We start from the raw sequence: 51,181 nt of genomic DNA, 5'->3' as shown, positions 1-51,181 counted from the left end.
CCCGTTGCTCTCCATCTCCAGCTGCTGGAGATAGTCGGGAAACAGCGCCAGCCGCTCGTCATAAGCGAATACGGCGCGGGTCTGGCAGCCGCGCACCCTTGCGTAATACTGGTCGGCGAAGGCGGCGCGCAGGCACAGGTTGTCGCGCCTGTCGGTATTGGCGAAGTGCGCATCGACCGCCGCCGCACCATCGAGCATCGCGGCGAATTCTTCCCACCCGGCGGCCAGCGCGACCGGGAAACCGATGCTCGACCAAAGCGAATAACGCCCGCCGACGCTTTCCATGAAGGGCAGCACGCGCGTCTCGTCCACACCCCATTCCACGGCGCGTTCGGGATCGGCGGTCAGCGCGATCACGCGCCCGTGCGGATCGTCGACGCCGTTCTCTCGCAGCCAGCGCATGGCACTGTCCGCATTTGTCATCGTCTCGATCGTGGTGAAGGTCTTGCTCGCCACCGCGACCAGAGTCGTCGACGGATCGCACGCCTCGAATGCGGCTTCCAGAGCGACCCCGTCAATGTTCGAGACCACGTGGCAATCGACATAGGCCAGGTCGCGCGTCAGCGCGTCGATGGCGAGCGCGGGGCCGAGCGCGGAGCCGCCGATGCCGATGTGGATCAGGTGGTTCACGTCGCCCAGCGCATTCTCGCGGATCGCCTCGACCAGCATCTGCATACGCGCCCGCAGTGCCGCTGCTTCCTCGACACTCGCCTCGCTGCCGAAACCGCGCTGCGCGGTATGTTCGGCGGCGCGGCCCTCGGTGACGTTAATCGCTTCGCCCGCAAACAGCGCGGCGCGCTTGCTCTCGAACCCGCTGGCTTCGGCCAGCGCCTCGAACGCATCGAGCATTTCGTCGGTCAGGTGCGTCTTGGACCAGTCGAAGCGGATGCCCGCCGCGTCCTCTCCCTGTCCCCAGCCGATCCGGCCCGAGAGGCGCTCTACGCGGTTGTCATCGCGGGCGAACAGATCGCCGAGCGTCGCCTCGGACAACGCATTAATCCGATCCCATGCCGCCGTCCTGCTATCGCTCATAATCGCAAAATCCTGTTGCCTGCCTGCCTGCAGCGCCTAGGTGCTGTGGCGATGGATGAAAAGGGCGAAGCAGCTACGGATAGGTATGCCGAGGGCACGGCGCGCGGCGGCAAGCTTTCCAGCCTGCTCACGCTGGTCTTCGTGGTCATGCTGCTGGCGCTAACGGTGCGCACCTTCGCATTCTCGCTATTTACGATCCCGAGCGAGAGCATGATGCCGCGCCTGATGCCGGGAGACACCATCGCGGCGAAGAAATGGCCGTTCGGCTATTCCAGCAATTCGCTGCCCTTCGACCTGCCGCTGATTCCCGGCCGGTGGCTCTCGGCCCCACCCGAACGCGGCGATATCGTGATCTTCAAGCATCCGGTCGATGGCACCGACTACATCAAGCGCGTAATCGGCCTGCCGGGCGACGAGGTGGAACTGCGCGATGGCTACGTGCTGCTCAATGGCCAGCTGCTGAGCCAGGCGGGCAGCGACGATGCCATCGTGCCCGTCAGCCCCAATTCCCCCTGTGCGTGGGGTGGGCGCGAGGAGGCGCGGCCTGCTGGGGGGGCGGACTGCCGCTACCGCCGCAATCGCGAATACCTGCCTTCGGGCGTCAGTTACGAAGTGATCGACTACGGGCGCACTGCGCAAGACAATTGGGGCCCGCGTACCGTGCCGGAAGGCACGATGTTCGTGCTGGGCGACAACCGCGACAACTCGATGGACAGCCGCTTCCCCGCCGTGCCCGGTGGTGGGGTCGGCTTTGTCGGCCAGGATCGGCTGGTCGGCCAGGCAGGCGCGGTCTTGTGGTCCACCGATGGTTCGGGCCGATGGCTGAACCCCGGCACATGGTTTACCGGCATGCGGCGCGACCGGACGGGCCAGCCGCTGTAATGGATGCGAAGGAATGAGTGACTGGGCACAAACGCAAGCATGGCTCCGTGACGCAGGCTTCGTCGCAAAAAACGAGGCGCTGTGGCTGGAGGCGCTGACGCACGGCAGCGTGGGGGGCGCGCACGACTATCAACGGCTTGAGTTTCTTGGGGACCGCGTGCTGGGCCTCTCGATCGCCGAATGGCTGTTCGAAACGCAGGCCGATGCGGCGGAGGGCACGCTTGCCCAGCGTCTCAACGCACTCGTCAGCAAGCACGCCTGTGCCCGGGTGGCGCGGCGGATCGGCGTTTCCGAGCATGTGCGGCTGGGCCGACAGGCGCGCGACGATGGCGCGACGGAAAGCGACAATATCCTGGGCGACGTGATGGAATCGCTGCTGGGCGCACAATTGCGCGAGGCCGGTTTCGACAGCGCGCGGGATCTGGTGCGCTCGCTCTGGGCCGATGCCGTAGAAGGGGACACGGGGCGCGCCAAACATCCCAAGTCAGCGCTTCAGGAATGGGCTGCGGGCAACCGGCGACGTCCGCCGGAATATGCGCTGGTCGACCGTTCCGGCCCCGATCATGCCGCGCGTTTCACCGTGCGAGTCACGGTGCATAATGTGGGCGAGGCCGAGGCCACCGCCAGCAGCAAGCAGGAAGCGGAAACGGCGGCGGCCAAGGCCTTTATGGAGCGCCATGGGTAGCGCACGCTTGCGCTGGCCGTGAGACAGGCTCAAGGCGAGCGTGATATGACTGATACGAATGAGAATGCCGTCATAAGCGGCGAGGAAAAACAGAAATGCGGCGTGGTTGCCGTGCTGGGCGCGCCCAATGCGGGCAAGTCCACGCTGGTGAATGCGCTGGTGGGCCAAAAGGTCGCGATCACCAGCGCGAAGGCGCAGACGACCCGCGCGCGGATGCTGGGGATCGCGCTGCATGAAAGCGAAAATGCGAACACGCAGATGATCCTGGTCGACACGCCCGGCATCTTCGCCCCGCGCCGGCGGCTCGACCGCGCGATGGTGAGTGCCGCGTGGGAAGGCGCGGAAAGCGCGGATGCGGTCCTGCTGCTGGTCGACCCGATCAAGCAGCGGCGGCACGAGCTGGAACCGCTGGTCGAGCAACTGGCGAGCCGTCCAGAGCGCAAGATCCTGGTGCTCAACAAGGTCGACAAGGCGAAGAAGGAACCGCTGCTGGCGCTGGCGCAGGAGCTTTCGGGCAAGGTCGATTTCGTGGAAATCTACTTCATCTCCGCGCTGACCGGCGATGGTGTGGCGGAGTTGAAGGACGCGCTGGCCGGGATGATGCCCGAAGGCGTGTGGATGTATCCCGAGGACCAGGTCTCCGACGCGTCCGAACGCCTGCTCGCCACCGAGATCACGCGCGAACAGCTCTATCGCCAGCTGCACGAGGAACTGCCCTACGACTCCATGGTCCGGCCCGAGAAATATATCGAGCGCAAGGATGGCAGCGTGGAAATCCACCAGCAGATCGTGGTCGCGCGCGATAACCAGCGCGCCATTGTGCTGGGCAAGGGGGGCAGCCGGATCAAGGAGATCGGCAAGGCCGCGCGCGAGGAGCTGAGCGAAATCCTTGGCCGCAAGGTGCACCTGTTCCTGCACGTCAAAGCGACCGAGAACTGGTCCGAAGACAAGGAAATGTTCGAGGAAATCGGGCTGGACTGGGTGCGTTAAGGCTGAACTGGGTTATGCTGCGCCCGCCAGATTACCGGGATAGGAGAATGACCATGCGTATCGCCGCTATCGCTGTAGCCGCTTCCCTGGCGTTGACCGCGTGCACGACCTACCCCGAAGAAGAAGAGCCGGAAACCGCCTCCTGCGGGTATGACAGCCGCAACTGGCAGGCTACCATTGATCGCATGCCGGGGCCGGGAGCGCAGCCCATGCTGCATATAACCGGCGAAGTCGACATGCCGACGCCCGGCTACACGGTCCGCCTCGTGGCAGGGCCTGCCGACCGCATGATGCCCCCGGGCCTGCATTTCCGGTTCGAATCCGAGCGACCGGACGGCATCGTGCCGCAGGTGATCGCACCCACCAAGGTCGAGTACCGCGAGCAGACGCCCTATTCGGAGATCCGCCGCATCATCATCGGCTGCGGCGACGAGACGCTAGCAACGATCTCGCCTGTTCCGGTGGTTCAATAACCTACACGCGTCACGGGTCGGAGGGGCCGCTGCTACCGCTTCTTGGCGATGGCAATCTTGTTCTTCTTGGCGAAGTCCTTGGTCGATTCCTCGCTGCGGTTCAGTGCCTTGGCGATCTGCTTGAGGCCCTGCCCCTTGGCGGCCAGCGTTCGCAGCTGCCCCGCCTCGTCAGCCGTCCAGGGTTGTTTGTGCCGCTCGAACTTGTCCTTCGCCATGATTTGTTTCCTTTTTCCCTCTCCCCGTGCGGGGAGAGGATAGCGCAGATTGCTCCGCAAGGAGCTAGCGGAGCTTGGTGAGGGGCGAACCACCCTGACAGCCTGGTAGCCCCTCTCCAACTACGGCCAGGTCGCTCCGCTCCGGGCCTTCGTGTCCTCTCCCCGTTCGGGGAGAGGAGCTATTTCTTCGCGGCTGGCTTCTTGGCCGCTGCCTTCTTTTTCGCCGGAGCCTTCTTCTTGGCCGGAGCCTTGCGCTTCTTTTTCGCGGGGCCCTTGGCGACGCGGGCATCGATCAGCGCGATGGCCTGCTCATCGGTCACATCCTCGGGCTTCACGTCCTTGGGGATGGTCGCGTTGGTCGTACCGTCGGTCACGTAGGGGCCGTAGCGGCCGGGCATCACCTTCATCTCGGCGTCGGAGGTCGGGTGCTTGCCCAGCACCTTGATCGGCTCCGCCTTGGCGCGCCCGCGCCCGCCCTTCTGCGCCGCTTCGGCGAGCATCGTGACCGCAGCGTTCATCCCGGTCTCGAACACATCCATCGTGCCGGAAAGCTTGGCGTACTTGCCATCGTGACGCAGGTACGGGCCGTAACGCCCGAGATTGGCTTCGATATCCTTGCCCGTTTCCGGGTGCTGGCCGACGATTCGGGGGAGCGACAGCAGCTTCAGCGCCATCTCCAGATCGAGCTCGCCAATATCCTTGGGGATGCTCGACCGCTTGGCTTCCTTGCCTTCGCCCAATTGCAGGTACGGCCCGAAGCGGCCCGTCTTGCGCTCGACCGGCAGACCGGTTTCCGGGTCGTTGCCGAGCACCGCATCCTCGGCCACGTCGTCGGCATCCGCACCCGGTTGCGCGAAGCGGCGGGTGAACTTGCACTCGGGGTAATTCTCGCACGCCACGAACGCGCCATAGCGTCCACCGCGTAGGTGCAGGCGGCCCCCGCTGCGGCCTTCCTGGTCGCATAGCGGGCAGAAGCGCGGGTCCTTACCGTCCTCGCGCTCGGGGAAAAGATAATCTGCCAGGAACGTGTCGAGCACCGCCGTGATATCCGACGGTTTCTGCTCCATCACCTCGTCGGACTTGGGTTTGAAATCCTTCCAGAATTCTTCGAGCAGCGCCTTCCACTCGGCGCGACCGCCGGAGACATCGTCCAGCTCTTCTTCCATGCCAGCCGTGAAGTCGTAGGCGACATAGGTCGGGAAGAACCGCTCCAGGAATGCCGTGAGAAGCCGCCCCGATTCCTCTGCAAAGAAACGATTTTTCTCCATCCGCACATAGTCGCGATCGCGCAGCGTCTGGATGGTAGAGGCGTAGGTGGAAGGCCGCCCGATCCCGAGCTCCTCCAGCTGCTTGACCAGCGATGCTTCGGAGAAGCGCGGCGGCGGCTGGGTGAAGTGCTGGTTCGCCTCGACCGACTTGCGCGCCGGCGCATTGCCTTCGCGCATATGCGGCAGCAGGCCACCGTCATCGTCGTCATCCCCCTTGCCGGAGGCGTCGTCGAAACCTTCCTGGTAGACTGCGAGGAAGCCCGGGAACTTCACCACCTGCCCGGTCGCGCGCAGCGAATGCTGCCCGCTGCCCTCGGTCAGCGTGACCGTGGTGCGTTCGAGCTGCGCGGTCGCCATCTGGCTGGCCAGCGCACGCTTGAAGATCAGGTCGTAGAGCCGTGCCTCGTCGCCCGAACCTGCCTTGTCCTTGCGGAAATCGGTCGGCCGGATCGCTTCGTGCGCTTCCTGAGCATTCTTCGCCTTCGTCTTGTAAAAGCGCGGTTTTTCCGGGCGATATTCGGCAGAGAACCGCTCCGCAATCGCATCGCGGCAGGCATTGATCGCGCTGCCGTCCATGCTCACGCCATCGGTACGCATGTAAGTGATCGCGCCCGCTTCGTAGAGCGATTGCGCGCACCGCATCGTGTGGCTGGCCGAGAAGCCGAGCTTGCGTGCGGCCTCCTGTTGCAGGGTGGAGGTGGTGAACGGCGGCGCGGGATTGCGCTTGACCGGCTTGGTCTCGATCCCCGCGACGGTGAAGCGCCCTTCCTCCACCGCCGTCTTGGCGGCCATTGCGCTGCCCTCGTCACCCAGCGTCATCTTGTCGAGCTTCTTGCCGTCCAGCGTCACCAGCCGCGCGGTGAACGCGGTGCCGTCATGCTCGAAACTGGCGATGATCGACCAATATTCTTCGGCCTTGAACGCCTCGATCTCGCGCTCGCGATCCACGATGATGCGCAGCGCGACCGACTGCACGCGGCCGGCGGATTTCGCGCCGGGCAGCTTGCGCCACAGCACGGGCGAGAGCGTGAAGCCGAACAGGTAATCGAGCGCGCGGCGCGCCAGATAGGCGTCGATCAGATCCTGGTCGAGCGCACGCGGGTTCTTCATCGCCTCGGTCACGGCGGGCTTGGTGATTGCGTTGAAGGTCACCCGGTCGACATTGGTCGGCAGAGCCTTGCGCTTCTTCAGCAGGTCCATGACGTGCCAGCTGATCGCCTCGCCCTCACGATCGGGGTCGGTCGCGAGGATCAGGCGGTCGGCGTTCTTGGCGGCATCGGCAATGGCCTTGACCTGGCTGCGTTTGCGCTGGTCGGAGTAAATCTCCCAGTCCATCGCAAATCCTTCGTCCGGGCGCACGCTGCCATCCTTGGGTGGCAGGTCGCGGACGTGGCCGTAACTGGCGAGGACCTTGAAGTCCTTGCCGAGATATTTCTCGATGGTTTTCGCCTTGGCGGGGGATTCGACGATGACGAGTTGCATTGGGTGGGGGCATTCCTTCGCGTGTACGTACGCGCGAGAGTGGGAATCGGTTATGCGGTTCGTCAAGCGGGTGAATGTAAGATATCTGTGCGGGGAGCTTGGGGAGTCGACCAGTGAAGGCAATTCGGACATTAATGGGGCTGCTCGCGATATTTGCGGCGGGTGCGGTTTTCGGGCCAGTAGTTATCGCCGCCATTTCTGCTCTGCATGACGAGGCGGTCTACCCCGAGGAAAGGGCGGAAAGGCTTCTGCTAGCTTACGAAGCCCGTCCGCTCGATTCCCCCCGCCCTCTTTTAAGGATGATGCCGAGTCTTGACGGAGCAGAATGCGGCTACGACCCTCGGCGATTGTTCACAGACGATGAGGCGGATCCCAGAACCTTGGGCTCCCTAGTCACAAAGCCAGGATTTTCTGACTATGAGGGCTATTACGCTCTCGGAAATTGGTCAGCAGACAGCCGCAGCCGAATTTATGAAGCGGCACTGGTGAAATATGTCACTGATAATTATTCGAACTTTCAAGTGGAATTTCTGCACTCGTGCATCAAGGAGACGTTTTTCAGCGCAGCTTGCAAGAGCCAGGTCGAGCATATGACAAACGGCTTCGATTATCAGATGACGGATATAGAAGAGTTTGCGCAATTTCCCGCAGCAGGGAATGAGACCGATGTGGTCTGCACTTACTTGGATGCTGTCGCTGCGCGTCGCGGGATCGCCATTCCGAAGCGCGATTAGCCCTACTCGAACACGTCCGCCACGCTGGTGTCGCCCGGCGCAACGAGGTGGAACACCGCGATGCTGAAGGCGAGGCTGGCCGCATTGGTAAATGCTTCGAGGAAGCCCGATGCGGCGACCGCTACCGCCAGCATCGGCGACAGCACCTCGTCCGAACTTGTGGCAAACCCTAGCCCGCCGATAACCCCGCTTACCATCACGGCCAGCACTACCAGCACGATCCACATCAGCAGTCCTGCTCCGAAGATCGAGAGGCCCCGTCCTTCGGTCGCTTCCCAGCTCGCGCCCAGGCTCCCGCGGATGCCGTGCTCGCCGTTCATCACGAAGCCATTGGCAGCGGCCCATCGCACCAGCAGGATGATGCCCGGTATGATGAAAAGCAGGAAGCCGAGTACTGTCGCGATCGTGGCGAGGATACTCAGGCCGAGAAAGCTCCAGAAACGTGAACCACCGCGCATCGGGCGTCCGACCGCCGCCATCATCTCTTTCAGCAGCAGGTAGGCTGCGATCACGAACAGGACGATATTGGCGAGCCCGAAAACCCCTTCCATCATGCTGGCCGATTGCGTGTCGAAGCCGCCATTGGTCCACTGTGCCGTGATGAAATTGTCATCGACCGAGGCGAGCCCGAACAGCCCGCCGATGCCGGAAAACACGCCGAGCACGAGCACAAAGATTATCACCGCACGCCCGGCCCCGCCCATGACATCGACCGTCTGGCTCAGGATCCCGCCTACATCCGCTTCACGTTCCATCGATTCCCCCCTGTATTCCCGGTCACGAGCCTAGATCGCAGATCAGCCGTTGGAAAGGCTGACCTTCCCACCGGCATGCCTCGCCAGCCGTCCGGCGATTTCCAGCTCCAGTAGTGCCAGCTGCACCGCCGCGGCGGGTGCGCCGGACTGGCGGATCAGCTCGTCCACTGGAACCGGGGCACTGGTGAGCAGGCTGGCAATGTCGGCAGGTTCAGCCTCGGCCAGGTCCTCGGGCGCAGCATCGTAGGCACTCACCGGCTCGCGGAATGTCGAACGCGGTGCGCCATCGAACGAACTGAGCAACTCGACCACGTCGGCGGGCTCCTGCACCAGTACCGCACCTTCACGGATGAGGTGGTTGCACCCGTGGCTGCGCGCGTCGAGCGGACTGCCGGGGATCGCCATGACCTCGCGCCCATATTCGCCCGCCAGCCGCGCGGTGATGAGGCTGCCGGACTTGACCGCCGCTTCCACCACCAGCGTGCCGAGCGCGAGGCCCGCAATGATCCGGTTGCGGCTGGGGAAGTGACTGCCGCGCGGCTCTGTGCCGGGAGGCTGCTCCGCAATCAGCAGGCCTTCGCTCGCAATCCGCTCCTGCAAATCGGCGTGCTGCGGCGGGTAGGCAATCTCGATACCGCTCGCGATGACGCCAATGGTTTTCGGGAGAGCGCCCTCGTGCGCCGCTCCGTCGATCCCGCGGGCAAGGCCCGAAGCCACGACAAAGCCCTCTGCCGATAGCGCCTGTGCGAACTCGCGCGCGATCTTCACTGCCGCCGCGCTGGCATTGCGCGCACCGACCATCGCGACCACGGGCTTGCTGGCCAGCAACAGGTCCCCGCGATAGGTGATGACCGGCGGCGCACCCTCGCACTCCGCAAGCGCCTGCGGGTAATCCGGCTGGTCGTGGAACAGGTAGCGCGCACCGTGACGCTTCACCGCGTCGACTTCGCGCCGGACCGCGTCTTCCTTCGCCAACTGGTGATGCCCGCCGCCTGCCCTGGCGAGGTTGGGCAGTGCCTCGACCGCCGCCTCCCCGCTGCCATAGCGCGCCAGCAGCTGCGCGAAGGTGACAGGGCCGATCCGGGGGGACCGCAGCAGGCGGATGCGCGCAAACGCTTCTGCCTGGGACAATTGGCTCACTTTTTCTCGCCGACCTTGGGTTCCTCGCCGCGCATCAGCCGCCCGATATTGGCCCGGTGCTGGACGAGCACGATGGCGGCAATCGCGACCAGCGGCCAGATCACCTGCGGATAGCCCATTGCCCAGGCGACGAGCGGCGCCAGCAACACAGTTGTCATCGAAGAGACCGAGGATATGCGGCTGAGCCAGAGCGTCGCTGCCCAGATCGCGGCGCATACCAGCATCACCGGCCATGCCAGTGCGAGCAGCGCCCCGGCAGCGGTCGCGAAGCCCTTGCCCCCCTTGAAGCGCAGCCACGGCGTCCAGCAGTGCCCGGCCACGGCCGCGACGGCAGCGATACCTTGCGCCAGCGTACGCTCCTGCCCGCTCCCGTCGAGCGCGAAGACCATCCCGACGACGATTACCGGCAGCGCACCCTTGGCGGCGTCGAGCAGCACGGTCGCCGCTGCCAACTTCTTGTTACCGGTACGCAGCACGTTCGTCGCGCCGATGCTGCCGCTGCCGATGCTGCGGATATCGCCCAGCCCTGCAGCGCGCGTCAGCAGCAGGCCGAAGGGGATCGATCCCAGTGCGAAGGCTAGCAATCCTGCGAATAGCAGTTCCAAATCAATAACCCCGTTCATGCTGAGCTTGTCGAAGCATTGCACTTCTTTTAGCGAACCCTCGCGATAAAGAAAAACAGCCCTTCGACAAGCTCGGGGCGAACGGGTTTGATAGATTTGCGCGATTCCGCCCCCATCTTGATCTTCGATTCCGGCGTTGGCGGGCTGACCATCCTTGCCGAGGTACGCAAGAGCCTTCCGCAAGCCCCGGTGATCTATGCCGCCGATTTTGCAGGCCTGCCCTACGGCACCAAGAGCGAGGCGGAGGTCGCCGCGCGCGTGTGCGGCCTGCTGGGCCGGATGGCCGAACGCTACCAGCCGCGCCTCATCTGCATCGCCTGCAACACCGCCAGCACGATTGCGCTGGGCATGGTCCGCGAGGTGCTCGAAATCCCGATTGTCGGCACAGTCCCTGCGATCAAGCCTGCCGCACTGACCACCAGCAGCGGCACGATCGGATTGCTGGGGACCGGCGCGACCGTGCGCCAGCCCTATGTCGACCGGCTTGAAGCCGAATTTGCCAGCGACAAGCGACTGATTCGCCACGCCGCCGATGCGCTGGTGCCTTTGGCGGAGGCGAAGCTGCGCGGTGAAAGCCTGCGCGCAGGCGCTCTCACACAGGCGGTTGCCGGGCTGCGTGATCACCCCGATGCGCGCAATCTCGATACGCTGGTGCTCGCCTGCACACACTTCCCGCTGCTGGCGGACGAGTTGCGCGAGGTGTTCGGCGCGCGGGTCCAGCTGGTCGATGGGGCGCAGGGGATCGCGCGCAGGATCGCGCACCTGACGCAGGGGCAGGCGATGGAGCGAACGCAAGACGATTACGCCATCGCGACGGGACCCATCGCCAGTCTCGAAGCGCTTTCGGCCACCCTTGCCCGATATGGGCTCAAGCAACTGTCTCGCTTCTAGAAGTTGCGATCCATTCGCAAAGATCGCGCTGGAAACTGCGGTTTTTGCAGCCTAAACGGGCGCCATCGTGATCACCTACGACCGCATATTCGACCAGGCGATTGATCGCCTACACGAGGAAGGCCGCTACCGCGTCTTCATCGATATCCTGCGCAACAAGGGCGCCTACCCTAATGCGCGCTGCTTCCACGGGCATAACGGCCCCAAGCCGATCACCGTGTGGTGCTCCAACGATTACCTCGCGATGGGCCAGCACCCCAAGGTGGTCGAGGCGATGGAAGAGGCGCTGCACGATGTCGGCGCGGGCTCTGGCGGCACGCGCAATATTGGCGGCAACACGCACTACCATATCGAGCTGGAAGCCGAGCTGGCGGACCTGCACGGCAAGGAAGCTGCGCTGATCTTCACCAGCGGCTATGTGTCGAACGACGCGACGCTCTCCACCCTCGCCAAGCTGCTGCCCGGTTGCGTGATCTTCTCGGACGCGCTCAACCACGCGAGCATGATCGCAGGGATCCGTAATTCGGGCTGCGCCAAGCGTGTGTTCCGCCATAACGACCTCGAACATCTCGAAGAACTGCTGGCGGCGGAGGACCCCGAAACGCCCAAGCTGATCGCCTTCGAAAGCGTCTATTCGATGGATGGCGACGTCGCGCCGCTGCACGCGATCTGCGACCTGGCCGACAAGTATAACGCGCTGACCTATTGCGACGAGGTCCATGCGGTCGGCATGTACGGCGCGCGCGGTGGCGGCATTTCGGAGCGTGACGAGGCGGCGCACCGGATCGACATCCTCGAAGGCACGCTGGGCAAGGCCTTCGGCGTGATGGGTGGCTACATTGCGGCGGACAAGCGGATCGTCGATTGCATCCGCAGCTATGCGCCCGGCTTCATCTTCACCACCTCGCTTTCGCCGGTGCTGGTCGCGGGCGTGCTCGCAGCGGTGAAGCACCTCAAGGCATCGAGCGAGGAGCGCGACGCGCAGCAGGCCTCTGCCGCGCTGCTCAAGCAGATCATGGCCAACGCGGGCCTGCCCGTGATGGACTCCACCACGCATATCGTGCCGCTGATGGTCGGCGACCCGGTGAAGGCCAAGCGGATCAGCGACATCCTGCTGGCCGAATACGGCATGTATGTGCAGCCGATCAATTTCCCGACCGTGCTGCGCGGAACGGAGCGCTTGCGCTTCACCCCCGGCCCTGCGCACACCGAAGAGATGATGCGCGAACTGGTGAGCGCGCTGGTCGAGATCTGGGAACGGACCGAGCTGGAACTGGAGCTGCGGCAGGCGGCCTGATGGCGGATACTGCCGACCCCGATTTCCGGCACGACACCCCGCCCGAACTGCAGGCCATGCTCGATGGCGACGAGGCACTTTCCGCAAAGTGGGACGCGCTGACCGAGCTTGGCCGCAACGAGTGGATCTGCTGGACGATCTCCGCCAAGCAGGAAGCTACGCGAGAGAAACGCCGCGCGCGGCTGCACGAAGAAGTTCTGGACGGGAAAACGCGCCCTTGCTGCTGGCCCGGATGCCCGCACCGGCGTGAGTCCGCCCGCAAGTTTGTCGACGCGTAACGCACGCCGATCAATCTGCGATGGAATTGCGTCTGCGTCGCTCTAAATGAGCGAAATGGAGTTCCTGCATTCACCCCGGTTCCGCGAGAACATGCCGCTGTACGGCGTGCTTGCGATTCTGGTGCTGGCCTTCGCCACGCTGGCGGTCGCTGGCGCACGAGAACCACAGCAGCCGGTAGAGGCACCGGATACGCCGCTCGACACGCCATTAACCGCTGAAAGGCTCCCGGCCAGTGGCGAGGAAGAGGGCCTTCTCCAATCCGAGCTTGACCCCACAGATGCGGTAGCGCGCAATGCCGCCGTCGAGATCGTCGAAGGTGGGCCCGGCGCCGCGTCACCCTTCGCCTTCGCGGGCAACAGCGCCGATCGCGCACGCGCACGCGATTGCCTTGCCCTCGCGGCCATGGCGGAGGCAGGCTATGGCGCTGTCGACCAGCGTGCCGTCATGCAGGTGATCCTCAACCGGGCGCGGCATCCTGCCTTCGCCAACACCGTGTGCGGCGTGGTCTTCCAGGGATCGCATCGCCCGACCGGATGCCAGTTCAGTTTCACCTGCGACGGATCGCTCGCCCGGACCTACCCCGATGCGCAATGGCGGCTCGCGCGCGAGCGCGCGGACGAAGCGCTGGGTGGCCGGGTCGAGCCCCTGGTGGGCGACGCCACCCATTACCATGCGAATTACGTGTTCCCCTGGTGGAGCGACCAGCTGGACAAGATCGCCGTGGTCGGCCCGCACCTGTTCTTCCGCTGGCGGGGGTTCTGGGGCACCGGCAAGGCGATGTCCGTGCGCTATCGCGGGGGGGAGCCCGATCCGATGGCACTGCGCACCACGGCGCAGGAGGTGGATCGCCCAGCCGACCTGCTCCCCAGCCTCGTCGGCGACAGCAAGGCCGTGCGCAGCATCACCGCGCAAACCGCCGGGGTCACGGACACATCCTCCGCGACTCCAGCCCCCCAGCCCGGCTCCGCACCGTCCTCACCGGGTCCGGGCGCGCATTTCGTGCTCGTGAGTGCGGCCGACGATCCGGCTGCGATCATAGAGCGCGCACGCACGTTGTGCCCCGGCACGCGATTCTGCCAGGTCTATGGCTGGAGCGACGCGGGCGCGATCCCCACCGAACTGCCGCTGTCGGGCGAGGCACGACGCCAGCTGCGCTTCAGCTATTTGCCCGCGCGCAGCGGTAACCCGGAAGCGATCTATTTCGATTGCCGCCTGTTCGCCGATGCTGCCGGGGGGCGCTGCCTGCCGAATGCGCGGCCCTGACCCGGCAGGCCATTACCTTGATGCAGGCCTATTCGGGCCCGACAGCCCCGTCGGCGGGCCATGAGGTGTCGCCAATCCGCTGCAGGTTCATTTCGAGGAACTTGGTGCGGGGCTGGTCACCAAACTGCATGTAGCCGATTTCCACCCACGTGCCGTTCTGCACGACAGCTTCATAAGTGAAAGTCATCGGGCCACTCTCGACCCCCCAGTGAAAACCGTCCTCGGTCACCTTGAACCACGGCCTTGCAGTCATCCCGCGTGCGGTCGAGGTCATCACATATTCGTCGGCCGTAGCATCATAGGTGATCATGGCGACCGCATTGAATTCGAGGCTGCCATCCGCGCCGTAGCCGCGCCCCTCGATGATCCGCGCGACCCCTCCGGCCATCGTGCCCACACGCTCGGTCTGGGTCAGTTCGACCTCGCCCATCTGACCGGTCGAGATGGCCGTTCCGCGCCATTCCCCATCCATGAAAGCGAAGCGCTCCATTGCGGCCTGCTGCTCGGCCTGCATCGCCTCCAGATCGGGCATCTGCGCCGATACGCTCGATGCGATCGGAACTGTGGTGAGCAGCGCACCCCACATCATGGCGCCGACAATCCATTGTTTCGGCCTGAACATTCCCGTCTCTCCCTCTTGTCATGGTTCCCACATGTGGCACGATCCTGCCCATGCGCCTGATCACCACCAGATTCATCGCAGATCGTACGCTTCGCAAGCACGGTTTCGTGAACCGCGCGCGTGGCTTCGCGAACTGGCTGGCGAACGGACCGGGCATGCCGTTGCTGCCCGTAATCTCTTTCGGGGGTGCGCTGATCGGTACGGTCGCAGGTGCTTTCAATACGGGCGAGCTTCCATTCGGACAGCGGCTTGCCTTCTGGCTGATCCTGATGGGTATGGAGGCGATCAAGTGGCTCGGCTGGCTTCGCTGGCAAGTAAAGCAGCCGCGCGACTACTGGCGTGCGGCGCTGATCGGCACGCCCTTGCTGGGGTTGTTCATCCCGCTGGAAATCGCCGCAGCATTCTGGCTGGTCGGGATCGGACCGATGTTCGCAATCGCGCCGGTCCTGTTAAACGTTGCGGTCATCGGCGTGGCAGTATTGCTCGTAATTCTCGTCGTACTGCGGCCATGGCGCGACGCCCGCGAGGCAGCCCCCACCCTGTTGCAGAAGGAAGGCGTGGCGCAAGCCGATATCCTCGCCGTGTCATCCGAAGATCATTATTGCAGGCTTTACCTTGCCGGCGGCAGCGAACGGCTGATCCATGCGCGCCTTGTCGACATCGTGGAGTTGCTCGACCCGGCAGCAGGGACCCGGATCCATCGCAGTCACTGGTGTTCCGATAAGGCGGTTACGGCTTCACGGCGCGCGGGGCGCGGCTGGGAACTGATCATGCCTTCCGGCGCGGCTTTGCGCGTCAGCGCAACATATCGTGAGGAAGCGCAGCGGCGCGGCTGGCTCAGCCGCAACCGCCTTGTCGACTAGCGCAGGTTCACCACGTTGTCCGTCTCCGGGCGGACACGGCGGCCATCGTAGAGGCTCAGCATCGGGTCGTCTTCGACCACCACCTGCTGCGTCGCGCCGAAACCGTTGAAATCGGTCTTCATCGCTGCGCCATAGGCGCCCAGCATGCCGACTTCGATATAGTCGCCAGCCTTGATGTCGGCGGGAAGCGCGAAGGGCCCTTCCATGTAGTCCGCATCGTCGCAGGTCGGGCCATAGAGCGCGAAATCCTCGGCAGGGGCATGCTCTTCGTGGTCGAGCGCGCGGACCGGGAAGTTCCACCCCAGGTGGGCCGCATCGTACAGCGCGCCGTAGGCACCGTCGTTGATGAACAGCTCTGCCCCGCGGCGCTTTTCCACCCGCGCGAGGAGCGAGGAATACTCCGCGCACAGCGCCCGGCCGGGTTCGCACCATAATTCTGCCGAATAGGAAATCGGCAGCGATTCCGAGGCGCGGAAGATCACGTCGAAATAATCTTCGAGCGGCGGCGGCTCCATGCCCGGGTAGATGCTCGGGAAGCCCCCACCCACGTCGATGATGTCGATGACAACGGACGACGCGACGATGGCCGCACGCGCACGCTCCATCGCCTGCACATAGGCGAACGGGGTCATTGCCTGGCTGCCGACATGGAAGCACACGCCCAGCCAGTCGCAATGCTGGCGGGTCTGCTGCAGCAGCAAGGGCGCTTCGGTCAGGTCGGCGCCGAACTTGCTCGCGAGCGAGAGTTCGGAAAATTCGCTGGAGACGCGCAGGCGCACCAGCAGCTTCAGGTCCTTCGCCGGAGTCCCGTCGGGACCGCGGCACGCATCGACGATCTTCGCCAGCTCTTCCTCACTATCGAGGCTGAAGGTGCGGCAGCCGTGCTGGTGGTAGGCCTCGGCAATCGCGCTCTTCGGCTTGACCGGGTGCATGAAGCACAGTTCGGCCTGCGGAAGCACGCTGCGCACCAGCCGCGTCTCGACGATCGAGGCGACATCGTAATGCGTGATCCCGTTATCCCACAGGATGCGGATCAGGTCGGGCGAAGGGTTGGCCTTGACCGCATAGAGCGAGCGTCCGCGAAAGCTATCCGCGAAGAAACGCGCAGCGCGCGCCGCAGCGTGCGGGCGGTTCAGGATGACCGGTTCGTCCGGCGCGAAAGCCGCGACTACAGATCGAGCGTCAGGATAAGTGGCCAATTCAAGGGACCCCCAAAACGGTTAGGTTTCAGACAAGGGCTGCCTTGCGGTAAGAGTCCCCTTGGGGCAGCGGAAGCGCGCATCTAGAGCCTTCGCGCAGCATTGCAAGAGAATTCGTGCATACAGCGGTTTGGTGATTCAACGCTGTCAGGCCGATGAGTTCCGAAATGGTCTGCAACCGGGCGGTGAAACGGCTCACTATGCCCGGATCATTCTGCTGCAGCGCGTTCCCTCAGGTGCTGCGCGACGTTCTTGTACTGCACCTCGAAGGCAACGAGTTGCCTCAAAAGGTAGCGTGGGGTGACCCCGCCTTCGAGCCTGACATAGCGCCTATAGAACACGTTCTTTTCCGGCCCCAATGTCACGATCTTGATGCCGGAAAATCCCCGATTGGCATCCATCAGGACCGATTCTGGAGGCGCGACGAGTTCACCGTCCGGGCGCAGGATCACGATGGCCGCGCATCGATTACCCGGTTCGCGATCGCATTGTTCCAGCTGGACATAGAAGGCGGGATCTTCGCCGCCCTGAATGCGAAGCAGCTTCGTTTCCTCGACTACGGCGAGCACGCGATAGTCGGCGGCTTCCAAAAAGCTGTGCAACTCCGGCAAGGTCAGCGTGTCGATCAACTGCACCTGCTTTTGGCCGGGGGCTTGCGCCGATGCGGTGGCGTTTGCGCCCAGCGCCAGAGCCGCCGCAGCAAGAATGGTCAGGTGCTTCATCGGATCGGTCCTCCCCCGAACGGTCCGGCCGGTCAGCTCAGCCGGTTGCGAAACTCCTCGTACCCGAAGCGTTTGACGCAATCGAGCGTATCGCTGTCGCTGTCCCACAACCAGATCGAGGGCAGCGGGACGCCATTGAAGGTGTTGGTCTTGACCATCGAATAATGCGCCTGGTCGAGGAAGGCGATCCGCTGTCCGGGCTCGTTTGGCACAGGCAGCGAATATTCGCCGATCACGTCGCCTGCCAGGCAGGACGGGCCGCCAAGGCGCACCGGCTCGCCGCCAACCTGCTCGCCCAGCATCGCGGGCCGGTACGGCGCTTCGATCACGTCGGGCATGTGGCACGTGGCCGAGATATCGAGGATCGCGAGCGGCCCGACGTTCTCTCCCGTGTCGAGGATCGTGCCCACCAGGATCCCCGCATCCAGTGCCACCGCCTCGCCCGGCTCGAGATAGATTTCCGCGCCCGTATCCTCCTTCGCGTCGCGCAGGAACTCGATCAGCTCCTCGCGAGCGTAGTCGGCCCGCGTGATGTGGTGCCCGCCACCCATGTTGATCCACTTGAGCTGGCCGAAGAACGGCTCGATCGCGTCGAACACCCGGTCCCACGTCTGGTGCAGCGGCTCGAACCCCTGTTCGCACAGGTTGTGAAAGTGAATGCCCTCCACGCCCTCCATGTGCTCCTCGGTCAGCTGGTCGAGCGGGAAGCCGAGGCGGCTGCCGGGCGAGGACGGGTCGTAGCGCGGCACCTCGCCGGTCGGTACTTGCGGGTTGATCCGCAAACCCACGTCGAATGCGCCGCCGCTGGCACGCGCCTGTTCCAGTATCAGCGCGGCGCGGCTCATCTGGCCGGGCGAGTTGAAAATCACGTGGTCGGATAGCCGCGCGACTTCCTCCAGCTCATCAGGCTTGTAGGCCGCGCAATAGGTGCTGATCTCGCCATCGTAGAACTCGCTGGCGAGGCGCGCCTCCCACAGGCCGGACGTGCACACCCCATCCAGATATTCGCCGATGATCGGCGCGGTGCTCCACATGCTGAACGCCTTCAGCGCGCTCAGCATCTTGATATCCGCCTCGTCGCGGATTTCCGCGAGGATCTGGCAATTGGCGCGCAGCTTCGCCGCGTCCACCACGAAGGCGGGCGTATCGACGCGAGAAAGATCGAATTGGGCGAAGGCGCCCGGATCACCGGCTTTTGTTTCCATGGCCGCCAGATAGGGAATCTGGGCGCAGCTGTCATCGTGTCAGGTCATGCGTCGGTCGACGAATTGTGACTGGCGCGGCGATGAGTGCTATATGAGCGTTAAGGGATCGGGTTCGCACATAACCGAGGGGGACGGAGAATGCTCCGCATATCGGCGATATTTCTGGCACTGGCGGCAATCTTGGCGCCAGCAAGCGCGCAAGAACTGGACGATTTCGTCAATGACGAGATGCGTAAGTCTGCCCTCCCCGGCCTCGCATGGGCGGTCGTGGATGGAGGAAATCTTACCACCGGCGCGCACGGCGTCGTCGCAAAGGGAACGGATGCCCCGGTAACGGACGAAACGCGTTTCCTGATCGGGTCGATTTCCAAGAGCTTCACCGCCTTGGCGATCATGCAGCTCGTCGAAGCGGGCAAGGTCGAGCTCGATGCGCCGGTATCCCGCTATCTCCCGCTGTTCGAGGAACGGCCGGCGGGCGACATCACGATCAGGCAGTTGCTCAGCCACACCAGCGGTTTTTCGACCCTGCAGGGTAACAGCGCGCCCGAGGAGAGCGAGACGGGCAGCGATGCGATCGCACGCCGCACCGCCTGGTATGCACAGCAGACGCCGGATTACCTGCCCGGCACACGCTGGGACTATTCCAACGCAAACTACCTGATCCTGGGCCGGGTGATCGAGGCCGCGAGCGGTGCGCGGTACGCCGAATACATCGCCAGCAACATCTTCGAGCCGCTCGGCATGGAGCACAGCTACGTTTCGGGGAGCGGCAAGGAAGGCCCGCTTGCGCAAGGCCACGTGCCCTGGTTCGGATCGATGCGCGCAGTGGATGCCGAAAGGCCCGGGCTTGGCTCGGCACCGCAAGGCGGGATCGTCTCCACTGCCGGGGATATCGGCCGCTACCTGCGCATGATGCTGAATGGAGAGGACGATCTCCTGAGCGCGGCGGGCAAGGCGCAAATGCTGGAGCCGGCCAGCGACGCATCGCCGGGCTATGGCCTCGGCTGGATGCTGAATGGCGAGGAACAGAGCGCCTATCACACCGGGCTGAGCCCCGGGTTCGAGACGATCGCGGCGATGATCCCGAGCAAAAAGCGCGGCGTGGTCGTGCTGACCAATGGCGGCAGCGGGATGGGCTTCGCGGAGACGGTTCAGCTGCGATACGGCACGGTCGCCTTGGCCCTGGGCCAGCCACCACTGGGCGATACCGGGCGCGGCATGCGGATCGTCAATTTCCTCCTGATGGCGTTGGCGCCGGTCGTGCTCCTGCTGGCGATCGCCTGGGCCTGGGTGAAGCGCGACGCGCTGCGCGCCAAGCGGACCAGCAGGGGCGGCCAGTTCAGCCTGTGGTTGCCGCTATTCGCGATGGCGGCGGTGGGATGGGTCTGCGTGTCGATGATCCCCGCGCTGTTCGGGGTCTCGCTCTCGACCCTGCGGCTCTACCAGCCGGACATGGCGCTGCTGCTGCAGGCAACGGCGGTGCTGGGTGTGGTGTGGGCGGTGGCGAGGTTGGGAATCGCCTATAGTAGTCGGTCGGCGCGAGAATGAGGCGACTTGACCCGGTCGAGACCCAGGCAGAAGTTTCTCGCAGAGGCGCAGAGGAAAGAGAGACGGGGAGAAACTATCCCGAATTGTAGTCGTTCGCCACGCGGCGGATGCCGTCCTTCATCGTGGCGCGAGAGAAATTGAGTAGAAGCCCTACGGGCTGTTTCATCAGCCGAAGATAGGTGACCAACTGGCGAACATGCGTCTGGTTAAGACGCTCCACCGCCTTTACTTCGAGGATGAGCCGACCCGCGACGAGAATGTCTATCCTGAATGCCGCGACGAAGGCGTGGCCGTCGAACTCGATGGGAACGGCCACTTGGCGTTTGACGCGCAATCCGCGCCTCTCGAGCTGACCCGCAAGAATCACTTCGTAGACATTCTCGAACAGCCCGGGACCGAGCTCGCGGTGTATCGCGATACACTCATCGACCACCATCCCGGATATCTCATCGATCTCCACCGCCCTCCCCCCTTCTCCCTGTCTCTCTGTCCTCTGCGCCTCTGCGAGAAACCGAAGCCTAGAACCCCACCGGGCCGTCCAGCTCCTTCACGTTCCACGGCAGGCCGTGCTGGTTCAGCATCTCCATGAAGGGGTCGGGATCGAACTGCTCCATGTTGAACACCCCGTCTCCGTCCCAGGTGCCCTGCACCATCATCGCGCTGCCGATCATCGCGGGCACGCCGGTGGTGTAGGATACCGCCTGGTTGCCGGTTTCCTCGTAGGCGGCTTCGTGCGAGCAGATATTGTTGATATAGAACGTCTTCTCGCCGCTGCCATCCAGCGCCTCGCCCGTCGCGATCACGCCGATATTGGTCTTGCCCTTGGTCGTCTCGCCCAAGGTTTCCGGCTTGGGCAAAACGGCGGCGAGGAACTGCAGCGGGATGATCTCGCGGCCCTGGTATTTCACCGGCTCGATGCTGGTCATGCCGACATTCTGCAGCACGGTCAGGTGCTTGATGTACTCATCGCCGAAGGTCATCCAGAAGCGCGCGCGCTCCAGCTCGGGCACGAACTTCGCGAGGCTTTCCAGCTCCTCGTGATACATCATGTACATGTTCTTTTCGCCGACTTCCTCGAAGTCGAATGCGACCTTCTTGCCCATCGCCGGGGTCTCGACGAACTCGCCGCCTTCCCAGTGGCGCGCGGGTGCGGTCACTTCGCGAATGTTGATCTCAGGGTTGAAATTGGTCGCGAAGGCCTGCCCGTGGTCGCCCCCGTTGCAGTCCAGAATATCCAGCTGGCGGATCGTCTTCAGCTTGTGCTTCTTGAGCCACATCGTGAACACGCTGGTCACGCCCGGATCGAAGCCGGAGCCGAGCAGCGCGGTCAGCCCGGCGTCCTTGAACCGGTCGTGATAGGCCCACTGCCAGTGGTATTCGAACTTGGCTTCGTCCTTGGGCTCGTAATTCGCGGTATCGAGGTAATCCACGCCCGCTTCGAGGCACGCATCCATGATGGGAAGATCCTGGTAGGGAAGCGCGAGATTGACCACCAGCTTGGGCTCGATCTTGCGGATCAGGTTGACCATCGCGGGCACTTCTTCGGCGTCGATCTCGTAGGTCGAGATATCGACTCCTGTGCGATCCTTCACCGAAGCGGCAATCGCATCGCATTTCGATTTGGTGCGGCTGGCGAGATGGATATCGCTGAAAATCTCTGCATTCATCGCCATCTTGTGGACGCAGACCGAGCTGACGCCCCCTGCCCCGATCACCAGTACCTTCGCCATGCTTGTTCTCCGAATTCGAATCCTTGGGCGCGCCTTTAGCCAAACGATGGCGGGGCTCCAAACGATCCGAAATCGTCAGGGCCAATCTGCGCTTTCCTAATCGGGTGCAGAACGACTATCGGGGCTCCATGAGCATCCGCGCACGCACCCTTCACGGCCCGTCGATACGCGCGGATAATCGGGCCGGTTTTTCCACCTTAAGACACTGTGTCAGGTGTGTCAGGGAGACTTGGCAATGAACCGGGAACCTACCGCAGACGGCGTACGCAACGCAGCCGCCAGCATCGCGCAAATCCTGCCTCCAACGCCGCTGTTGCCGGTCGAAATCGACGGAGTACGTTGCTGGGTAAAGGCGGAGAGCCTGCAACCCATCGGCGCGTTCAAGATCCGCGGCGGCTGGTGGCGACTCTCCAACCTTGGCGACGACGAGCGCAAACGAGGCGTGGTCGCGGTCTCCAGCGGCAACCACGCGCAGGGTGTTGCATGGGCGGCAAGGAAGCTCGGCATCGAGGCCGCTATCGTGATGCCCCGCGATGCTCCCAAGGTGAAGCTGGAGGCGACCAAGGCGCTGGGCGCGGACATCGTGCTCTACGATCGGCCCGGCGAAGATCGCGACGAAGTTGCCGCGCGCGAGATCGAAGCGCGCGGCGGCGCGGTACTCGTCCACGCTTTTGCCGATCCTTGGGTGATCGAAGGGCAAGGCAGCGCGGGAATCGAGATTGCCGAGCAGCTGGGCAAGCAGCCTCCGCTGATCCTCGCCTGCTGTGGCGGCGGCGGGCTGACGGCAGGGCTCTCCCTCGCCTGCCCGCAAAGCGCGGTGGTCCCCGTCGAGCCCGTTGGATGGGATTTGGTCGGGCAGGCGCTGCTGGCAGGCCACATCGTTCCCGCCGCGCCCGATGCGCCGCGCACGATCTGCGACGCGCTCCAGCCGCCAGCAACGAAGCAAATCAACCTCGACGTCCTGCTGGGTCGTTCCGATCCCGGCGTCGCCGTCACCGACGAGGAAGTACAGGCCGCGCAGCGCTTTGCCTTTGCCAAGCTGGGCCTTGTCACCGAACCCGGCGGTGCGGCGGCCCTTGCAGCGGCCCTCGCGGGTAAGGTAGCGCTGCCCGACGATACCACGATCATGGTAACCGGTCGCAATACGGACCCCGCCGCATTCGCCGCCACGATCGCCCCGAGCCGATAACGGAGTACCCCATGCCGCAAGGCGAAACCCACATCATCGACCGATCGGTGGTCCGCAAGAGCTCCGGCCTGAAGGACACGCTTCTCGACAAGGCATTCGCCACCGCATTTCGCGGCCTGGTCTATGCGCAGATCTGGGAAGACCCCGTGGTCGACATGGAAGGGCTCCAGATCGACGAGGACAGCCGCGTGCTGTGCATTGCCAGCGGCAGCTGCAACGCGCTGAGCTACCTCACCGCCAACCCGGCCGCGATTACGGCAGTCGACCTCAACCGCGCGCATATCGCGCTGGGTCGCCTGAAGATCGCGGCGATCAACGCCCTGCCCAATTACGACCTGTTCCGCCGCTTTTTCGCGCATTCCGACTACAAGGAGAACGTGGCGATCTACAAGGATCGGATCGCCCCACTGCTCGACGACGAAAGCCGCAAGTACTGGGAGGGGCGCGACATTCGTGGCCGTCGCCGGATCACCCAGTTCCAGCGAGGTATCTACAAGCAGGGGCTGCTGGGCAACTTCATCGGCATGGCGCATCTGTTCGCCAAGCTTTACGGCGTGGACCTGCGCAAGGTGCTGGAAGCGCCGACGGTGGAAGAACAGCGGGCCATCTTCGAAAGCGAGTTGGCCCCGGTGTTCGACAAGAAGTTCGTCCGCTGGGTCACCAACCAGCCTGCATCGCTGTTCGGCCTCGGCATTCCCCCTGCGCAGTACGACGCACTGGCGGGCGACGAGAAAATGGCCGAGGTTCTGCGCAAGCGGCTGGAGAAACTGGCCTGCGATTTCGACGTGAAGGACAACTACTTCGCGTGGCAGGCGTTCAACCGCGGCTATTCCAAGGAAGAGAGCGCGTCTCTGCCGCCCTACCTGCAACGCGAGAATTACGCAGACCTGCGCGAGCGAGTTGCCAAGCTGAGCGTGCAGCGCGCCAATCTCGCCGAGTTCCTCTCCGCCCAGCCTGCGATGAGCCTCGATCGCTATGTCTTCCTCGATGCGCAAGACTGGATGGACGACCACCAGCTGACCAACCTGTGGCGCGAGGTCACGCGCACAGCCCGCAAGGGTGCCCGTGTGCTGTTCCGCACTGCCGCCGAGCCCAGCCTGCTGCCAGGGCGTGTGCCGAACGAGATCCTGGGCCAGTGGACCTATCACGACGATCTGTCGAAGGACCTGACGCAGCGCGATCGCAGCTCGATCTATGGCGGCGTCCACCTGTACGAGCTGGCGTAATGGGGGGCGAACCCGGACAAGTGCGCGACCACGCGGCCCTGATGGATTCAATCTATCGGGGCCAGAAGTACATCTACGACATCACGCGCAAATACTACCTATTCGGGCGTGACGAGTTAATCCGCGGGCTCGATTGCCAGCCTGACGATGCAGTGCTGGAAATCGCATGCGGTACGGGGCGCAACCTCGCCAAGATACAGCGCGCCTACCCCGGCACACGGCTGTTCGGGATCGATATCTCGGCCGAAATGCTGAAAAGCGCGGCGGGCAAGCTGGGCACCAGAGCCATCCTTGCCCCTGGCGATGCGCGTAACTTCGATGCGCGCGCAATGCTGGGCCGCCCGACATTCGATCGGGTAATCCTGTCCTACTCGGTCTCGATGATTCCGGACTGGGAGAAAGCGATGCGTCATGCCGCGACATTGGTGGCACCGGGCGGATCGCTGCATGTCGTGGACTTCGGCAGCTACAGCGCGCGCGAAACGCTCGGTGCGCGCATCCTCAGGTGGTGGTTGAAACGGTTCCATGTCGCACCACGCCTGAACCTGCCCGAGGTCGCGACCGAGCTGGGCGCCCTGCCCGGCTGGCGGCGCGACGGGCGCGATGGCATGGGCGGCTATTACCGGCTCGAGCGTCTCTACCGCGAGGGTGAGCAGGGCGATTGACGGTGCGAGCCTCCGACCGTACGTTTTGATAGAAAACTGATTTCAGGGAGAGGAATCAATGCAGGCACAAATGCTCGCTCCAGCCGCGGTGCTCGTCGCCTGGTCGCTGGTCATGCTGATCTGGATGGCGGCAACCCGGCTTCCGGCGATTGCAAAGGCCCCCGGTGGTCTCAAAAATGCCAAGCCCGGCGGACGCGGCCAGGATCTCGAAGGCGTCCTGCCTGACCGGATCAACTGGAAATCGCACAATTACGCGCATCTGATGGAGCAGCCCACGCTTTTCTATGCCGTGGTCGTGATCCTCGCACTGATGGGTGCAAGCCCTGTCGATGTGCTGCTCGCGTGGATCTACGTGGGCCTGCGCATTGTCCACTCGATCTGGCAGGCAACCGTGAACATCGTTACGGTACGCCTCCTGATCTTCCTCGTCTCCACCGTCGTGCTCGCCATGCTGGCGGTCCACGCACTTGTCGCAACTCTGGGAGCACCCGCATGATCGGAATGGACATCCTGCAACCCGCCGTCGCGCTGATGATCTGGACGATGATCGTCTGGGTATGGATGTACGCGACGCGTATTCCGGCCATGCAGGCCAGTAAGGATATCGACGTTGCGCACCTCACCGGTGGCACAGGCAAGGATCTGGACCAGCTCCTGCCGGCACGGGTGCAGTGGAAGGCGCATAACTACAACCACCTGCACGAGGCCCCGACCGTGTTCTACGCAGTCGCCATCGTACTCGCGATTATCGGCGCGGGCGATGGCATTCCGGCCCTGCTCGCCTGGATCTATACCGGCCTGCGCGTGATCCACACGCTGGTACAGGTGACCGCGAACAAGGTGATGGTCCGCTTCGTACTGTTCGCCCTGTCCAGCGTGGTGCTGATGGCGCTGATCGTAGTCGCGGCGGTGCGGGTGTTCGCCTAGGCGATCACTCCGCCGCTTCGACCGCGGGCATGTCCTTTGCGTAGTCGAGTGTCGCAAGGAACCGCTCTGCATCGAGTGCCGCCATGCAGCCCGTTCCCGCTGCGGTGACCGCCTGCCGATAGGTGTGGTCCATCACGTCGCCGCACGCGAACACGCCGGGAATTTCGGTCTTCGGGGTGCCCGGTTCGACCAGCAGGTAGCCGCTTTCGTCCATCGGCAGCTGGCCGGTGAACAGCTCCGTCGCCGGAGCATGACCGATCGCGACGAAAGCCCCGTCCACCTCCAGCGTTGATTCCTCGCCGGTTTGCGTATCCCTAAGGACGAGGTGATGCAGGGCCCCGTTCTCGCCCGCCTCGAATCGCTCGACCGTCTTGTTCCACATGGGCGTGATCTTGTCCGAAGCGAACAGGCGTTCCTGCAGGATCTTCTCGCTGCGCAGTTCGTCACGGCGGTGGATCAGCGTGACGTCGTCCGAATGGTTGGTGAGGTACAGCGCTTCCTCCACCGCGGTGTTGCCGCCGCCGATTACTGCGACCTTCTTGCCGCGGTAGAAGAACCCGTCGCACGTCGCGCAGGCCGACACGCCCTTGCCGCCCAGCTCCTGCTCGCCGGGCACACCCAGCCACTTGGCCGAAGCGCCGGTCGCGATCACCACGCAATCGCCGATATACTCGTCGCCAGAATCGCCCACGGCGCGGAACGGAGGACCGGACTTCAAATCGATCTCGACGATCGTATCCCAGTGCATCTTGGTGCCGACATGCTCCGCCTGCGCGCGCATCTGCTCCATCAGCCACGGGCCCTGGATCACGTCGGCGAAGCCGGGGTAATTCTCGACATCGGTGGTGATGGTCAGCTGGCCGCCGGGTTGCAGGCCCTGGACCATGACCGGCTCCAGCATGGCACGCGCACCGTAGATGGCCGCGCTGTAGCCCGCGGGGCCAGAACCGATGATGAGCATCTTGGTGCGGTGCGTCGCCATGTGCGCGCGTCTCCTGTCCGTCTGAAGTATTAGCCTGTGAATATGGGGATCGCCCCCCGAAGAGTCACGTCACGAACCGCTCGCTTAGGGCGTCTCTCAACCGGTCATCCACACCAATCGCTTGCTCTAAGAAGCTATCGAGCGAGCCCCACTCGGCATCGACCACTTCCATGAAGCGATCGAAATACGCCTCGCGCACCTCCATCAGTTCGGCCACGGCATCGCGAGGCAGCGGCCCCAGCCGCGCTTCGATCCCCGGCAGCGATTGGCGCTCGAGGATTTCGTAAGTCGGCGCATCATTCGTGCGCAGGAACTCGGCGAGCATGTCCGCCCGCGACACTCCCAGGATATGGTGCAGCAGCGCGGCGGCGATGCCTGTGCGATCCTTGCCCGCAAAGCAATGGACCAGGCTGGCGCCTTCACGCGAGGCAAGCGCATGCAGGTACTGCCCGAAGATCGTCTGCATTGCCGCGTTCTGCGGCATCCGCGTATACACCCCCAGCATCCGCTCACGCGCCGACTCGGCGGTCAGGTCGAACCTTGCCTCCGGCTCGTGCGGGGGGCGCGAGCTCGTTTCGCCATCGTAGAACACGACCTCGCCGTCCCACAGATCGGGGCGACGACAAGGATGACGCTCCCGCTCGCCATTGCCGCGCAGGTCGACCACGGTGCGGATGCCGAGATCGGCAAAGGTCGCAAGGTCCGCCTCGCTCGCCTCGACATGCTGGCCCGAGCGGTAGAGCAGGCCGGTGACCACCCTGCCCCCGCCTTGCGTCGGATAACCGCCGTAGTCGCGAAAATTGTGGATGCCTTCTGTGGCGAGGAAGGTGGGGGAGGATTCGGCCATGCCGGATCAGGTGGCAGGCAGCCCTCGATGGCGCAACAGGCGACGATCCATTTCAAACCGAAACTCTTGCCAAATCCATCTTCATGCCCGAACCAAGCGCCAACGAATTGGGAATGAGGAACCGAGCGCCATGGCCGATTACAACACCATCCGTGTCGACCAGACGGGGGGCGTCGTCACCCTGACACTGAACAAGCCCGAAAAGATGAATGCGATGAGCACGGATATGGCTGCGGAGATCACGGCCCTGTTCGATGCCTTGCCCGGAATGGGCGCCCGGGCCCTCATCATCACCGGCGAAGGCCGCGGGTTCAGTTCTGGCGCGGACCTCAGCGGTCGCGGCTTCGATGGTGGCAAGCCGGGCGATGCCTCGCGTCGGTCTCTGCAGCATCATTATAACCCGCTGATGCACGCGCTGGCTGGGCTCGACATACCCGTTGTGACGGCAGTGAATGGCGCGGCAGCGGGGATCGGCTGCACGCTGGCGCTGTCGGGCGACCTGATCGTGGCGGGCAAGTCCGCCTACTTTTTGCAGGCTTTCGTCAATATCGGGCTCGTCCCCGATGGCGGCGCAACCTGGGTGCTGCCCAAGTCGGCGGGCATTCCAGCGGCGATGGAAGCGATGCTGCTAGGCGAGCGCATCCCGGCAGAGCGCGCCTACGAACTCGGCATGGTCAACCGCTGCGTAGAGGACGACGCAGTGTTGGACGAGGCGCGGGCTCTCGCAGAGCGGCTGGCAAATGGCCCAACCGTGGCAATGGGCCTGATCCGCAGGCTGGTGCGCAATGCGCAGTCGAGCAGCCTGTCAGACGCAATGAATGCCGAGGCCGAAGCGCAGCGAGTCGCGGGCAATAGCGAGGACTTTATCGAAGGCGTGACGGCGTTCCTCGGCAAGCGCGAGGCGCAGTTCAAAGGAAAGTAGCACAAGCCATTCGGAGCGATCCGTTCGCCCTGAGCCTGTCGAAGGGCTGCACTTTTTTCGGGCGCGGATTTCAAAAGAAATGCAGTGCTTCGACAAGCTCAGCACGAACGGAATTAAATCAATTTCCCGACCGGGCAATTAAACTCCGCGCCTGTTTCAGGTGCGGGATATCGACCATCTCGCCATCCAGTTGCAGCGCGCCTGTATCGGGATTCGCCTCGAACAGCGCGACGATCCTGCGTGCACGTTCCAGCTCTTCATCGGATGGAGTGAAAGCGCGATTGATCGGCCCGACCTGTGCCGGGTGGATCGCCATCATCCCGCGAAAGCCCACTTTGCGCGCGTCTGCCGGCACCTTCGCCATCCTCTCGGCATCGCGGAAATTGGGATCGATCGTCTCGATCGGAGCGATCCCTGCCGCATGCGCACCCGCCAGGCAGAGCGTTCGGGCGAGTGCGAAGGGCTCGAGCAGCTGGCCATGGGCGTCGCGGTTGGCCGATGCGCCGAACGCCGCAGCAAGGTCTTCCGCGCCCCATGTCAGCGCATCGAGCCGGGGCATGCCCGCATAATCGCCCAGCCGGAACAGAGCGGGCGCGGTCTCGGTCGCGACCACGATCATGCGGATCGACTCGCGCTCGATCCCTGCCGCGGCCTCCAGCGCAGTGAGGTAATGGCCCAGCAAGACCGCCTCATCCGGCGTTGCCTTGGGCAGCATGATCCCGTCTGGCCGATGCTTCACGATGGCAACCAGATCGGTCAGCGTATGCGGCGTATCGAGTGGATTGACGCGAACCCATAACGGCTTGCCACGCTCACTCTTCTCCAGCGCTTCGGCCACATGCACGCGCGCCTCCGGCTTGGCGCTCTCGGCAACGGAATCTTCAAGGTCGAGGATGATGAGGTCCGCGTCGCCACCCAATGCCTTTTCCAGCTTGCGAGGGCTGTCTCCCGGCACGAACAGCAGGGACCGCGCAGCCCACGGGCGAATATCGGATTGAGGCAAGGAACTGGTCATGTCACCAGCCCTAGCGTGCCCTTCGCCCGCTCACCAGTGCATGAAGCGGGCTAGAGGCGGCACTGTACGCTGATATTGCGGGCAATGGCCTTTCGCCGCTGCGGGTGCGCGCGATCCTGCGCGGACCAGTCGACCTGGTAATCAATCGATTCATAGATGGTGTCGCGCGGAGTCCATGAATCGGCGCATGCCATCCGTGCCGCCATCTCGACCCTTTCCGCCAGTTCCCGGCGTGCGGCATCACGATCTTCGAAGTAGCCGCTCTCGACTCCGTTGCTCACCTGCACCAGTATCGCCCGCTGGGCTTGCTGCGCTGATGCCGGACTGGCGACGAATGCGGTGAAACCGATCGCGTAAGCCAGCTTCCTGAACATGTTCCTATCCCCCTTCGCGATCGGCCAGGGATCGCGCGGAGGAAACGTTGCAAGCGAAGCGGTTCTGGTCAAGTTTGCCCCGAACGGCTGGCGCACAGTGAAACGCCCGATAGCGATGGATGGACGTGCATCTGCAAGCGACCGGACCGAAATACCTGTCTCGACCGCCCCCGCTCCAGTGCCGCGAAAGATTTTGCGAGCCATGGCGGCAATAGTAGCGTAAGGGGCCTCCAACTGCGCCGGACGCAAAGAACCCGGCGCCCCCTCATTCCGCACTTTTGCTGACCAAATCCAGCCGCCTGGTTTCCAGCGCGCGTGCATTGATTCCCAAGGTTTAGCCATGAATTTCAACTCACTGCCCGACACCCTGCAATCCGCACTCACCGAGCGCGGCTATTCCGAGCCGACGGACGTGCAGGCTGCTGTGCTGAAACCAGAGGCCCAAGGCCGCGACCTCGTTGTCTCGGCGCAGACAGGCTCGGGCAAGACGGTCGCTTTCGGTCTGGCCTTCGCACGCGAGCTGCTGGACGATGGCGGGAAGGTTCCTTTTCCCGGCGCGCCGCTCGCGCTGGTGATCACCCCCACCCGCGAGCTTGCCTTGCAGGTGAGCCGCGAATTGTCGTGGCTTTATGCCAAAGCCGGTGGACGAGTCGCGACCTGTGTCGGGGGGATGAACCCATCGGCGGAACGCAAGGCGCTTCGCTCGGGCGCGACCATTGTCGTCGGCACGCCGGGCCGCCTGCGCGATCATCTGGAGCGTGGTGCGCTCGACCTGTCGGCCTTAAGGGCGGTGACGCTCGACGAGGCTGACGAAATGCTCGACATGGGGTTTCGCGAAGAGCTGGAGACCATTCTCGACGCGACCCCCGAAGCGCGTCGCACGTTGCTGTTTTCCGCCACGATGCCCAAGCCGATCGAGGCGTTGGCCCGCCGCTACCAGAGCAATGCCCTGCGCATCTCAACGGTCAGCGCCGATCGCGGTCACGGGGACATTTCCTATGAAGCAGTCGTAATATCTCCCCCCGAGGTGGAAAACGCGGTCGTCAACCTGCTGCGCTATCACGAGGCCGAAACCGCGATCCTGTTCTGCGGCACGCGCGAAAAGGTGCGCCACTTGCACGCGACCTTGCAGGAGCGCGGCTTTGCGGTGGTCTCGCTCTCGGGTGAAAATTCCCAGTCCGAACGCAACCAGGCGCTACAGGCGCTCCGCGATCGCCGGGCACGCGTGTGCGTGGCCACCGATGTCGCTGCGCGCGGTATCGACCTGCCCACGCTGAGCCTGGTGGTCCATGTCGAGATTCCGCGCGATGCAGAGACGCTGCAGCACCGGTCGGGCCGTACAGGGCGCGCGGGTCGCAAAGGAACCGCAGTGCTGGTGGTACCATTCTCGCGCCGTCGCCGCGTGGAGGCGATGCTCCGCAACGCGAAGATCGATGCGCGATGGACCGATGCGCCCGACCGCGAGGCGATCAGGGCCAAGGACCGCGACCGGATGATGCAGACCTTGCTGACTGCGGCCGAGCCCGACGAAGAGGACAGCGATCTGATCGACAGCCTTCTCGCACAGCGCAGCCCCCGCGAACTCGCAGCCATGTTGGTAGCCTCGCATCGCGCAAAGCTACCCGAGCCGGAGGATCTGATCGCCAATACGCCCGAGGCACGTCGCGCGGCAAAGGCCGAAAAGCACCGCGCCGGTTTCGAAGACACGGTGTGGTTCAGGATGGACATCGGTCGCCGGCGCAATGCCGATCCTCGCTGGATCCTGCCGCTGCTTTGCCGCCGTGGCCACATCACCCGCAACGAAGTCGGCGCGATCCGCATTGGCGCGGACGAGACCTACTTCCAGATCCCGCGCGCGATTGCGGACAGGTTTTCCGATGCGCTAGTCCGCACGGCTGGCGATGGCGACGACGGCGAGAATATCCTGATCGAAGCTTCGGCCAAGGGCCCGCGAGATGCCGCGCGCACCAACCGCAAGGGGCCTCCGCGAGGTCGGCGCAATGGCAAGCCCAAGCCTCATCGCAAGAACAATGATGTCGGCGCAAGGCCAGGCCCGAAGGGCAAGGGTGCGCCGAAGAAGGAAAAATTCAAGAACCGGTAATTGTAGCGAAAGGAGGACCCGATCCCCGACACGCGGATTAGGATCGGCTCATACCTTTGCTTCAGAATGGAAATTCTTCCAAACTGAAAGTTCGCGGATACGGAAAAACTGCGCCTTCCGGGCATGTGTTCCAGCTTCAATGGTGCTGGCAATGTTAGTCCAGAGCTATCCAATGTTTTCCCGGATTAACCGGGAATCGAGCCGCCGGTTTCATCGCCAGATAGCTGCTTAACAGTAAGCAGGCGTGGCGAAGTAGTGATAGACCGCCACGCGATATGCTAGCTCGGAAAGTGTCGGCTCACGATCACACCTGCCTTTCACTATGCGATGATCCGGCATTTTGTCGGCTTTCCAAAATCCAGGCACCTTCCTGGGTCTGGGCGATTGTGCCGAGCGATCTTTGTCCCTCGTAAAGTTCGGCCGGCCCACTTAACTTCTTTCGCTCCATGATCGAAAATGCTTCGTGGGCATCTTCACCCTCGAAGGAGATCGTTGTTGACGGTTTCGCGCTTCCTCCCCAGATCCGAAGTGAATATTTGTTCATGCATGCCTCCATATCCCCGCGGTAAGGTTGAGTTACCAAGGGACATTATCGGCCAGACGCAAGAAGCGGGTAGGTTGCGGGCGATAGCCGGGACCACGAAGAGCCGATGTGGTGAGTACCGCAACCGTCGAACCGCCGTATAGCAGTATCGGCAAATAGAGTCGAACTGAGCCCTAGGTAGTGAGGCAAACGGTGGAATTAAGCTAAGCTCAATCGTCCTTGTGTACGGGTTTTTCCTTACGCTTGGTGCTGGCGATGTCTGCCAGCTCGTCCTCACTCATCGAATCGTACATTTCCTTGGATGCACCCTGCAATTTGCTGACCTTGGTATTGTCGCGCTTGGCGCTGAGCGCTGCACCGGCGGCCATTTGCTGAGCCTTCGATTGAGCGGGCATGACACTCTCCTCTACTTGTGTTCTGCTCTTCGCGCGGTTCTCAACTGGCGACTATGATCCCGCCATTGGGGTGCAAGACCTGCCCCGACATGTAGCTGGCATCGTCACAGGCCAAGAACAGGAACGCGGGGGCGACTTCATTGGGCTGGCCGGGGCGACCCATCGGTGTGTTCTTGCCGAAATCGTCCATGTCCTCGGGCGGCTGCCCGCCGTACGGATTGAGGGGGGTCCATATCGGGCCGGGAGCGACCGCATTTACCCGGATGCCGTCGCTAATCAGGTTCTCGGACAATGACCGGGTAAATGCGCTGATTGCGCCCTTTGTGGCTGAGTAATCGAGCAAATTGTCCGAGCCCTTGTACATCGTCACACTGGTGCAGTTCACGATGGCGCTGCCTTTGCCCAGATGTGGGCGCGCAGCCTGAACCAGGAAGAACATCGAGAAGATGTTGGTTTGGAAGGTCCGTCGCAGCTGCTCCTCTGTTATGTCTTCGATTTCCTCATCGGGGTGCTGTTCACCGGCGTTGTTGATCACGATATCCAGCCGTCCGAAGCGCTCGAGTGCGGCGGCAACCACCTCGTCTGCGAATTCCCGGCAGCCGAGATCGCCCTGCAGGCAGATCGCCTCTCGCCCCTCGTCTCTGACGATTGCCCTGGTCTTCTCCGCGTCTTCGGCTTCTTCATCGGCGAAATAGACAATCGCAATATCAGCGCCTTCGCGCGCAAACAGCGCCGCAACGGCGCGGCCGATGCCACTGTCCGCCCCCGTCACAATCGCGACCTTCCCTTCCAGCCGACCGGAGCCGGGAAAGCGCGGCTGCCAAGCGGGCTTGTCTTCCATTTCCGATTCAGCCCCGGGCATGCGCGGCTGTTCGTCGATCTCGGGCTGGAATGTGTCGGAATCGTTCATAGCAGCGTAGCGTCCTGTCTTTGAAAGAGTTTGTCGTTCGGGTGCACTCGGGCAAACAATGAGCTGGAATGGGCCGCGTTTCCCGAATGGTGCCAAGCGTGCCGATGGCGCGACGAACCACCCCAATCCTCGGGGAAGGCTTTAGAAGTCCGGCAGGGCCTGTTCGGCAAAGCCCCACCCCGTCAGCGCCTTGCCGGCCGCGCGTACCAGCAGTTTCTCCGCATCGCCGATGGAGAACGGCTTGGCATCCTTCATGTGCTTTAGTTCTTCCCAGGTTATCGGCACCGCCACCGGGGCGCCGCTGCGCGCGCGGGCCGAATAGGGCACCACCGCCGTGCTGCCGCGCTGGTTTCTCAGCCAGTCGATGAAGATCTTGCCCTTGCGCTTTGCCTTGCTCATCGTAGCGGTGAAGCGCTCTGGTTCGGCGAGGCTCAGCGCCTCGGCGAAGCGCTTGGCGAAGTCCTTGTGCACATCCCAGTCGTGCCCGGTGGCGAGCGGCACCACCACGTGCACGCCCTTCCCGCCGGAAAGCATCGCGAAGCTCGCCAGGCCGAGATCGGCGAGCCGGGCGCGGATGTCGCGCGCCGCTGTCTTCACGTCACCGAAATCGAGCCCTTCGTCGGGATCGAGATCGAAGATCATCCGGTCGGGCGCCTCGACATCTGCCGTGCGGCTGCCCCAGCCGTGGAACTCGATCGTCCCCATCTGCACGCATTGCAGGATACCGCGCGCATCCTCGAGGTAGAGATAGTCTTCGGTGCCGCCGTCCTTCTCACGGATCGGCACGTGACGGACAGCATCGCCGAAAGCGCCGCTGTCGTGCTTCTGGAAAAAGCATTTTTTCGCCCGCCCCTGCGGGCAGCGGACCAGGCTGATCGGGCGCCTGGCGACGAATGGCAGCATGATCGCCTCGACCGCCTCGTAATAATCCGCCAGATCGCCTTTGGTCTGGCCGCTGTCCGGGAAGATCACGCGCTCGCGGCTGGAAATCTCGACCTCGGCCTCGGCAGCCGGAGCGGCGGCGGACTTCTCGGGGGTGGCCTCGTTCGCCTTCTTGTCGGCGCGAAGGCCGAGGAAGCTGGCATGGCGGACATTGCCGGCCCCGGTAAACTCGGTGAAGGCGATCTCGGCAACCAGCTTCGGCGTCAGCCAAGTCACGCCGCGCGACGAGGCTTTGTCGACTTCGGCGGGAGGTGTCTTGCGCTCGAGCCGCCGCATCTTCGCCGCCAGTTCATCGAGCGTATCCGCATCGAAACCGGTGCCGACATTACCCTTGTAGACCAGTTCGTCTCCCTCATGCTGCGCCAGCAGCAGCGAGGCGAAGGGGCGCGCTTTGGCGGAACTCTTCTTCCAGCCGATCACCACGAATTCCTGCCGCCGCGTGCATTTGACCTTGAGCCAGTTCTTCGATCGGCGTCCGGCGTAGTGGCCGTCGACCGTCTTCGAGATGATTCCCTCCTGCCCCGCCGAGCACATCGCACGATACAGCTTCTCGCCTGCGCCGATCACATGGTCGGCGACGTGGATCGGCGCTTCGGCGGTGCCGAGCAGCGCTTCGAGACGCTCCTTGCGTTCGATATTGGGGAGCGTCGTGAGGCTCTCGCCATCCAGTTCGAGCAGGTCGAAGGCGTGCAGCGCCAGCCGGTCGCTCTCGCCCTGCGCGCCGTGCCCACGCTTGAGCACCTGCTGCAAGGTCGAGAAATCGGGATTGCCCTGCGCGTCGTAAGCGACAATCTCTCCGTCGATAAGACAGGAGGGCAGATCGAGCGTGGCGAGCGCGTGGACCAGCGGGGAGAACTTGTCGCTCCAGTCCTTGCCGTTGCGCGTATAGACGCGGACTTGATCGCCCTTGGCTGCGATCAGCGTGCGATAGCCGTCGAATTTGATCTCGTGCATCCAACCGTTGCCGGTGGGGACATCGTCGACCAGCGTCGCCAGCTGCGGCTGGCGGTATTTGGGCAGCGGCGCGGCGCGGCGTTTCTTGCTGGGCTTGGCCTGCTTCGCATTGTGGGCCGAAGCCTTCTTCATCTGCGCCAGGAAGGCATCGTCCTCCTTGTCGGCGAGCGGATATTCGCCATTCTTGTCAGCCGCGATTTCGGCCATCGAGCGACCGGTTAGGACGCTGGTCAGTTCGCGCTCGACCAGCGCATCGCCCTCCTGCACATGGTCGTCCTGCAACTTGCGCAGCAGCCAGTTTTCGCGCTTCTCACCGGCCTTGTTCTTCAGCCGAATCAGAAGCCATTCTCCCTTCATCCGCTCACCGTCGAGCGTGAAATGCAGGTGCCCCTTGTCGAGATCCTTCGCGCTCTTGCCCTCGATCGGGGCCCAGGTGCCGCGGTCCCACAGCATCACCGTGCCGCCGCCATATTCTCCCTTGGGGATGGTGCCCTCGAACTCGGCGTAGGACATCGGGTGGTCCTCGGTCCGCACCGCGAGCCGCTTGATCTCGGGATCGGGGCTCGGCCCCTTGGTCACCGCCCAGCTCCTGAGCACCCCGTCGACCTCCAGCCGCAAGTCCCAGTGCAGCCGCGTCGCATCGTGCTTCTGGACGATGAAGAGATCGCCCCCTGCGCTGTTCTCGGTCTCGCCCGAGGGTTCGGGCGTCTTCGCGAAATCGCGCTTGGCGTTGTATTCGGCGAGGGGGTCGCGCTTGGCCATGGACTCAGGCGGATTTCTTGCGGGAGGTCTTCTTCGGAGTAGCCTTCTTCGCTTGGCCCTTCTTCTCGCTGCCGACCGACTTCTTCAGCGCCGCCATCAAGTCGATCACGTTGCCGCCGCTTTCGGCTGGCTCCTCGACATCTTCCACTATCTTCTTGCCGCTCTTCGACTTTGCCTTCTTGTCGATCAACTTCCTGAGCGCGCCGGCATAGCGATCCTCGAACTCGCTCGCGTCGAACGGCGCGGTCTTCTTGTCGATCAGCGTGGTGGCGAGATCGAGCAATTCCTTGTCGGGCTTGTCGTCACCGATATCGTGGAAGAAGGCCTGCCCTTTCTTCACTTCGTCGGCATAGCGCAGGGTCTCAAGCAGCAACCCATTGCCGCAGGGCTTCAATGCGACCAGCTTCTCCTGCCCGCGCACCGACAGCTGGCCGAGCCCGACCTTGCCCGCCTTGCGCAGCGCCTCGCGCAGCACCACGAACGCCTCTTCGGCCAGTTCGTCCTTGGGCGCGACGTAATAAGGCTTCTCGAAATAAAGCGGGTCAATCTCGCACGCCTCGACGAACTGAACCAGTTCGAGCGTCTTCTTGCTCTCGACCTTGACCGCCTCGATCTCGTCCTCGTCGAGCAGCACGTAGTTGCCCTTGGAAAGCTCGTAACCCTTGACGATCTCCTCGCGATCGACCGGGCCGACGCCCTGCACCACCTTCTCGTAGGAAATCCTCTTTCCGCTCGGTTCGTGGATCTGGCGAAAACTGATCTTTGCGCCGGACTTGGTGGCCGAATAGATTTCCACCGGGATCGAAACCAGCGCCAGCCTGATCTGTCCTTGCCAATACGCCCGTGCCACCATTCATCGCCTCCTTCGAACGGCGAGTCAGCGCACGGGAGCCCAAATGGTTTCGGGCGGCTGAACCCGGGCTGGAAGCGGACAGTCCGCCATTTGTCCGAAGAAACCCGCAAGCCGACGTTCTTTTCCAGCGGTTGGCAGGACAGGTTCCGCATATGGTTCGGGTCGACAAGACGACGTTCCCTGCCGATCCTTGCGGCATATTTGCCATTTTCCGCATTCGAATTCAGAATGGCACCCCTTGGGAGGTACAGTCAGGGGGACGGGATGTGACTGACCGCGAGGCCGGACAGGGCGCGCTGGGTGGGCAACCAGTGCCCAATATCAGCATCAGCAGTGCATCGATCGGCTGCAAGACAGCTTACGAGACATGGCGGGAATCGGTCGCCGATGTTTTCAACACGCGGCCCGGCGAGCGCACAAATCTGGGCGAGTTCCCGCTCGAAATGAGTACTTTTCACCCGGGCCCCTTGGTGCTGGGGCGTTTCGCATCAGGGGCGCAGGAATTCGAGCGTAACAATAGGACGATTGCGAGCGGTGGCCTCGATCACTTCCTGTTCCAGCTCTACGAACGCGGTGGGTTCTGCGGGCTGGCCGATGGAGCGGATATACGAGTTTGCGCAGGCGACATCTGCATTCTCGACCTCACACGCACGCTCGATACCAGAGCAACCGATTTCCAGAATGTCACGCTTATCGTGCCAAGATCGCTTCTGGAGAGCTTCATCGACGATGTCGATGCGCTCTCAGGCGTAGTGCTCGCGGGCGACGAGCCGCTGACCCGCATGCTCGCCAGACATATGCGATCACTTCATTGCGAGATGGCACGCATGTCGCAGGACGAGGCAGAGGCTGCCGCGCGCGCTTCGGCAGCGCTGATTGCAGTCGCAGCACAGCGTCATGCCCGTTACGGCTCGACCGGGTCCGAGCCGCTCGTATCGCGCTTTCGGGCGATCGTGGCGCACATCGACGCGAACCTGCATGACGTGGCGCTCACGCCCAGATCGATCTGCGAAGACCTCGGCATGTCCCGTGCGAGCTTGTATCGGATGTTCGCATCGGTCGGAGGGGTGTCTGAATTTATCCGCATCCGAAGGCTCGAAGCGGCAATCAGGCTGCTAGTCTCCTCTGCCAGCATGCATCTGGGCATTGCCGAGATCGCCTTCGGCTGCGGCTTCAAGACGTTGAGCAGCTTCAGCAAGACCTTTCGCAACCATTTCGGGTTGTCGCCAAGCGAGGTCCGCCAGAGCGCTTGCGAGAATGCGCTATCTGACTGCCGCACAGGCGGCATCGTCGGCAAGGCCGATTTTGCTTATTGGCTCAGAACACTCGATTAAGAGCCGCAATGTCCGCCAGTGGACGCAACTTCTCCCGCTTGTCCCTGTGTCTCGCATTGTTTCCCGGCTGTCTCAAACGAGACCCCTTCGCTTGAGAACAAGGTAAATAGAGGCATTCCTCGCGCCGATTGCGGGAGCGGCACATTGTCAGCCTTGCACGAATGCGCTGTGCGACGGCTCTCAACCTCGCAATTCGAAACTTTTTGCTGTGAGGAGGCGGGACGATGGCGAGCACATTGAAATGGGGATTGGCAATCGGAGCATGTCTCCTCGGCGGTGTGGTCGCCCACCAAGGTGTTGCGCAGGCCGCGCAGAACAAACGGCTCAGCGCGACCGAGGCGCGCAGTGCGGTAGCCCAGGCGATCAGGAGCCAGTGTCCGGCCAAGGCGCGGCAAGTTTCCAAGGCCAGTTGCTCGCCCATGGGGTTCGATGGCGATCGCCACAGCTGCCGCTACGAGATGGAAGACCGGTTTGGTTCACAAACGCTGTGGATCGACAATTCAAGCGGCAGTTGGAAGCCGACCAACACCTTCAACATGTGCGATATGCCGCCGCTCGCCATCTCCGCACGGCCTCAAAAGGCGCAACTAAACCAGGCGATCCGCCGCGACTGCGGACGGTCAGCACTATCGGTTTCGACTGCGATATGCAGCCCCAAGGTTAATGCGTTGCGCGAGGACACCTATACCTGTCGGTACTCCATCGGAGGAACGAGCGGACAGCAGAGCAGCGACATCTACCTGCGCCGGGGGCGCTGGAACCTTGCCGAGCGTGGCGAAGTCTGCCCGTCTTTGAGGGTAGCCAGCGACCGCCGCGACTATCGACCAGCGCGTGACTATCCGCCTGCGCGCGGCGACATGCCGGGCCGTTTCGAATTGGCGGTTGCAATGTTCGATGTCTGCCCTGGCACTGCGCGCGATCTTTCCAGTGTCGCGTGCGAAGCGACTGGGGAACCGAGCGAATTCAGTTGCATCTTTCGGACAAAAGACACGCCCGATCCAGACTCGACGATCATTGCACGGGATGGCGAATCCTGGGCGCTGATCGACATACCGAACACCTGTCGGGCGCGATAATGCCGCCACGCGGCACGGCAATGTCGCCGCGTTTTTAGCATGGCGCGCCACACCAACATTGAAAAAGAAGATCGCGAAGCTCCGTAGCGAGCCTCGCCGTGGGGGAAATGAAAATGACGGCATCTTTCCGGGCGCAGCTGATGGCGGGCGCAGCGGTTGCGAGTTCGATGGTGATCGCGACACCGGCTCTGGCCGAATGCGATATCGACGGCGATACAGTCACTTGCGATGCGGATGCCGAATCGGACGAAGTCAATGACGCGCTCGACACGCTACCGGGCCCAGCGGGAGCCCTGGTCATCGCAGACGGTGTGACTATTTCCGCCGTTGGGCCGTACGTCGGGCCGCAGGCGCCGCCCATCGTCGGTGCGTTTACGATCACGAACAGCGGCACGATCGGGAGCGAGGACGATCCCTTGGGGATCTATTTCCAGCCACCCGACGGCACGCCCCAGCCCGAAACCTCTTTCAATGTCTACAATGTCGGCGCGCTGATTGGAGACATCGAAGCCAACGCCGGGACGAGTGCGCTGCTGGAGAATGCAGGCTCGATCATCGGCGATATCGCGATGACGGCCGGTGTTCAGACCGGCGACACCGAAACGCAGATTCTGGAAGAGACCACGATACTGGACGACGGGAGCGTGCAGTCCGACCAATTCACCACCACCACGAGCCGGACTTCGTTCACTCCCGGGATTGCGGAACTGGTCAACGGCGACACCGGCATCATTGAAGGCAATGTCGGACTGAGCGGTTCGGACCAGGTGCTTCTGTCCACCTCGGGCCTGATTGACGGTCCGGCGGTACTCAGTTCCGCCTACCAGGAGCTTTTGCAACAGGACACCACTCTGGCGCGGACCACCCGCACGCCTGAAGGCGGCGAAGGGTATTCCTTCGTCTCCGTCAGTAATGAGACGCGCAGCACGAATATCGGTGGAGATATCACCGCTATCGTCGGTCCAGGCGGTGTGATCACGGGCGGTTTGACCGTCTTCACCAATGCCGGGTCGGCAAATGTCGAGATCAATGGCGACATCGGCACGGCAGACACCCTAGCGGGCCTGACCATCGTGGCGTCCGGCATCGACACGCTCGACAGCTTCGGAACCGATCCCGACGACGGTTCACGATCCGAACGTTCTGAAGAGACCGCCACCGGCGGTACCGCAGATCTGAGCATAGGCTCCGAGGGTCGCATTTCCGGCGATGTAAGCGTCAATGCCCAAGGGGGGATCACCTTCGATGGAAATGGTACGATCGGCGGAGACCTTCAACTGACCAGTATAGCGGCGCCTACAACACGCACCGAAGCGATGGAGTTCAGCGCAAATGCGGTGGATGGCGGCTCGCAAAGCGTCGAGGCACGCACCTCGACATTCGACACGGCTGCGGTCGGCGGGAATATTGACGCGGGCATCGGCTCCGATGCCACTGTCGGAGGCAATGTTGGTGCAACCGGCGCAGGGACCATCGCGCTCGTGCTCGAAGGCAGCGTCCTCGGCGACATTGATCTGCAATCGCAGGCGAATGACCAGACCAACGAGACGATCCGTACAGTCACGACCACTACGAGCGAAATGGCAGGTGAGGACGATCGGGTAGTCGTGCAGACCAGCGAGACAAGCCTGACGCGCAACACCCCGGTCGGCGGCAGCATTGTCGGGCGCTACGACGGAACGATCGGTGCGCCCGAGGGTGACGAGAGCGCACGCGATGTCGCAGTAACCCAGATCGCGGCCGGTGGCAGCAGCGCATCGATCGGTGGAACGATCTACGGCAGCTTCGAAGGCAAGGCTGAGGCAGTCGCGTCCATCATCTTGGAAGCAAGCGACATCATTGAAGCGGCCGGCGGTGGCATGCTCGCGACCCGGCAGGAAGAAACCCAAAAAGCCACCAACATCACTCATCAACAGGCGGATTCCGCGGTTCTCCTCACCGGGTCCGTGCTGCCTAATGGCCAAGGCGACGGGAATGTCGAGGTGATCGCTGCGATGGGCGATGCGTCCCTGCAGGTGCAAGGCGGCATGGTCGAAGGCGATGTTGCGGTCGCAGGGGGCACGGGGAGAAACGGCAGCGAAAGCGAATCAAGGTTCGAAGTTTTCGAGGCAGAGGACCCCACAGAAGAGCCGCCTGCCCTCTTCCGCACCGAGACCATCGCCGAAAGCAGCTTCGCTGCCGGGGGCACCGCCAGCCTGATGCTGGAAGGCGGTTCGATCGAGGGCAATGCCTACGTCCTCGGGGTCGGAAATGGTGAAGGTTCGATCGGCGCAAACGTCTCAATCGATGCGCAAAGCCGCATCGGCGGCACACTATTCATCGCGAACGCCGAAGATCAGGACGAGGGCTTTGTCACGTTCGAACAGGCGAGCGATACGCGCATGCGCGACGAAGGTGGTCTGGTTTCCAGGACAGTGACGGAACTGGAGGAATACACGCCATCGGAGTTTGCTAGCGATATCGTCGCGGACGTGCAGGGCGGCGTCGGCGGCATTCTGGCGCGCGCCATCCTGGGCGATGTCACGGTTAGGTTGGGCGGCACGAGCGACGGAGACATCACCCTCGCATCCGGCGCGCTGGTAACCGGCAGGCTCGAAACTACCACCTATTCGGGAGACGATCCGGAAAGCCTTGAGGCCGAGACAGTCCTGACCCAGGATAAACACGAGATTTCCAGTGTTTATGGCGGCACTGCCTCGCTCACGATTGCGGCAGCTGTGGATGGCGGCGCAACAATCGAGACCGGGAACATCCGCATTGCCGGCGCGAATAACTCTGTGCTCACGGTCGAATCGGGGGCCATCGTGTTGCCGATGGGCGGTGTGATCGCAATTGGCGAAACCCTGCCCGAAATGGACGATACCGACGGCGAAAGCGATCCAAGTCACAGCGGCATTGTAAGCGGCAGTGACAGCGAGACCGAGGGCTCGCAAAGCAGCTCGACCAGTGGCGATCCGGAGGAGGGCGAGGAAACCGTCAGCACGCAGGAAAGCGTGACCCGGACGATCGAGCAATCGAGCGGTTCGAGCATCGCGACCAGCGGCAACTTCTCAGATTTCAGCAACACCACCACAGTTACCGCGGAAACCTATCGCGACGGTAAAGTGGTGACCTCGCGGACCGATCTGACCCAGACGCGCAACACCAACTTCGCAGTGTTCTCCAATAGCGGCACCGTGGGCAGCACGACCGCTCCCGTCACCATCCGCGTATCCGGCGTTGGCACCGGAGAAAATGCCGTGCTCGACACCGCCATGATCGCCAATAGCGGAGCAATCTACGGCGATATCACGGTGAACGCGATCGGATCCCAGGGTTCGGTCAGCTCCATGTCGGACAATAGCGATCCGGAAAACTCGCAAACGTCGTTCTCGATCACGCGCGAAGCACTGGCGAGCGGTGCGGCGATCGAAAATTCGGGGCTTATCGCAGGGACCGTCGCCCTGCAGGCAGGTTCTGGTACGTTCGCGAATACCGGGATCGTGCGCGGCAATATCGATCTGGGGGCCGCCTTCCCCAACCTGATTACCCTGAGCCTCGATCAGGAAGCGCTCGACGCGCTGGCCGAGGCGGATGAAGATGCGCCCCCACCGACGATCGAGCAGATTCGTGCACTGATCACGACCGAGTTGGACCCATCACTGCTGGAACAGACCTATCGGTTTCAACAGAATGGGCTGGCTACGGGTACGATCAGCATTGGCGAGATCGCAAAGCTTGGTTTTGCAGGCTTCCTGCCCGACGGCACGCGCACCTCGCAGATCAACGCAAATATTCTGCTAGGTGAGAACTCCGTCACCCTCGGCAGCATTGCGGGCGAAACCGCTGCAGCTACCGGCGATGGCGCGCCCGAGCGCCTGACCTCGACTACGGTTTCGCTGACAGGCAGTGGATTTCTGGGGGCTGGCAACGACGACATGCCTGCTGCTGCGATCGGGGGCAACTATCTGCTCACCCCCGATTTCGCGGCTTTCGTGGCGCTCGACCCCACCCTGCTCGACGATCCTGAGTCGCTGGAATCGGGTACACGCGTGACCGGCGTCGATACTATTGAGAAGACCGGAACGGGTACCTTCACCATTGTCGCGGCGCCCTCGGCTCAGGGCAGCTTCGCATTCGACATCGGCGCGCTCGATATCCTGGAAGGCGACATCCAGCTGGGCGTCGTCGGCGATGATGCCTTTGCGATGCGCGGCGACGTGACGAATAATGGCGGACTGTGGCTAGGCCGGGCAATCGGCGATGTGGAAGGCCTGACCGGGATCGAGGGCATTACCTTCGATTTGACCGGCAGCTATCAGCAGGGCGACGAGGGGCGGCTCTACGTGCCTATCAACGCTTCGATCGCGACCACACCCGGCAGCACATCGGCATTCTTAAATGTTACCGGCGATGCGAACCTTGCCGGAGAGATTGCGCTCGCGAACCAGATCGGCGTGTATTTCGGGGGCGAGCGGGTCGATTTCCTCACCGTTGGCGGAACTTTCACGGCGACCGATCTCGGGGTGACTCCGCTCAACAATTCGCCCTTCCTCGAATATAGTCTGTCGACCACGCAGCAAAGTGACGGCACGCTCGTAGGCATCGAGGTGCTACGCACGCCTTATGCCAGCGCCGCGACCAATGCGAACGAAGTGGCAGTGGCGAACGCGTTTCAGGACGCGCTGGGTTCGCTCCAGTCCGCCACCGACATTGCCGAGGGCAGCATGCTAGCGGCGCTGCGTGACAGCGTAATCGCATTGGATTTTGGCGGCCAGGACATCTCCGAACAGTTCGGCGCAGTTGGCACTGCCGCATCCTATGGCTCTATCCTGAGCCTGTCCGCGCTCGACGGATTCAGCCCGCTGGGCTCGGCCGGTCTCGGCATGGGCTCGGGCGCTTCCCCGGTCGCGCAGCGCGATGCCGGTAACGATGCGCGCTTCACATCGATGCGGTATACCTATCCGGTCGACCAATCGGGTGCTGCGCTATCGGCGCTCAGCGGTGGTGGCGATGGCGGAACACGTCTGTCTGCCTGGGCGATGCCGAGCTTCGGGACGCAGACCCGCGACGCCAATTTCGCCCTAGGCACATCACGGGTGGAAAGCGACCATTCCGGGATCATCGGCGGGTTCGAGCTGGCCACCGAGGGCGGCGATCGGTTCGGGCTGGGAATAGGATATGACGATATGGACGCCTCGGCCACCGGCTTCGCCGCCGAGGCCGATAGCTTCCTCTTGGGCGCCTATCTTTCGCAACGCCTCGGCCCGGTGATCGCTTCGGCACAGGTGGCCTATGCGTGGACCGATTGGGATGTGAATCGGGGCGCTAGCAATGCAATCTATTCCAGCAACGAACTGCGATCGTATGGCGACATCGCCTATAACCTGTCGGCCGGGAAGGCCACATTCCAACCCTACGCCGCCTTCACCTGGCGGGTAATCGATGTGGATGGCTTTATCGAAACGGGCGGCGCGACGCCGCTGGCGGTCGCTGCACAGGAGGACTCGGTATTCTCGCCCGAGCTCGGCCTGAGGTTCGAATATGAGGGCGCTCGCATGCGCCCCTTCGCCTCGGCCAGCTATGTCTTCCAGGGCGACATCGACACACAGGCCACCGCAAGCTTCGTCGCGCTTCCCGGTGCCACATTCGCGCTGCAAGGCACACAGCCACTGGATTATGCGCGGCTGACCGGCGGGCTGGCGATCGATCTGGGCTTCGGCGATCTGGTCCTGCGCGGCGATGCCCTGCTGGGCGAGGAACGCGAGGCAACCGAGTTCGCCGGGGCCCTGCGCATTCCGTTCTGATCGGCAGCCCTTATGCCCGGGTGTGCTAAACGAACACCCAGGGCGAAAGGATGGCCGACACGACGAAGTGCGCAACGATCACTGCAAGCAGGCCGATAGCCCACCTGCGTGACTTGACGAAGGGCATGGCCAGCAGGGTGAGTGTGCCCATCGTGTCGGTCCAGTCCACCACCTCGACAATCCAGTCAGCGGCTTCCACCTTCTGCACAGTGGAGAAGGCGCCGCGCGAAATTTCGACCAGGATCGCGATCGCAATCACGCCGAACCAGATAAAGCGGCGGTGGGCCATGTAGTAATCGTCGAAGTCGGGCCAGGCCTCTGGCTCATCCGGCCAGAGGGCGGAACTGATAAGATAGTACCAGCCGATCACAGAGAGGACGCAAACAAGGTTCAGGAAATTGAGCGGTACGTTACCCTGCATCTCGTACATGAATAGCCAGAAGGTGGCCTGGTGAAACAGCACGACTGTGGCGGATAACGGGACAAGCCAACCGATCCGCACCTTCAGCGGTGATCCACCGTCGCTCGTGTCGCTCGGTGCCAGGCGACCGTGACGAATGCGACTGCGCAGCTTGTAGGCGCGGGCATAGCCGGCCAGCACCTCCGCCATCGTCAGGCCCAAGAGCAGCGTAAACAGCTCGAAGGTAATATCGAATTCGCTCATCCTCATCCCCTGTGGGGATGAAGGCTAGCGTGTGTACGAAACGTCAGTCCAGTCCACTACTGAACCAAGGGTAGCTTTAGGGGGATCTTGTCGAAGAGCCGAACAATCGAGGTGCGGCGCAGAGCTGAAGGCCCACCAACTTCTGGGCTGACTTCATTGACCATGCGATCAACCAGCACAACCCGGTCGAAACTCGCATGCCAACCGCACTGACAACCCGGCTAAACGATAGACAAATTGTCCCAGCTCGACTCCCGACTTCGCCCAACGGATCGAGCACAACTACCGCAGATCATTGTAAAATGTGGTAGCGGAGGAGGGAAATATAGGGAGCGTATAACATGCTGATTTACCTAATCAACTTTTTGAATCACCTTGCAAATACCCCCATCAATACCCCCAGAATCGGACAGATGAGATAAAGCGCCTTTGGCAAACGATGACATGTAATTCGTAGTGACAGGTGAAAGGAGCGTCGGCCGTTTTCGGGCCGATCAGAAGGCGAAACGCCAGGTCATGAACCATCCGCCCGATCGTACAGCGAGGACATGTCATGGTCTGGCATGGACGGCATATTGTGGCCCGCATGCGGATCGGGTGTGTCGCTAGGCTTCGCATTCATCGGCGGGGGAGTGGCCGCAGGTGACGGCGCTACTACCGGAGTGCTCGCCGGTCGGTCTGGTTGCCTACCGGCAGTCACAGCTTCATCCGACCGGTTCGTGTTGGCCTCTCCAGCGGGAGAGGCAGCGTTGTCTCTTTCGCCTTCGCCAGGACCTGTGCTCTCGGTCGGCGGGGCCGTATACAGTGGCAAGGCTTCAGCTTCTGATGAAGTGTCCTGCGTCTGATCACATGCAGCGAGCCCTAGCCCCAGTGCCGCCGCAGCAAGGGGGGCAACAAACCCGTTCCGATTCGATCTGCGCATCATTCTATCCTTCAAAGCCAGGAGATACCAAGATGATTGGCACCGTGCGCAAGCTCGCCGCCCAGAAATCCCTGCACCAGCACTAGAGCGGCCATGGCAAAGATTGCGGCGCGAAGCGCGGTCCGGCTCGCGGAAGCACGGCTCGCCAGATAGGCCATCGCCAGACCGAGGACCGCGATCAGCATCCCGTTCCATCGATGGACCTGCATGACGGCATCGCCGCCGAACCAAAGGCCGGTGTGGATCCATCCGAACAGGACTGCGACGACTGCGCCGATTGCTCCGCCGTGGACGAGTACGCGCACCGCGCTCTCAAGCCCTGCATCTTTCCGGCGCATGACGAACAACTCGGTGGCAGCAGCCATGAGAAACAGGGCGATCGGGAAGTGGATGGTCGCCGGATGCAGTTTTTTCAGGGCGGCGATGACGCCGGAATCGCCCTCATCAGCATGGCCACCAGCCTCGTCATGGCCTCCACTTGCTTCGTCGTGCGCGGCTGAGGGCTCGCCGACCGCTCCGCCGTCGCCCATCTGCGCCATGGCCGCCTGGTCATGCGCATCGCCATTCGCGGCGGCAGGCGCGGCGCTCGTCTCTTCGCCATGCTTTTCGTCGCCATGAGCCTGAACTGGTCCGACGAAGAGCAAGCTGGCAGCTACAATAGCCATGAATTGCATTCGTTTCATTCTCTACGGGTTCCGGTCTTGGCGATGGTCGTGCGACCTATTGTGTCTGTAATGCTCTGCGAACCCTCATCTCTTGCCGTGATGGAGCGCGGTGATCCTCGGCGCGTGAGGGTCCAAATTTAACTCATGAGGGGGTTGGGTCTCTTGCCAATATCAGAGCCTTGTTAAGAGGGCGGCCAGCTTTAAGCACGAGCAAGAGCCCGGCTACCATCTCCTAACCGTCTTGCGCCATGTTCTGGTGAGCCGCCATCTGCTTCATCATATCGTGCATCATCATCATGCGCTGGTGACAGGCCGCCATCATATCGGCGTTGTCCCCCTGCATCATGCCCGCCATGTGTTCCTGCATCGCTGTGCGGTGCTCGGCCATCAGCCTTTGGCGTTCGGCAGGATCGCTCGCCGCGTGGGCCTGCTGCATCAGCGCGCGCATTTCAGCCATCTTCTCGCGATGGGCAGCCATAGCGTCGGAATCCTGCATCGTGTGGCCAGCGTGATCCTGCTGCTGTGCCACAGCCTGAGCTCCGTGCTCATGCTGTTCCTGGGCCGTCGCCGGAGTGGCTGTCAGGCCAGTGGCGAGAATGAGAGCTAGAGCTGTCCGTTTCACAATCGATTTCCTTTCGTCGGTCATGCGATGGGTGCTGTGCGCATTCATTCTCTTTACGCAGCCAACATCTGTTCCCCTCAAACAATTTCCGCGCCCACCGGAGACGGCTGAGCCGATGGCACAGCCGGTTGCAGGAATGGTGTTTTTCGGTCACCCTTTTTGACCGAAGCCGGTCGAGATGAATGGGACAGATCATGGTGACAACAGAGCCGTCGGAGAAGCAGTCGTGAGCACGGTCAATGAGGACGGCAGCTGGGACATTCCGGAGCCCGATCATGCCGAGCTGGTGCAAATGCGCATTCGCCTCATAACTCTCGAGAACATAGTTCTCGGCCTTTTGTCCGGGGCCAGCGATGAACAGATCGACCAGATCAGAAAGCGTGCGGACATGATCGAACCACGCCCCGAGGCGAGCCGGCATCCGCTTACCGAACTGGCAGCAGGTGACATGCGTAAGTTTCTCGAACGCGCTGCTCGCATGGCCGAGGCGGAGGGCCGCGAAAACCATGACTGATCCAGGCTTTGGGGCAGCAAAGGCGCTATGCAGGACGTGGAAATCCGGCCCGCCGCTATTTCCTTGCGCACATCATTCCGGCGTATCCGCAGCATGACTAGAACTCATTGGCTCATCTTTGTTTGCGGGAGCCTGATCGCGTTCGTCTGGGAGATTTTCCAGATGCCGTTTTTCAAGCCGGGAAATCTCGAGCCTTATGAGCAGACCATTCGCTGCGGCATTGCAAGCCTAGGCGATGGCGTGATCCTGCTAACAGCTTATAGCCTTGCTGCATTGCGCGGCGGGCGCGCGTGGCTCTGGCAAGCCGCCAAAATGCCCTATGCGATCTATTTCGGCTTCGGGCTTGTCGTCGCCATCGCCGTCGAAATGATCGCCACATCGCTTCCGGCAGAAAGCTTCGTGAGCTGGCGCTACAGCGAGTTGATGCCGCACGAGCCAGTGACGGGGTTGGCGCTGATCCCGATCGCGATGTGGACGATCGTGCCTGCGCTCACGATCCTTCTGGTCCGCTTTGCCCGAGCCGAACCTGATTAAACTGGGAGCGGCTTCAGGGTGCGTTCGGCACATGTTTCGCCCGCCGCCTGATTCTGGGAAACCGGTTCGCAAGCAGGACAAAGCCCGAAACCGCGATAATCGTCCCGCCGATCCCGAACAATAGCAGCCACCAGCTGTTGATGCGGTCGCGCTGCGTCCAGTCCATGATATGCAGCCCCCAGACAAAATCGAACAGGCGCCAGGTGTCGCTGCGGGCAGCGAGCACCGAGCCACTCGATGCATCGATGTAGACGCGGGTATTGTCCTCATCGCCGTAGGTGATCTGCCACGCCGGAAACGGACCCCGGAATTCGGTCCCGACAGCATCTTCGATGAGGCGCGTGGTCGCTATGGTGGTTGGTGGCCCGGTCCAGGCATAGCGAGCGATGGCCTGTGCGCTTGCAGCGGGAAGAGGCGAAAGGAGAATGCCGCTGTCCGGGTCGCGGAGCGTGACGCTTCCATCGTCCCGGCGGACCTCGGTTACGGCCCTGCCGCCGACCGCGCGCGTCGCAAGGGAAACCACCCCCTCGCTGCTATCGAGCCAATGGGGCATGACAGCATCAGCGGGCAGGACCTCCGGCGCGCGCGAAACGACATGTTCGGACCGAACCTCTTCGATGTCGAGAAACGACATCAGCGCCCCGGTGATCATCCACAGGAGCACTTGGACGCCGACAAAGATCGCCAGCCATTTGTGAAGCTTGCTGCCCAGCACATGAAGACGCAGCTTGAAAGAGCGTGTCGCCAATCGGTGTTCCCCCGATCAGATCAGTTGTTACGCGGTGCGCGTGACGATGAATGGTACTGAACGATCTTCCAGCCATCTGCATCATGGGCGAGGACCGAGGTCGCAACCCCTTCGCGGTCGATTACGCGACCGTCGGCCAGTTCGATCCGATAGGTGTACGTTTCGCGGCCATACGCCATATGTCCCATCCGGGTGACTGCGAGCGTCGGTTCGCCGAAGGTGAAGCTGGTTATTGCATCGAGTTCCGGTCCCAGGTGATGCTCCATGTAATGCGTGAAGCTGCCTTCCGCCTTGCCGTTTTCGTAAATGAAGGATTCCTGGGCAAACAGCGCAGCCATGGCCTCTGCATCGCGCGACGTCAGGGCATCGCGATATGATGTCAGAATTGCTTCTGCCCCAGCAACGTCATCGTTCATCGCAGCCATATGCTCGGCATGGTTCATGCCCTGCTCCGTATGATCCATCGGCGTTGATACCGAATGTTCCGAATGCGCCGAATGGTCCATGGATTGTGCCAGGGCGGGAGTGCCCCCTGCAGCCAAGGCCAGGGCGACCGCGCTTAGAGATAGTCTCGTTCTCATTGTATATTTCCTTCACTTAAAACCAGAATCGCAAGCCCACGACGTAATTCATCACGCTGGGGTCTTCCCCTGCGGCGCGGGCAAAATCGGCGCCCTCACCGATCCGCCACTCCTGGGAGACGCCGACATAGGGCGCGAATTCGCGTGCGAACTCGTAGCGAAGACGCAGACCTGCCTCGATCCGGTCGAGGCCAGCGCCAATGCCGAGTTCGGGAATATCCTGAGCCGA

The 51,181-nt window shown here is 62.8% G+C and carries 50 protein-coding genes; 23 read left to right on the top strand and 27 right to left on the bottom strand.

What is annotated here, in order from left to right; translation table 11 throughout:
• On the bottom strand, positions 1-1,032 hold a 1,032-nt coding region (locus ACEQXE_RS02215), incomplete at its 3' end, for a glucose-6-phosphate isomerase (protein ID WP_370177253.1).
• Between the two features lie 51 nt (positions 1,033-1,083).
• Here ACEQXE_RS02215 and lepB point away from each other — a divergent pair.
• The 4 genes from lepB to ACEQXE_RS02195 are packed head-to-tail and all read left to right on the top strand — an operon-like array spanning position 1,084 to position 4,062.
• Positions 1,084-1,914 (top strand): signal peptidase I, encoded by an 831-nt coding sequence (gene lepB / locus ACEQXE_RS02210; protein WP_370177252.1) that lies wholly within the window; start codon positions 1,084-1,086, stop codon positions 1,912-1,914.
• Between the two features lie 13 nt (positions 1,915-1,927).
• The gene (rnc, locus tag ACEQXE_RS02205) at positions 1,928-2,599 is read left to right on the top strand and encodes a ribonuclease III (protein WP_370177251.1); all 672 of its coding nucleotides are present in this window, start codon (positions 1,928-1,930) and stop codon (positions 2,597-2,599) included.
• 45 nt (positions 2,600-2,644) lie between these two features.
• Entirely contained in the window at positions 2,645-3,589 is a 945-nt protein-coding gene (gene era, locus ACEQXE_RS02200; protein ID WP_370177250.1) for a GTPase Era, read from the top strand.
• Positions 3,590-3,636: 47 nt separating this feature from the next.
• Entirely contained in the window at positions 3,637-4,062 is a 426-nt protein-coding gene (locus tag ACEQXE_RS02195; protein WP_370177249.1) for a hypothetical protein, read from the top strand.
• Positions 4,063-4,094: 32 nt separating this feature from the next.
• Here the strand turns inward: ACEQXE_RS02195 and ACEQXE_RS02190 are convergent, their stop codons facing one another.
• Positions 4,095-4,277, bottom strand: a complete 183-nt coding sequence (locus tag ACEQXE_RS02190) for a hypothetical protein (RefSeq protein ID WP_370177248.1) — start codon at positions 4,275-4,277, stop codon at positions 4,095-4,097.
• 179 nt (positions 4,278-4,456) lie between these two features.
• On the bottom strand, positions 4,457-7,027 hold the full coding sequence (gene topA / locus ACEQXE_RS02185; RefSeq protein WP_370177247.1) for a type I DNA topoisomerase: 2,571 nt from the start codon (positions 7,025-7,027) through the stop codon (positions 4,457-4,459).
• Between the two features lie 113 nt (positions 7,028-7,140).
• Here topA and ACEQXE_RS02180 point away from each other — a divergent pair, with 113 nt between their 5' ends.
• The gene (locus tag ACEQXE_RS02180; RefSeq protein WP_370177246.1) at positions 7,141-7,761 is read left to right on the top strand and encodes a hypothetical protein; all 621 of its coding nucleotides are present in this window, start codon (positions 7,141-7,143) and stop codon (positions 7,759-7,761) included.
• A gap of 2 nt (positions 7,762-7,763) precedes the next feature.
• Here ACEQXE_RS02180 and ACEQXE_RS02175 read toward each other — a convergent pair whose 3' ends face one another.
• Genes ACEQXE_RS02175 through plsY form a run of 3 tightly spaced genes read right to left on the bottom strand, consistent with a single transcriptional unit; the run spans position 7,764 to position 10,279 of the window.
• Positions 7,764-8,516 (bottom strand): hypothetical protein, encoded by a 753-nt coding sequence (locus ACEQXE_RS02175; protein WP_370177245.1) that lies wholly within the window; start codon positions 8,514-8,516, stop codon positions 7,764-7,766.
• Positions 8,517-8,558: 42 nt separating this feature from the next.
• Positions 8,559-9,656, bottom strand: a complete 1,098-nt coding sequence (dprA, locus tag ACEQXE_RS02170) for a DNA-processing protein DprA (RefSeq protein ID WP_370177244.1) — start codon at positions 9,654-9,656, stop codon at positions 8,559-8,561.
• Positions 9,653-10,279: a glycerol-3-phosphate 1-O-acyltransferase PlsY gene (plsY, locus tag ACEQXE_RS02165; RefSeq protein ID WP_370177243.1), complete on the bottom strand. Its 627-nt coding sequence runs from the start codon at positions 10,277-10,279 to the stop codon at positions 9,653-9,655. The genes dprA and plsY overlap by 4 nt, the downstream gene beginning before the upstream one ends.
• A gap of 96 nt (positions 10,280-10,375) precedes the next feature.
• On the opposite strand from plsY, the gene murI reads away from it, so the two are divergent.
• From murI to ACEQXE_RS02145, 4 genes are all read left to right on the top strand, one after another.
• The gene (murI, locus tag ACEQXE_RS02160; RefSeq protein ID WP_370177242.1) at positions 10,376-11,170 is read left to right on the top strand and encodes a glutamate racemase; all 795 of its coding nucleotides are present in this window, start codon (positions 10,376-10,378) and stop codon (positions 11,168-11,170) included.
• 70 nt (positions 11,171-11,240) lie between these two features.
• Positions 11,241-12,467, top strand: coding sequence for a 5-aminolevulinate synthase (hemA, locus tag ACEQXE_RS02155; protein ID WP_370177254.1), 1,227 nt, complete (start codon positions 11,241-11,243; stop codon positions 12,465-12,467).
• Positions 12,467-12,745 (top strand): YdeI/OmpD-associated family protein, encoded by a 279-nt coding sequence (locus tag ACEQXE_RS02150; protein ID WP_370177241.1) that lies wholly within the window; start codon positions 12,467-12,469, stop codon positions 12,743-12,745. The genes hemA and ACEQXE_RS02150 overlap by 1 nt, the downstream gene beginning before the upstream one ends.
• Before the next feature lie 46 nt (positions 12,746-12,791).
• Positions 12,792-14,009 carry a cell wall hydrolase gene (locus ACEQXE_RS02145; RefSeq protein WP_370177240.1) on the top strand — a complete coding sequence of 406 codons (1,218 nt, stop codon included), beginning with the start codon at positions 12,792-12,794 and terminating at the stop codon, positions 14,007-14,009.
• Positions 14,010-14,037: 28 nt separating this feature from the next.
• Here ACEQXE_RS02145 and ACEQXE_RS02140 read toward each other — a convergent pair whose 3' ends face one another.
• Positions 14,038-14,631: a hypothetical protein gene (locus tag ACEQXE_RS02140; RefSeq protein ID WP_370177239.1), complete on the bottom strand. Its 594-nt coding sequence runs from the start codon at positions 14,629-14,631 to the stop codon at positions 14,038-14,040.
• Between the two features lie 20 nt (positions 14,632-14,651).
• Between ACEQXE_RS02140 and ACEQXE_RS02135 the strand changes: the two genes are divergently transcribed.
• Positions 14,652-15,494 (top strand): LytTR family DNA-binding domain-containing protein, encoded by an 843-nt coding sequence (locus ACEQXE_RS02135; RefSeq protein WP_370182805.1) that lies wholly within the window; start codon positions 14,652-14,654, stop codon positions 15,492-15,494.
• On the opposite strand, the gene ACEQXE_RS02130 is transcribed toward ACEQXE_RS02135, so the two are convergent.
• The 3 genes from ACEQXE_RS02130 to ACEQXE_RS02120 all read right to left on the bottom strand — a co-directional run bounded on the left by ACEQXE_RS02130 (position 15,491) and on the right by ACEQXE_RS02120 (position 18,620).
• Entirely contained in the window at positions 15,491-16,693 is a 1,203-nt protein-coding gene (locus ACEQXE_RS02130; protein ID WP_370177237.1) for a type III PLP-dependent enzyme, read from the bottom strand. The genes ACEQXE_RS02135 and ACEQXE_RS02130 overlap by 4 nt on opposite strands.
• 209 nt (positions 16,694-16,902) lie before the next feature.
• On the bottom strand, positions 16,903-17,415 hold the full coding sequence (locus ACEQXE_RS02125) for a hypothetical protein (protein WP_370177236.1): 513 nt from the start codon (positions 17,413-17,415) through the stop codon (positions 16,903-16,905).
• 32 nt (positions 17,416-17,447) lie between these two features.
• On the bottom strand, positions 17,448-18,620 hold the full coding sequence (locus ACEQXE_RS02120) for a carboxynorspermidine decarboxylase (protein WP_370177235.1): 1,173 nt from the start codon (positions 18,618-18,620) through the stop codon (positions 17,448-17,450).
• A gap of 138 nt (positions 18,621-18,758) precedes the next feature.
• On the opposite strand from ACEQXE_RS02120, the gene ACEQXE_RS02115 reads away from it, so the two are divergent.
• Positions 18,759-20,168, top strand: coding sequence for a serine hydrolase domain-containing protein (locus ACEQXE_RS02115; protein WP_370177234.1), 1,410 nt, complete (start codon positions 18,759-18,761; stop codon positions 20,166-20,168).
• A 73-nt stretch (positions 20,169-20,241) separates the two neighbouring features.
• On the opposite strand, the gene ACEQXE_RS02110 is transcribed toward ACEQXE_RS02115, so the two are convergent.
• Together ACEQXE_RS02110 and ACEQXE_RS02105 are read right to left on the bottom strand one after the other, a co-directional pair.
• The gene (locus ACEQXE_RS02110; RefSeq protein WP_370177233.1) at positions 20,242-20,628 is read right to left on the bottom strand and encodes a GxxExxY protein; all 387 of its coding nucleotides are present in this window, start codon (positions 20,626-20,628) and stop codon (positions 20,242-20,244) included.
• A gap of 58 nt (positions 20,629-20,686) precedes the next feature.
• A complete protein-coding gene (locus ACEQXE_RS02105) occupies positions 20,687-21,898 on the bottom strand; it encodes a saccharopine dehydrogenase family protein (RefSeq protein ID WP_370177232.1) in 1,212 nt (403 codons plus the stop codon).
• A gap of 235 nt (positions 21,899-22,133) precedes the next feature.
• On the opposite strand from ACEQXE_RS02105, the gene ACEQXE_RS02100 reads away from it, so the two are divergent.
• The 5 genes from ACEQXE_RS02100 to ACEQXE_RS02080 are packed head-to-tail and all read left to right on the top strand — an operon-like array spanning position 22,134 to position 25,905.
• The gene (locus ACEQXE_RS02100; RefSeq protein ID WP_370177231.1) at positions 22,134-23,087 is read left to right on the top strand and encodes a threonine/serine dehydratase; all 954 of its coding nucleotides are present in this window, start codon (positions 22,134-22,136) and stop codon (positions 23,085-23,087) included.
• An 11-nt stretch (positions 23,088-23,098) separates the two neighbouring features.
• A complete protein-coding gene (locus ACEQXE_RS02095; RefSeq protein WP_370177230.1) occupies positions 23,099-24,313 on the top strand; it encodes a DUF3419 family protein in 1,215 nt (404 codons plus the stop codon).
• Positions 24,314-24,354: 41 nt separating this feature from the next.
• Positions 24,355-24,978, top strand: coding sequence for a class I SAM-dependent methyltransferase (locus tag ACEQXE_RS02090; protein ID WP_370177229.1), 624 nt, complete (start codon positions 24,355-24,357; stop codon positions 24,976-24,978).
• Positions 24,979-25,036: 58 nt separating this feature from the next.
• Complete coding sequence (locus tag ACEQXE_RS02085) at positions 25,037-25,474, top strand: MAPEG family protein (protein WP_370177228.1); 438 nt, start codon at positions 25,037-25,039, stop codon at positions 25,472-25,474.
• Positions 25,471-25,905, top strand: a complete 435-nt coding sequence (locus tag ACEQXE_RS02080; RefSeq protein WP_370177227.1) for an MAPEG family protein — start codon at positions 25,471-25,473, stop codon at positions 25,903-25,905. The genes ACEQXE_RS02085 and ACEQXE_RS02080 overlap by 4 nt, the downstream gene beginning before the upstream one ends.
• Positions 25,906-25,909: 4 nt before the next feature.
• Here ACEQXE_RS02080 and trxB read toward each other — a convergent pair whose 3' ends face one another.
• Both trxB and ACEQXE_RS02070 read right to left on the bottom strand, forming a co-directional pair.
• Positions 25,910-26,887, bottom strand: a complete 978-nt coding sequence (trxB, locus tag ACEQXE_RS02075) for a thioredoxin-disulfide reductase (RefSeq protein WP_370177226.1) — start codon at positions 26,885-26,887, stop codon at positions 25,910-25,912.
• 64 nt (positions 26,888-26,951) lie between these two features.
• Entirely contained in the window at positions 26,952-27,734 is a 783-nt protein-coding gene (locus ACEQXE_RS02070; protein WP_370177225.1) for a tyrosine-protein phosphatase, read from the bottom strand.
• Between the two features lie 130 nt (positions 27,735-27,864).
• Here ACEQXE_RS02070 and ACEQXE_RS02065 point away from each other — a divergent pair, with 130 nt between their 5' ends.
• On the top strand, positions 27,865-28,656 hold the full coding sequence (locus ACEQXE_RS02065; protein WP_370177224.1) for an enoyl-CoA hydratase-related protein: 792 nt from the start codon (positions 27,865-27,867) through the stop codon (positions 28,654-28,656).
• Between the two features lie 118 nt (positions 28,657-28,774).
• Here the strand turns inward: ACEQXE_RS02065 and ACEQXE_RS02060 are convergent, their stop codons facing one another.
• Together ACEQXE_RS02060 and ACEQXE_RS02055 are read right to left on the bottom strand one after the other, a co-directional pair.
• Positions 28,775-29,671 carry a CoA ester lyase gene (locus ACEQXE_RS02060; RefSeq protein WP_370177223.1) on the bottom strand — a complete coding sequence of 299 codons (897 nt, stop codon included), beginning with the start codon at positions 29,669-29,671 and terminating at the stop codon, positions 28,775-28,777.
• Between the two features lie 50 nt (positions 29,672-29,721).
• On the bottom strand, positions 29,722-30,045 hold the full coding sequence (locus tag ACEQXE_RS02055; protein ID WP_370177222.1) for a hypothetical protein: 324 nt from the start codon (positions 30,043-30,045) through the stop codon (positions 29,722-29,724).
• Between the two features lie 340 nt (positions 30,046-30,385).
• Between ACEQXE_RS02055 and ACEQXE_RS02050 the strand changes: the two genes are divergently transcribed.
• Positions 30,386-32,146: a DEAD/DEAH box helicase gene (locus ACEQXE_RS02050; protein ID WP_370177221.1), complete on the top strand. Its 1,761-nt coding sequence runs from the start codon at positions 30,386-30,388 to the stop codon at positions 32,144-32,146.
• A gap of 304 nt (positions 32,147-32,450) precedes the next feature.
• On the opposite strand, the gene ACEQXE_RS02045 is transcribed toward ACEQXE_RS02050, so the two are convergent.
• The 5 genes from ACEQXE_RS02045 to ACEQXE_RS02025 form a co-directional block, all read right to left on the bottom strand.
• Entirely contained in the window at positions 32,451-32,690 is a 240-nt protein-coding gene (locus tag ACEQXE_RS02045) for a hypothetical protein (RefSeq protein WP_370177220.1), read from the bottom strand.
• 209 nt (positions 32,691-32,899) lie between these two features.
• Positions 32,900-33,085, bottom strand: a complete 186-nt coding sequence (locus tag ACEQXE_RS02040; protein ID WP_370177219.1) for a DUF3008 family protein — start codon at positions 33,083-33,085, stop codon at positions 32,900-32,902.
• A gap of 40 nt (positions 33,086-33,125) precedes the next feature.
• Positions 33,126-33,995, bottom strand: a complete 870-nt coding sequence (locus ACEQXE_RS02035) for an SDR family oxidoreductase (protein WP_370177218.1) — start codon at positions 33,993-33,995, stop codon at positions 33,126-33,128.
• Positions 33,996-34,136: 141 nt separating this feature from the next.
• Positions 34,137-36,653: a DNA ligase D gene (gene ligD / locus ACEQXE_RS02030; RefSeq protein WP_370177217.1), complete on the bottom strand. Its 2,517-nt coding sequence runs from the start codon at positions 36,651-36,653 to the stop codon at positions 34,137-34,139.
• Between the two features lie 4 nt (positions 36,654-36,657).
• Positions 36,658-37,506, bottom strand: coding sequence for a Ku protein (locus ACEQXE_RS02025; RefSeq protein WP_370177216.1), 849 nt, complete (start codon positions 37,504-37,506; stop codon positions 36,658-36,660).
• A 266-nt stretch (positions 37,507-37,772) separates the two neighbouring features.
• Between ACEQXE_RS02025 and ACEQXE_RS02020 the strand changes: the two genes are divergently transcribed.
• The 3 genes from ACEQXE_RS02020 to ACEQXE_RS02010 all read left to right on the top strand — a co-directional run bounded on the left by ACEQXE_RS02020 (position 37,773) and on the right by ACEQXE_RS02010 (position 45,702).
• Positions 37,773-38,840 carry a helix-turn-helix domain-containing protein gene (locus ACEQXE_RS02020; RefSeq protein WP_370177215.1) on the top strand — a complete coding sequence of 356 codons (1,068 nt, stop codon included), beginning with the start codon at positions 37,773-37,775 and terminating at the stop codon, positions 38,838-38,840.
• A gap of 224 nt (positions 38,841-39,064) precedes the next feature.
• Positions 39,065-39,916: a hypothetical protein gene (locus tag ACEQXE_RS02015; RefSeq protein ID WP_370177214.1), complete on the top strand. Its 852-nt coding sequence runs from the start codon at positions 39,065-39,067 to the stop codon at positions 39,914-39,916.
• Between the two features lie 113 nt (positions 39,917-40,029).
• Entirely contained in the window at positions 40,030-45,702 is a 5,673-nt protein-coding gene (locus ACEQXE_RS02010; RefSeq protein ID WP_370177213.1) for an autotransporter domain-containing protein, read from the top strand.
• A gap of 25 nt (positions 45,703-45,727) precedes the next feature.
• Here the strand turns inward: ACEQXE_RS02010 and ACEQXE_RS02005 are convergent, their stop codons facing one another.
• The 3 genes from ACEQXE_RS02005 to ACEQXE_RS01995 form a co-directional block, all read right to left on the bottom strand.
• Positions 45,728-46,366 carry a hypothetical protein gene (locus ACEQXE_RS02005; protein ID WP_370177212.1) on the bottom strand — a complete coding sequence of 213 codons (639 nt, stop codon included), beginning with the start codon at positions 46,364-46,366 and terminating at the stop codon, positions 45,728-45,730.
• Between the two features lie 933 nt (positions 46,367-47,299).
• Entirely contained in the window at positions 47,300-47,953 is a 654-nt protein-coding gene (locus tag ACEQXE_RS02000; RefSeq protein WP_290755085.1) for a DUF2231 domain-containing protein, read from the bottom strand.
• Positions 47,954-48,185: 232 nt separating this feature from the next.
• Positions 48,186-48,575, bottom strand: a complete 390-nt coding sequence (locus tag ACEQXE_RS01995; protein WP_233548407.1) for a hypothetical protein — start codon at positions 48,573-48,575, stop codon at positions 48,186-48,188.
• A gap of 226 nt (positions 48,576-48,801) precedes the next feature.
• On the opposite strand from ACEQXE_RS01995, the gene ACEQXE_RS01990 reads away from it, so the two are divergent.
• Complete coding sequence (locus ACEQXE_RS01990) at positions 48,802-49,089, top strand: hypothetical protein (RefSeq protein WP_033193304.1); 288 nt, start codon at positions 48,802-48,804, stop codon at positions 49,087-49,089.
• Positions 49,090-49,182: 93 nt separating this feature from the next.
• Complete coding sequence (locus tag ACEQXE_RS01985) at positions 49,183-49,623, top strand: hypothetical protein (protein WP_029140034.1); 441 nt, start codon at positions 49,183-49,185, stop codon at positions 49,621-49,623.
• A gap of 13 nt (positions 49,624-49,636) precedes the next feature.
• On the opposite strand, the gene ACEQXE_RS01980 is transcribed toward ACEQXE_RS01985, so the two are convergent.
• From ACEQXE_RS01980 to ACEQXE_RS01970, 3 genes are all read right to left on the bottom strand, one after another.
• Positions 49,637-50,371: a PepSY domain-containing protein gene (locus ACEQXE_RS01980; protein WP_029140033.1), complete on the bottom strand. Its 735-nt coding sequence runs from the start codon at positions 50,369-50,371 to the stop codon at positions 49,637-49,639.
• Between the two features lie 20 nt (positions 50,372-50,391).
• Positions 50,392-50,835 (bottom strand): nuclear transport factor 2 family protein, encoded by a 444-nt coding sequence (locus ACEQXE_RS01975; protein WP_306089245.1) that lies wholly within the window; start codon positions 50,833-50,835, stop codon positions 50,392-50,394.
• A gap of 133 nt (positions 50,836-50,968) precedes the next feature.
• Positions 50,969-51,181: copper resistance protein B (locus ACEQXE_RS01970; protein WP_370177211.1), on the bottom strand; the 213-nt coding region annotated here is incomplete at its 5' end.

Source organism: Alteriqipengyuania sp. (genome assembly GCF_964222115.1).
Taxonomy (GTDB): domain Bacteria; phylum Pseudomonadota; class Alphaproteobacteria; order Sphingomonadales; family Sphingomonadaceae; genus Alteriqipengyuania.
The sequence above is the reverse complement of the archived record's forward strand: the minus strand, read 5'-3'. Positions and strand labels throughout refer to the sequence as shown.

Coding starts and splice junctions, on each gene's coding strand:
- lepB (WP_370177252.1), top strand. CDS start 1,084: ATGGATGAAAAGGGCGAAGCAGCTACGGATAGGTATGCCGAGGGCACG.
- rnc (WP_370177251.1), top strand. CDS start 1,928: ATGAGTGACTGGGCACAAACGCAAGCATGGCTCCGTGACGCAGGCTTC.
- era (WP_370177250.1), top strand. CDS start 2,645: ATGACTGATACGAATGAGAATGCCGTCATAAGCGGCGAGGAAAAACAG.
- ACEQXE_RS02195 (WP_370177249.1), top strand. CDS start 3,637: ATGACCATGCGTATCGCCGCTATCGCTGTAGCCGCTTCCCTGGCGTTG.
- ACEQXE_RS02190 (WP_370177248.1), bottom strand. CDS start 4,277: ATGGCGAAGGACAAGTTCGAGCGGCACAAACAACCCTGGACGGCTGAC.
- topA (WP_370177247.1), bottom strand. CDS start 7,027: ATGCAACTCGTCATCGTCGAATCCCCCGCCAAGGCGAAAACCATCGAG.
- ACEQXE_RS02175 (WP_370177245.1), bottom strand. CDS start 8,516: ATGGAACGTGAAGCGGATGTAGGCGGGATCCTGAGCCAGACGGTCGAT.
- plsY (WP_370177243.1), bottom strand. CDS start 10,279: ATGAACGGGGTTATTGATTTGGAACTGCTATTCGCAGGATTGCTAGCC.
- ACEQXE_RS02150 (WP_370177241.1), top strand. CDS start 12,467: ATGGCGGATACTGCCGACCCCGATTTCCGGCACGACACCCCGCCCGAA.
- ACEQXE_RS02145 (WP_370177240.1), top strand. CDS start 12,792: ATGAGCGAAATGGAGTTCCTGCATTCACCCCGGTTCCGCGAGAACATG.
- ACEQXE_RS02140 (WP_370177239.1), bottom strand. CDS start 14,631: ATGTTCAGGCCGAAACAATGGATTGTCGGCGCCATGATGTGGGGTGCG.
- ACEQXE_RS02135 (WP_370182805.1), top strand. CDS start 14,652: ATGGTTCCCACATGTGGCACGATCCTGCCCATGCGCCTGATCACCACC.
- ACEQXE_RS02125 (WP_370177236.1), bottom strand. CDS start 17,415: ATGAAGCACCTGACCATTCTTGCTGCGGCGGCTCTGGCGCTGGGCGCA.
- ACEQXE_RS02120 (WP_370177235.1), bottom strand. CDS start 18,620: ATGGAAACAAAAGCCGGTGATCCGGGCGCCTTCGCCCAATTCGATCTT.
- ACEQXE_RS02115 (WP_370177234.1), top strand. CDS start 18,759: ATGCTCCGCATATCGGCGATATTTCTGGCACTGGCGGCAATCTTGGCG.
- ACEQXE_RS02105 (WP_370177232.1), bottom strand. CDS start 21,898: ATGGCGAAGGTACTGGTGATCGGGGCAGGGGGCGTCAGCTCGGTCTGC.
- ACEQXE_RS02100 (WP_370177231.1), top strand. CDS start 22,134: ATGAACCGGGAACCTACCGCAGACGGCGTACGCAACGCAGCCGCCAGC.
- ACEQXE_RS02095 (WP_370177230.1), top strand. CDS start 23,099: ATGCCGCAAGGCGAAACCCACATCATCGACCGATCGGTGGTCCGCAAG.
- ACEQXE_RS02090 (WP_370177229.1), top strand. CDS start 24,355: ATGGATTCAATCTATCGGGGCCAGAAGTACATCTACGACATCACGCGC.
- ACEQXE_RS02085 (WP_370177228.1), top strand. CDS start 25,037: ATGCAGGCACAAATGCTCGCTCCAGCCGCGGTGCTCGTCGCCTGGTCG.
- ACEQXE_RS02080 (WP_370177227.1), top strand. CDS start 25,471: ATGATCGGAATGGACATCCTGCAACCCGCCGTCGCGCTGATGATCTGG.
- trxB (WP_370177226.1), bottom strand. CDS start 26,887: ATGGCGACGCACCGCACCAAGATGCTCATCATCGGTTCTGGCCCCGCG.
- ACEQXE_RS02070 (WP_370177225.1), bottom strand. CDS start 27,734: ATGGCCGAATCCTCCCCCACCTTCCTCGCCACAGAAGGCATCCACAAT.
- ACEQXE_RS02065 (WP_370177224.1), top strand. CDS start 27,865: ATGGCCGATTACAACACCATCCGTGTCGACCAGACGGGGGGCGTCGTC.
- ACEQXE_RS02060 (WP_370177223.1), bottom strand. CDS start 29,671: ATGACCAGTTCCTTGCCTCAATCCGATATTCGCCCGTGGGCTGCGCGG.
- ACEQXE_RS02055 (WP_370177222.1), bottom strand. CDS start 30,045: ATGTTCAGGAAGCTGGCTTACGCGATCGGTTTCACCGCATTCGTCGCC.
- ACEQXE_RS02050 (WP_370177221.1), top strand. CDS start 30,386: ATGAATTTCAACTCACTGCCCGACACCCTGCAATCCGCACTCACCGAG.
- ACEQXE_RS02045 (WP_370177220.1), bottom strand. CDS start 32,690: ATGAACAAATATTCACTTCGGATCTGGGGAGGAAGCGCGAAACCGTCA.
- ACEQXE_RS02040 (WP_370177219.1), bottom strand. CDS start 33,085: ATGCCCGCTCAATCGAAGGCTCAGCAAATGGCCGCCGGTGCAGCGCTC.
- ACEQXE_RS02035 (WP_370177218.1), bottom strand. CDS start 33,995: ATGAACGATTCCGACACATTCCAGCCCGAGATCGACGAACAGCCGCGC.
- ligD (WP_370177217.1), bottom strand. CDS start 36,653: ATGGCCAAGCGCGACCCCCTCGCCGAATACAACGCCAAGCGCGATTTC.
- ACEQXE_RS02025 (WP_370177216.1), bottom strand. CDS start 37,506: ATGGTGGCACGGGCGTATTGGCAAGGACAGATCAGGCTGGCGCTGGTT.
- ACEQXE_RS02015 (WP_370177214.1), top strand. CDS start 39,065: ATGGCGAGCACATTGAAATGGGGATTGGCAATCGGAGCATGTCTCCTC.
- ACEQXE_RS02010 (WP_370177213.1), top strand. CDS start 40,030: ATGACGGCATCTTTCCGGGCGCAGCTGATGGCGGGCGCAGCGGTTGCG.
- ACEQXE_RS02005 (WP_370177212.1), bottom strand. CDS start 46,366: ATGAGCGAATTCGATATTACCTTCGAGCTGTTTACGCTGCTCTTGGGC.
- ACEQXE_RS02000 (WP_290755085.1), bottom strand. CDS start 47,953: ATGGCTATTGTAGCTGCCAGCTTGCTCTTCGTCGGACCAGTTCAGGCT.
- ACEQXE_RS01985 (WP_029140034.1), top strand. CDS start 49,183: ATGACTAGAACTCATTGGCTCATCTTTGTTTGCGGGAGCCTGATCGCG.
- ACEQXE_RS01975 (WP_306089245.1), bottom strand. CDS start 50,835: ATGGATCATACGGAGCAGGGCATGAACCATGCCGAGCATATGGCTGCG.